Here is a 44,768-nt window from a genome sequence, read left to right as displayed (position 1 = left end):
CCTTGCGCTGATGGTACTGCCCTGTGGTGGGGTGGGAGAGTAGGTCGCTGCCACGGTTTTTCTTTGGGGGGTTGTTCCTGCGGGGGCGACCCCCCTTTTTTTTGTGTCCACTTGTGAACATGTGAATTTGAGGAAATCTGCTGGGTCCGCACTCGGGATCTGCGATCCCGGGGTGCTGGTGGGTGCTTTATCGGCGGATGGCAGAATTCTGTTATGACGAAGAAGATTCCCGCTGAGTTGTTGTCCGCTGCTGAAGCGGCGAAGGGCTTCATGCCTACGGATGAAGGGTTGGCCCTTTACGAGACTGCGTTGGAGTATGCCGACCAGGGTCCGATTGTGGAGATCGGGACCTATTGCGGTAAGTCGACCGTGTTCCTGGGTGCTGCTGCGCGGGTGACGGGGGCCAAGGTGATTACGGTGGATCACCATCGGGGGTCGGAGGAGCACCAGGAGGGCTGGGAGTACCACGATGCTGGGCTTGTTGATCCGGTTACCGGGAAGTTCGACACCCTTCCGCACTTCAGGCGCACGATGACCGAGGCGGGCTTGGACGATGTGGTCATCGCGATCGCGGGGGCGTCGGTCGATGTCGCTGGGGTCTGGGGTGCGGAGCTGGGGATGCTCTTCATCGACGGCGGCCACAGTGAGGCGGCGGCGCAGGACGACTATGCGGGCTGGACGCCGCATGTCGCCGTAGGGGGTGCGCTGGTGATCCATGACGTGTTCCCCAACCCGGAGGACGGAGGGCGCCCGCCCTACAACATCTACTGCCGGGCGCTCGACTCCGGGAGGTTCAGGGAGGTCCGCGTGGTCGGTTCTATGCGGGTTCTGGAGCGGATCGCCTGACGTAGGGCTATCGGCGCCGGAGCCTATGAGCCCGACGAATACGTACCTTCGGTGATCGTTCCCGCACACTGCCGAAAAGTGAGCTACCCAACATCCGGGTTGCGACACCTCTTCGGAAGGTAAGCCTTCGGTAAGAAGTGATCGTGCGGTTACGGATTCGGCCTTGACGCGGTTACGTGCGGGTATCGTGGCGGTGAGGGTGGAGCGATGGTGGCGATTTCCCCGAAATACCGCTTCAGTCCTGACTCGAACTGAACCAATCAGGGGCACCCGCGCGTCAAACACCAGGACGGCACGGTGCCGGACGTGATTTGCCATGGGGGCGGGGAGCTGAGCGAGAGCACATACGGCGGTGGCGGGACGGATGGACAGCGTCCCGACTCGGACACGCCGGAGACGAACGACACCTCTGCTGAGGAGCTGTCCAGTCAGGCGAAGCCCCAGGGTGATGACGAACCCACCACTAGCGAGGAAGGACCCGGCGGGGCAACCCCAGCGGAGGACGCTGACTCCGGTGACCAACCCGAACCGGAGTTCCTTCCTGGGGCGATCACTTTCAAGACGAGCGGTACGTTTTTCCGTGACCGCGTGGCAGAAACCCTTGCGTCACAGGGATTCGAACCCGGTGATGTGAGTTCCCCGGACTCGGGCGACCAGGGGGACCAGGCCGCTGATGACTCCGAGGAGAGCGCGAGTGCCCCGGAGGAAGGGGCTGAGGGCGCGCAGACGGCTGCTGAAACGGTCGCCGAGGAGGCTTCCGAGCCCGTGTCGGACGTGACCGAGGAAGCCGAAACTGAGGCGGCCTCGGCTGGTACGGACGACGAAACGGTGTCCGAGGCGGCTGCTGGGCCTGAGCCTGATGGTGCTGGGGATGAGGCCCCGGCTACTGAGGCGGTGCCGGTTGCCGGTGACTCCGCTGAGCAGGGCAGCGGCCAGGAGACCCCAGCCGAAACGGTGACCGAACCCGTTTCGGGGAAGGAGTCGGCCACTGAGAGCGAGGCTGACTCCGGGGGAGACCCCGAGGCTGTGGCTGCTGCGGCTGCTGTTGCAGATGTGGCCGATGCCGGTCCCGAGACTGAGGCCGGTCCCAAGACTGAGGCCTTGCACCCTGAGGGCGATGGCAGGGCTGATGAGGCCATGCCCGCTCCCGGGGCCGGGGCGGTCGCCTTTGCTGCTCCGCCTCCGGAAGGCGAGGGCAAGGCTGCGGAGCCGGCGGGGGCAGGTAAGGCCCCTGAGCCGCCGGAGGGGGCAAGTCAAGCCGCTGAGTCGGATGCCTCCATGTGGCCCGAGCCCCAGCGGTTGTCCGACTACGCCTCAGAGCAGCCCGAAGGGGAGGAAGCGGGCGCCGCTGCCGGTGCTGCTGGCGGTGCCGCCGCTGCCGGGGGGCCCGATGGCCCCAAGGGGTCCGGGAAGAAGAAGCAGCGCAAGAAGAAGCCGCTGTGGCGGCGGATCCTGACGGTTTCCCTGATCGTCACCGGCCTGGTCGTCATCGCGGGCGCTGGGGCGTTCGCGTTCCTCTATGCCACCGTCGAGGTGCCGGACGCCGCCAAGGCCGACGCGGTCGAGCAGGGTTCGACCTTCTACTTCGCGGACGGCGAGACCGAGTTCGCCTACCGGGGTACGGACCGCGACGTCATCGACTACGACGAGATGGTCGAGGGCGGCGACCACGTCGTGGAGGCGGTCATCTCCGCCGAGGACCGTGGATTCTGGACGGAGCCCGGGGTCTCGGTGAGCGGTACCGCACGCGCTGTGTGGTCCACGATCACCGGTGAGCAGGTCCAGGGCGGTTCGACTGTCACCCAGCAGATGGTGCGCAACTACTACGAGGGCGTCTCTCTCGACCAGACCGTGGCCCGCAAGATCCAGGAGATCATCATCTCCATCAAGGTGGACCAGAGCGAGGACAAGGAGTGGGTGATGGAGCAGTACCTCAACACCATCTACTTCGGTCGCATGTCCTACGGTGTCCAGGCCGCGGCGCAGGCGTACTACCACAAGGACGTCGACGAGCTCGAAGCCGAGGAGGCCGCCTTCCTTGCCGCCGCGATCCAGCAGCCGACCCGGTTCGGGCAGGCTGACGTGGAGACCACCCCGGCGATGGAAAACCGCTGGGAGTACGTCATCGACGGCATGGTGACGACGGGGGCGATCACCCAGGCCGAGGCCGACGAGATGGAGTTCCCGGCCCCTGAGCCGGACCGTCCGATGGACGGCGCCGACATCAGCGGCTACAAGGGCTACATGCTCCAGGAAGCCATGAGCGAGCTGGACGACCTCGGGTACACCGAGGACCACATCAACCGCCAGGGTTTCAAGGTCGTCACCACCTTCGACGAGGACATGATGGACGCCGCCTACGAGGCGGTGGAGGAGATGGTCCCGCCGGAGGAGCTGCCCGAGGGCGTCAACCTCGGCCTGACCACGGTCGACCCCTCGACCGGGGAGGTCCTCGCCTTCTACGGCGGGCACGACTACGTGGAGAACCAGTACGACAGCTCCTTCCGCGGCGCCGCCCAGGCCGGTTCGGCGTTCAAGCCCTATGTGCTGGCCACCGCCTTGGAACAGGGCTACGGCCTCAACTCCAGGGTGGACGGCACCGGTCCGCGTGACGTGGGGGGCTCCCGGGTGCAGAACGCCGGCAACGACCCGGGCAGCGTCATGACGCTCACTCAGGCCACGACGGTCTCCAACAACCTCGGCTTCGTGGAGCTGGCCCAGGAGGTCGGGTTCGAGGAGATCCGCGACACTGCCTACGACGTGGGCCTGCCCCAAGGCAGTATCGGTGACGACCAGCTGGTCCCGGTCATGCCGCTGGGTGCCACGAGCGTCCGCCCGGTCGACCAGGCCAGCGGGTTCGGGACCTTCGCCAACGGCGGCGTGCACATGGAGGCGCACGTCATCAAGGAGATCGTCAACACGGACGGTGGGAACGAGCGGCCGGAGATCGAGGGACAGCGCGCCCTCGAGGAGTCGACCGCCGCGGACGTCACCTATGCCATGGAGCAGGCGGTCAACAGTGGCACCGGTACCTCGGCGCGGCTGTACGACCACCCCGTCGCCGGCAAGACCGGTACTACCGACGGCAGCGTGGCTGCCTGGTTCGCCGGGTACACACCGCAGCTGTCCACGGCGGTCGGTGTCTACAGCGGTAACAACGAGAGCTTCAGTATCCCGGGGCACAACATCTCCGGTGGCGGCCTGCCCGCTTCGCTGTGGAACTCGTACATGAGCCGCGCGATGGAAGGCTACGAGCGCGAGTCGTTCCCCGGCCCGGAGTTCGACGGCACCACGGAGAACTGGGCGCCGGAGCCTGCTACAGAGGAGCCGCAGGAGCCTCAGGACCCCGGTGACAACGGTCAGCCCGAAGAGCCCGTGGAGCCGGTCGAGCCGGAAGAGCCGGTGGAGCCCGAGCCGGAGGAGCCGGTCGAGCCGGAAGATCCGGAAGAGCCGGTGGAGCCCGAGGACCCGGAGGAACCCGGGATCCCCGAGCCCCCGCCGAGCCGGGACGGTGACAACGGCTAGGCCGTAGCGAGAGAGGGCCCCGGTACCGAGGTTGAGCTGCTCGGTACCGGGGCCCTTGCTCTGCCGGGGTCAGACGCCTACGGGTTCCGGTTCCCAGGTGTGCAGGAACACCCGGGAACCGGCCGTGCTCCGGGTGAGCGCGTCCACGGCCAGGATGATCGCGGCCGACGTCCAGGTACTGCGCTCCACCGGCCAGCGCACCTGCTCGGCGAACTGGTAGCCGGTCCAGTAGACGCCGTCGTCGGCGTCGCGCAGGTGCTGGACCTCGCGCAGGATCCGCACAGCCGTCTCCGTGTCGCCCATGGAGGCCAGGGCCATGACCAGCTCCGAGGACTCCGCCGCGGTGACCCAGGGCTGGTCGCTCACGCAGCGCACGCCCAGGCCGGGCATCACGAAGGTGTCCCAGCGTTCGGCGATCCGGGCCTTGGCCCTCTCGTCCCGCACGGCACCGCCGAGTACCGGGTAGAACCAGTCCATCGAGAAACGGGAGCGGTCGGCGAACAGCCCCTCGTCCTCGTTGATGAGGGCGGCCAGGGTGTCCGCGGCGGCCGACCACTGGGGCCGCTCACGCCCCAGCCGCGAGCCCAGGGCGGCGCCGCAGCGCAGCGCGTGGTGCACGCTCGCGCACACGGTCAGCAGCGCGTGATCGCCCGGAGAGCCGTCCTCGTCGCGGGCCCACAGGATCTCTCCGCGCGTGCCGCGCAGGGCGAGCACGAATTCCAGGCCGCCCTCGACCACCGGCCACATGCGCTCGGCGAACGCGGTGTCGCCGGTGGTGAGGAGGTGGTGGAAGAGGCCCACCGCCGGGTAGGCGGCGTGGTTGGCCTCGCGCAGCTCCGTGGCGGCCGATCCCTGGCGGAACTTGGCGGGCCAGCCGCCGTCCGCGTGTCGGCTGCCGTCGAGCCACAGGTAGGCGCGCCGGGCCGCTTCGGCGTGCTCGGGGACGAGGAGGCCGGTAACGGTCAGGGCCATGGCGCACTCCACGTGGTCCCATACGTCGGTGTGGCCGCCGGGGAACCACGGGATCGCTCCGTCGGGCTCCTGACTGGTCGCTAGGTAGTCCGCGGACCGGTAGAGCTGGTCGGCGCTCAGAACGCCGGGCAGGTGGAGTGCGTCGGGGTCGGAGGTCGTCGGCACGGGACGGTGCGCGGCGGCCATCAGGAGTCCGTGTCGAGGTGCGGTTTGCGTACGTACACGATGACGCTCTTGCCGATGACCGGGTTGAGCAGCCGCTCCGCGACCCGGGTCACCTTCGGAGCCTGGAGCATGTCCCACACCAGCAGCTCGTGGTAGGCCTTGGCCATCGGGTGGTCGTCGTTGTCGGTGCCCACCGCGCACTTGATCCACCAGTACGGCGCGTGCAGCGCGTGTGCGTGGTGGTGCGGGCCGATCGCGAACCCGGTGGCCTTGAGCTTGGCCTCCAACTCGGCGCGCGTGTAGATGCGGATGTGGCCGCCCTCGTTGGTGTGGTAATCCTCCGAGAGGGCCCAGCAGAGGCGCTCGGGCAGGAAGCTGGGCACGGTCACGGCGGCGACGCCCCCGGGCCTAAGGACCCGGTAGAGCTCCTTCATGGCGGCCGTGTCGTGCGGCAGGTGCTCGAAGATCTCGGCGGCGACGACACGGTCGAAGCTGTTGTCGTCGAAGGGCATGTCGAGGGCGTCGCCCTTGACGGTCTCGGCCTTGGCGGACTCGGGGGCCTCGCCCTCCTGGGCCATGGCCGCGAACATGGTCTCGACCTCGGCGAGGTCGCTCACGTTCTGGTCGAAGGCCACGACGTCGGCGCCCCGACGGTAGATCTCGAAGGCGTGGCGGCCGCCGCCGCAACCGAGGTCGAGAACACGGTGGCCCGAGCCGACGGGGAACAGGTTGAAGTCGACGGTGATCAGTGGAGGCTCCCTAAGGATGGTGCTGCGGGTCGTGGTGTGCGCGGCCTGCCGGGTCAGGAACCGTTCGCGCGGGCCCGCACGGGCGCGGGCCGGTGTTGCTCGTCGCCGGTACCGGCACCGGCCCCCGTGACGGCCTTGATGGTGGAGGCGTAGCGCTGAGCGGTCAACTCGGCCACGGCCCTCCAGGTGAAGCGCTCCTGGACACGGCGCCAGGCCGCGGCGCTCATGCGCTCGCGCTCGGCGCCGTCGTCGAACAGGGAGGCGAGTTCGGCGGCCAGCAGTTCAGGGTCGCCGGGGGCGATCAGGCGCCCGGCGTCGCCGTCGGTACCGACGACCTCGGGCAGGGCTCCCGCGTGGCTGGCGACCAGCGGGGTGCCGCAGGCCATGGCCTCCACGGCGGGGAGGGAGAAACCCTCGTAGAAGGACGGGACGACCGCGACCTGGGCGCTGGAGATGAGTTCGCCCAGCTCCTGGTCGCCGATGCCGCTGACGAACTCCACCCGGTCGCGCAGGTTCAGTTCGTCGACGAGCTGGTCGGTGGGGCCACCCGGTTTGGGTTTGCTGACGATGGTCAGGGTGACGTCGCGTTCGGTGGCCAGCTTGGCGGCGGCGCGCAGTAGGATGCCCACGCCCTTGAGCGGGCTGTCGGCGCTGGCGGTGCACACGATGCGGCCCGGGACGCGCTCCGCGTCGGGGCGGGGGTGGAAGTAGCGGGTGTCGACCCCGAGCGGGGTGACCTCCATCGCGTGGGGGTCGACGCCGAACTCCTGGGCGATGTCGTCCGCCGAGGACTGGGAGGGCACCAGGATCGGGTTGAGTTTGCGGGCCACCTTGGCCTGCATCTTGACGAACCCGTACCAGCGGCGCTTGGAGAGCTTCTGGAAGCCCTTGGCCTCTTCGAGCTCGATGCGGCGGTCCACGCTGATGGGGTGGTGGATGGTGGTGACCAGGGGGATGCCCGCGGATCTGATGCCGAGCAGGCCCCAGCCGAGGGTCTGGTTGTCGTGCACGACGTCGAACTCGCCCAGGCGGCGGCGCAGTTCGCGGTTGGCCCGCAGGGAGTAGGTGAGGGGTTCGGGGAACCCGGCGGTCCACATGGTGGCGACTTCGAGGACGTCGATCCAGTCGCGCCACTGGCGTACCGGCGGCGCCTTGAACGGGTTGACGTCGTTGTAGAGGTCGAGGGAGGGGAGCTTCTCCAGGGTGACGCCCTCGTCGAGTACGGGGTAGGGCTGTCCGGAGAAGACGGTGACCTCGTGCCCGAGTGCGGCCAGTTCGCGTGACAGGTGGCGTACGTAGACGCCCTGTCCACCGACGTGCTGCTTGCTTCGGTACGACAGGAGGGCGACGCGCAGAGGGCGGTCGCCGGATGGCCGTGGGGTCGGTCCCGTGCTTGTGCCCGACTGGGTCAAGAGTCCACCTCTTCGTTGGGTCGTGCCCGGTCGCCGCCGTGTACCGCCAAGGTGCAGGCGGAGCGAAGGGCGTCGTCCGAAGGGCGAGTGGGGTCGCCGGTGGGACGGTGGGCGCCCCCATATGTTACTCGTGAGTTCAATCAGGGTCGGCGCCGGGCTGCAGGTACAGGGGATCCTATTCGGGGTCGCGCTACCCGGCGACGCTGGCCCAACGGGGCAGGTCCGGTGAGTCGTTCCGCCTGACCATGCCGCGCTCCTCCAGCAGGCGCAGGTGCGCCGCGGTCTCGGAGGCGGCCATGTGCCGGGCCAACAGGCGCATGTCCTCCCAGGGGCGCCGCCACTCCAGGCGCGAGGTGAGCTCCCACAGGGTAGTGGGTCCCTGGGAGACCAGGCGGGCCATGGATTCCAGACGCTCCTCGTGGTGCTCGATGATCGCGTCGGTGCGCTCGGCGAGGTTGGAGAAGCGCTTCTCGTGTGAGGGAAGACATAGCATGCGATCGGCCTCGGGCATGCGCCCCGTCCGGGCCTGGGAGGCGAGGAAGTCCCCGAGGGGGTCGCCTTCGGTGGAGTCGATCGGGAACTGGCCCACGTGAGGTGTGATGCGGGGCAGGACGTGGTCGCCGGTGAAGAGGAAGTCGCGCTCGGCGAGGTGCAGGCACAGGTGGCCAGGGGTGTGGCCGGGGGTCCATACGGCGCGCAGGTCCAGGCCCGGGACGTCGACGCGCTCGCCGTCCCCGAGCGGGAGGTCGGGAAGCGCGGGGGACTGGAAGACGTTGGGGGAGCTTCGGAGTTCCTCGATGTCCTCGTCGGGGAAGCCCGCGCGGGTCATCTGGTCGAGGACGGAGGCGCCCCGCTCGTCGTCGCTGCGTTCGGACAGCCGCAGGAGGACGTCGATGTCGGAGGGGTGCATCGCGACCCAGGCGTCCGAGGCCTCGCGCAGGCGGCCGGTGAGTCCGGAGTGGTCGGGGTGGAAGTGGGTGAGGACGGCGCCCTGGACCTCGCCGACGCTGTGCCCGGTCTGTTTGAGGCCGCTGACCAGTGCGTCCCACGCGTCGTCGTGGTTCCATCCGGTGTCGACGAGGACCGGGCCGCCCGGCGCGGAGATGACGTAGACGTAGGTGAATCCGATCGGGTTGCCGGGGACGGGCACGGGGACGCTCCACAGTCCCCCGCCTAGGTCCTCTACCGGCGGTACTTCTCGCATCCTGGGCGACCTCTCCACTGGAAACCGAATCTGGTTCGATTCTAGGGAAGGGGCCCGCGGGGGTGGAGGGCGGAGGGTCTCCTGTCGCGGAAGAGTGGTCTGTACCTTCTTCGCCAGGTAAAATAGAACATATTCTACAAAGGTGGGGAGGCCGACCTGAAAGCTCGGGCCAAGGTCTCGTATTGCCTTTGCTACGTCGGGCAATGAGGCGTGGATCATGGGTTCGAAGCGCTGCACGAGAGGGAAGCCGTTAGATAACGTGTTCTCGCAAGGCCGGTTGTCAGGGTAAGACCGGCCCGGAGAGCTGGCCCTCGGTCAGACGCGCACTGTAGACGCGCGGACCGGTGACGAATGGGAGAGACCCTGTGGCGGTGCAGGCACCGATCGGAACGATGACGAGGAGTCAGACCCAACGTCGTCGACGCATCGTCCAGACCGCGGCCGCGCTGGCCGTGCGCGGCGGCGTCGAGGCCATGCAGATGCGTTCGGTCGCCGAACGCGCCGGCGTCGCGCTCGGGACGCTCTACCGCTACTTCCCCTCGAAGATGGACCTCGTCGTTGCCGTCGTCACCGAGGAACTCGACCTTCTGGAAAGCGGCATCGTCCGCCGTCCCCCCACCGCAGAAACCGCGGCGGGACGCGCCGTGGACGTGCTGCTCCGCGCCACCCGCGGCCTCATGCGCGAGCCCGAGCTCGCCGACGCCCTCGTACGGTCCCTCATCATGGCCGAGGTCAAGTTCGAGCTGGACGTGCGCATCAGCGACCTGGTGTGGCGGGTGGCCACCGGCAACCTCGAGGGAGCGGACACCACCGCGGCCGACAGCGTCGACGACCACGTGGACCGGGACAGCACCGGCTACGTCCTGATCGGCTCGCTCACCAGCGTGTGGACCTTCGAGCTGGTGGAGGTGCTCAAGGGCCGCCGCGACGTCGACGAGGTCGAGCGCCGCCTGCAGATCGCCGCAGAGCGCCTGCTCGCCACTTTCTGACGCCTGCTCGTTTCCGTCCGGCCCGGACTCAGCCGCCGCCTGTCAGCAGCCCCAGCAGTCCGCTGAGCAGTCCGCCCGAACCGTCATCGGGATTCTCGCCCTCGGGCCCGTCCCCGGGGGCTTCGTCGTCCTCGGGATCCTGGCCGCCGCCGTGGTCGGGAGGGCTGCCGGGCCCCGAGGGCTCGGGCGGTTCCGGCGCGGCACTCGGCTGCCCCTCCGGCTCCTCTTCCGTGCCCTCTTGGGATTCGTTGTCGGTCGGCTCGGCCTCGGGCTGCGGTGTGCTGGGCTCCTCAGGCGCCGCGTCCCCCCGCCCCGCCTCCTCTTCCACGGACCCGCCGGAGCTCGAGGCCGTGGTCGGTTCAGCCCCCGGCTTGCCGTCGGAGGCCGTCGAAGCGGCCTCCACCTCGGACATACCGGGGCGCTGCCCTGTGTCCGCGGGGCCCGCGTCGATCACGGTGGAGGGGCCGCCCACGGCGCTCGCCCACCACCACAGGCCGACCGCGACCACGACCGTGGCAAGCCCGGATACTGCGGGCAGGGGCCAGCGCCGCCGCTCGGTCCCGGTGACCTCGTCGAGGGGGTCGTGGTCCGGTGCCGGCAGCGGCGAGCGCGCGTCGTCGTGCACGGGATGGTCGGCGCTGGTCACCCGGTCCCCGGGCAGGGCGCGGGGGAGCGGGACGTCATCGCTGCCGTTCCCCGCGGGCACCTCGGCCACCGGGGCAGTGAGCGGGCGTGCGCGGTGGATCGGATAACCGTCGGAGGTGAGGGGACGCATGTCCGCGGCGATCCGCGAGCGGGCCTCGGCCGCTTCGGGCGCGGTACAGGTGTGCAGGACCCGGGCGCGCAGGCCGGGCGGGGGACCGGGCGGCCGGAGCAGGGCCAGCGCGGAGGAGACCCGCTGCACCTGGGTGCGCCAGACGGCACCGGGGAATTCCTCCTCGGGGTCGTCGGGATCACCCCCGGGAGCACCGGTATCGCCGGAGCCCTCGGCATCGCCTGGGTCGCGGGTCTCGTGGGAGGAACCGGGGCCGTCGGGAAGGTCGGGTCCGCTCGCCGGTATGCCCTCGATCCCCTCCGCGGCCCGGCGGATCGCGGAGCGGGACAGCTCAGCGCAGATCCGTGGGTCAAGGCCCAGGACCCGGGACACGGCAGAGGCGGGCAGGGCGTGCCGCAGGTTGAGTTCGACCAGTTCGCGGTGGCTCGCGGGCAACCTGGAGAACATGCGTGCGACCGGGGTCTCCTCGGGCACCGTGGCCAGGCGCGTGTAGGGGCAGGTCTGCGCGAAGCCGCGGCGCTGACAGGCGGCGCGGACGAGGGCGTAGAGCCAGGGGCCCCGGTCGGCGGGATCGGCGCGCTCGGAGTCGAGCCCGACCCCGGCCACCAGTGCTTCGTGTACCGCGTCGGTGACCGGGTCGTCGTCCGTGCCGGGGGAACCGCCGCCCAACAGAGACCACGCGTACCGGTACAGCGGCTGCGCGAAGGCGTCGTGCACCGCCTCGACGGTGCCGACTGCCGGTACGTCTGTTTCGTTGCCTCTGGTCACGATTCTCCCCCCACTTCTGTGGTGACGCTAGCGAGAGGAGGCCGGTGGCGTGGGTGAATCGATCAGCTGTGGCCTGAAGGTAAGACTTCTGTTACCGTCGCGGATGTCTTAAGCGAACATCAGCATTCCGTGCATTTGTGCACGAAAGGTCCGTGACGGTGTCACCACAACCTGGGTTGGGTGTCCTGACGACGGTGCCGGAGCTTCTTTCCGCCTTTGCGGTCTTGCGCCACCGGCCCGCCCCGCACCCGCCCTGCGGCGGGTGCGGGTGGTGCGGGCCCTACGGTCGGCTCCACGGGCCTTCGGAGCCCTCGCTCCCCGGTCTCCGGCCACTCCGGTACCGGTACTGCCCACCTGCGCCGCCAGGGCGGCGAGGTTGCGTGCTGCGTTGACATCCCGGTCCAGCACGAGGGGACATGCGTCGCAGTCGAACACCCGGACGTGCAGCGGCAGCTTGGCTTTCGTCGCCCCGCACCCCGAGCAGGTCTTACTACTGGCGAACCACCGGTCGGCCACCACCAGGCGCCCGCCATTCCAGGTGGTCTTGTAGTCCAGTTGGCGGCGGATCTGCCCGAACCCCGCATCATGGATGCGGCGGGCCAGACGCCGGTTCTTGACCATCCCGGCCACGTTCAGATCCTCCACCACCACTGTGCCGTACTCCCCGGCCAACGCAGTGGTCAGGTGGTGCAGCGCGTCGGTGCGCACATTCGCCACCCGGTGGTGCACCCTGTTGCGGGCCCGGTCGGCCTTGACCCACCGCTTCGAGGGAGGGCGCCCGGTGCTTGGACTTGGGCCGCGGTACCCCCACCTTCGGACCTTTGCGATCGCCCCGCTTGGCGGCGGCATAGGCATCGAAGCCGGCGGCGGCGCCTGCTAGGCCGGTGTTGTAGGCCTCCTTGGAGTTGTCGGCCCACCAGGAGGCGAACCGGGGATCCTGCCTCTTTGCGGCGTTGAAGGCCCGCCGCAGGCTGGGCAGCGACCAGGACCGCCACGGGGTGCGCTCGGACTCAGCAACCCCGTAGGAGGCCTCGGCCGCGCGCTGGTCCCAGGTGGCCAGGACGTGGTTGCGGGCCCAGTTGAAGTCCGTCCGGGCCCCTCCGCAGTGCGAGCGCAACCGCTGCTCGGTCTCGGACCCCGGGTCCAGGGCGAAGGTGAAGGCCTGGACCGCGTGCCCGGGGCGGGGCTGAAACCCCCGCTTCTTCTTCGGCTTCTTCTTGCCTTCCGGCTGCTGTTCGGCTTGGTGTGGGGCGGTCTCGGCCACGGGTTCCACCCCCTCCCCCTGCGCCTCGTTCGTCTCGTTCACACGTTCGAGAAAGACGTTAGCGAAACAGGTGGGCCCGTGTGGGGGAATCGGCGAACTCCCCCTGATTCTTTTCTCCGGGGTGAACCGTTCCCAGTGCCTGGCTCTTCAACGGCAGCCTGCGGCCATAGTGCTGTGTGTTGACAAAAGTGGATGGTTGCTGAGGGAACACGGAACAGCTCACAACCCCAAGGGCGAGGGGCGGGGCCCGGACCAGTGCCCCGCCCCGCCCCGGCGGACCGGTGCCCGAGCGCTACTCGCCGCCCCTGGAGGGCTGCCCGATCTCGACCATGCGCTCGACGGAGCGGCGGGCGCGCTCCGTGGTCTCGGCGCCGACCGTGATCTCGCTCGTGCCGTGGCGGAGCGAGTTCAGCAGCTTGTCGGCGTCGATCATCTTCATGTAGTGGCACTCGGCCCGAGAATTGACCGCCTCGAACTCCGTCGTGGAGTTCGCGTTGCGCAGCTGGTGCAGCATGCCGGTCTCGGTGGCGATGAGCACCTTCGGGGCAGTGGTGTTCTCGGCGGCGGTCAGCATGCCGCCGGTGGAGAGCACCTTGACCCGGTCCTCGGGCACCGCGCCGCTGCCGACCAGGTAGAGGGCGGAGGTTGCGCAGCCGCACTCGGGGTGGACGTACACCTCGGCGTCGGGCTCGGAGTCCACGCGCTCGCGCAGGGTGTGGCCGTCGATCCCGGCGTGGACGTGGCACTCGCCCATCCAGATGTGGATGTTCTCGCGGCCGGTGACCCGCTTGACGTGGGCGCCCAGGAACTGGTCGGGGAGGAACAGGATCTCCCGGTCCTCGGGGATGGAGCGGATGACGTCCGCCGCGTTGGAGGACGTGCAGCAGATGTCGGTCTCGGCCTTCACCGCGGCGGTGGTGTTGACGTAGGCGACGACGACCGCGCCGGGGTGCTCGGCCTTCCAGGCGCGCACGTCCGCGGCGGTGATGGTGTCGGCGAGCGAGCATCCGGCGTTGGGGTCGGGCAGCAGGATGGTCTTCTCGGGCGCGAGGATCTTGGCGGTCTCGGCCATGAAGTGCACACCGCAGAAGACGATGGTGCTGGCGTCGACGCTCGCCGCGAGTCGGGACAGGGCGAGGGAGTCGCCGGTGTGGTGGGCGACGTCCTGGATTTCCGGGCGCTGGTAGTTGTGCGCGAGGATGACAGCGTCGCGCTCCTCCGCCAGGCGGTGGACCTCGGCGGCCCATTCCTGCCTGGTCATGGTGTCTGCCGTAGCGGTGACCGATGCCATGTCCTACTACTTCCTTGAGGCTGTGGGCACGTCGTACGGGCGCCGTGCCGAGGGAGGTCAGTGCGGGAGTCCAAGTTTTTGTCTATCAGGCACAAACCTGATGAAGCTTAACATGGCGTGGAACGGAAGGGACAGGGTGGATATCCCGGAGGCAAACGGACAGGCCACGATGGCCGAAGCGAGCACGACCCCCGAGGCCGGTGCGGGCGGCGGGGGAGCCGTGCTGTCGGCACACGAGGCGCTCGCGGTCGTCCTGCAGATCCGCGGCGGAGAGCTGTGCGTGCTGCTCTGGCGGCGTGCCCTGCCGCCCTGCGAGGGGGAGTGGGCCCTGCCCGGCGGCCGCCTCGGAGCCGACGAGAACTTGGGTGCCTCGATCCGCCGCCAGCTCGCCCAGAAGGTCGACGTCCGCGACCTGAGCTACATGGAGCAGCTGGAAACGCGCAGCGACCCCGGTCGCGACCCCCAGCGGCGCACTCTCGCCACCGCCTACCTGGGGCTGGTGCCGGCCCACATCGACCCTGTGGTCCCCGAGGACACCGGATGGCACCCCGCCGCCGCCCTACCCCCGATGGCCTTCGACCACGCTTCCATCGTCCGGTCCGGTCGGCGCCGCCTCCGCTCGAAGCTGAGCTACACCAACGTCGGCTTCGCGCTGGCGCCGCCCGAGTTCACCATGTCGGAGCTGTCGGCCCACTACCGGGCCGCGCTCGGGCACGACGTGGCCGCCACCAACCTGCGCCGGGTCCTGCTGCGGCGCGGTCAGATCGAGGAGACGGGCCGCTCGGTGCCCTCCGGGCGCTCCGGAGGGCGGCCGGCCGCGCTGTTCCGCTTCCGCGCACGGGAGATGGAGGTCACCGACGCCTTCGCGGTGCTGCGCCCGCCCGAGCGGGGGTAGGGCGGGCGCGGGCCGGGCCGCGCGGGGGAGCGGGTTCCGACGGGGCCGCTGTGTACACTCCCTAACCGTGGCAATTCGTACTGTGGTGTTCGACGTCGGCGAGACGCTGATCGACGAGACTCGTATCTTCGCGCGCTGGGCGGACCGTTTCGGGATCCCGCACATGGCGTTCTTCGGCACCATCGGGGGCGTGATCGCTTCCGGCGGCACCCTCACCGACGGGTTCAGGCTGCTCGTGCCCGGCTTCGACCTCGAGGCCGAGAGTGTCCGCTGGCGTGCCGAAGACCCCGAGGGCGTGCGCGAGCACTTCGACGAGCGCGACCTCTATCCCGACGTGCGCCCCGCGTTCACCGACATGCGCGCTTGCGGGCTGTCCCTGGTCATCGCCGGGAACCAGCCGCCCGAGGCCGGGCCGACCCTGGCCGCCATGGAGCTGGGCGTCGACGGCATCGGGATCTCCGACGACTGGGGCGTGCAGAAACCCCAGCCGGTCTTCTTCGACCGGGTTGTGGACCTGGCTTCGCAAACCCGCCCCGGCATCACCGCGGAGGAAATCCTCTACGTGGGTGACCGCACCGACAACGACGTCCTGCCCGCCCGCCGCGCGGGGATGGCCACCGTCCTGCTGCGCCGGGGCATCTACGGTTACCGGCACTCGGCCACGCCCGACGCCAAGGCCGCCGACGTGGTGGTGGACGACCTCCACCAGCTCGCCGACTGGGTCGCCACCCGAGCCGCGGGCTGAACCGGCCCCGCCCTCGTGGATGTTCGGCCACAGGCCGTCGGCACCGGACGACCGACACCGGATGGCCGGTGCGGGAACTCGACTTCCATCATATCCCACCCTTAAGGTAGGAAAACTCTGAAAAGGGTGTGATGCGGCCCTGGGCCGCGTCGTACCGGTTTGCCCGAGCCGCACTCGGGTAACGTCGCAACGGCCTTCGGCCGGTCCGTTCCACACCCCGTGTCGGCCCGGCCGCCCCACCCCGTCACCAGCCCCGCCTTTGGAGACTCGATGATCACGTTCGAGGGCGCGACCAAGGTCTATCCCGACGGCACCGTCGCCGTCGACCACCTTGACCTGACCGTCGAGACCGGTGCGACCACGGTGTTCGTGGGTCCCTCAGGCAGCGGTAAGACCACCTCCCTGCGGATGATCAACCGCATGGTGGAGCTCTCCGAGGGACAGATCCGGATCGACGGTACGGACATCCGCGACCAGAACCCGGCCCAGCTGCGCCGTTCCATCGGTTACGTCATCCAGCAGGCCGGACTGTTTCCCCACCGGACCGTGCTGGACAACATCGCCACGGTCCCCCTGCTCCTCGGCTGGCGCCGCTCCAAGGCCCGCGCCCGCGCGAACGAGCTCCTAGAGCTGGTCGGGCTCGACTCGGCCCAGGCCAAGCGCTACCCGCACCAGCTCTCCGGGGGCCAGCAGCAGCGGGTCGGTGTAGCCCGCGCCCTGGCCGCCGACCCGCCCGTCCTCCTCATGGACGAGCCCTTCAGCGCTGTCGACCCGGTGGTGCGCACCAGCCTCCAGGACGAGCTCCTCCGGCTCCAGAACGACCTGCACAAGACCGTCGTGTTCGTCACCCACGACATCGACGAGGCCGTACGCCTGGGCGACCGGATCGCCGTGTTCCGCCCCGGCGGGGCGCTCGCCCAGTACGACACCCCCGAGCGTCTGCTTGCCCAACCGGTCGACGAGTCCGTCGAGGCCTTCGTCGGCTACGACCGGGGCGTGCGCCGCCTCTCGTTCTTTCCCGCACGTGAGCTCTCCCTGCGCCAGGACGTGGTCTTCGACGGTGAGGACCGGGTCGAACGGGCCCGCGACGCCGTCCTGGGCGATGGCGAACCGTGGGCGCTCGTGGTGGACGAGCGCCGCGCGCCCATGGGCTGGGTCAGCGCCGAACAGCTCGCCAGGGAACCGTCGGGGGTCAGCCTCGGAGACCTGGCACTCGCCCCCTACGGGCACACCTTCGACGTCGCGGTCGACTCCCTCCGGGCCGCGCTGGACGCGGCCGTGCTCTCCCCGGCGGGACGGGCTGTCGGCGTGGACGACGACGGCGGTGTCGTCGGGGTGGTGTCCCAAACGGACCTGGGCGCGGCGATCTGGTCGGTGTCCGAGTGAGCGCCGCCGACGGCTCCGGGGGAGCGCCCGCCCTGGAGTGGATACTGAGGATCGTCGACTGGGCCGTCACCAACTGGAGCTACCCCGGTGAGCCCGACCGCGGGATCCTGCCCCGCCTCACCGAGCACATGCGCCTCGCGTACCTGTCGATCCTCATCGGGCTGGTCCTCGCGCTCCCCTTGGGGCTGCTGTGCGTGCGCTTCCGGGCCTTCTACCCGCCCGTGCTCACGGGTGTGAACGTGCTCTACGCGGTGCCCTCGATCGCCCTGTTCTTCCTGATGCTGCCCTACACCGGGTTCAGCGACTGGACGGCGATCGTGCCGCTCGCCCTCTACACCTTGGTGATCCTCCTGCCCAACGTGGTGGACGGCCTGCGGCAGGTCCCCGAACACGTGCGCCAGGCCGCCGTGGCCATGGGTTTCGGCCCGCTGCGCCGCTTGGTGTTCGTGGAGACCCCGGTGGCGGTCCCGGTGATCATCGCCGGGCTGCGGGTGGCGTCGGTCGCCACCATCAGCATGGTCAGCGTCGCCTCCCTGGTGGGCTTGGGCGGGCTTGGCCAGCTCATCGTCAGCGAAGGGTTCCGCCGCCAGTTCGACGCACCCATCGTCGTGGGCATCGTCCTGTCCGTGCTGCTCGCCCTCGCGACCGACGCCGTCCTCGTCCTCGCCCAGCGCTTGCTCACCCCCTGGGCCCACACCGAGTCCCGGCGCTCCGCCCGTAGGCGGAGGGCGGCCCGGGCCAGAGCCACCGCTGCCGAGGGGGCCGCCCCCGCGGCCACCCAGGCCGGGAGGGCCGCACCACCCGCTGGCAGGGCCGCACCACCCACTGGGGACGCGGCGCCGTACTCAGGGGACGCCGCCGACCACCGGGAGACGCCGTGAACATCCTGACCATGCTGGTCGAGTGGTTCGCCGACCCGGCCCAGTGGACCGGCCCCGCCGGCATCCCCACCCGGCTCGCGGAGCACGCCTACTACTCCCTGATCGGGCTGCTGCTGTCCACGGCGATCGCCGTCCCGGTGGGCCTGCTGACGGGGCATACCGGGGTGGGCGGGTTCCTGACCACCAGCCTCGCCAACTTCGCCCGTGCGCTACCGACCATCGGGGTGCTGTTCCTCATCGTGCTACTGGCCGGTATCGGCCTCGTCCCGGTGGTGAGCGCCCTGGTCGCCTTGGCCGTCCCGCCCATCCTCGTCAACACCCATGAGGGGGTCAGGGGCGTCGACCCCCGGCTGAGAGACGCGGCCCTAGGCATGGGCATGCGCGGCCGGGAGGTCCTCTTCAAACTGGAGCTGCCGATGGCGGTGCCCCTCATCCTCATCGGGATGCGCACCGCTGCGGTCCAGGTCGTGGCCACCGCCACCATCGCCGCCTATGTCGGGGTCGGCGGCCTGGGCCGCTACATCGTCGACGGGCAGGCCCGCCAGGACCTGGCGATGCTGTTGGGCGGCTCCGTGCTCGTGGTGGCACTGGCCGTGCTCACCACGTTCCTGTTCGCCGGACTGCGACGCCTGCTCGTCGCACCCGGACTGCGCGCCGAGGCCGCTGCGGCGCGCTGAGCAGTACGGCCCCGGTCTACGACCTGGGGACACCAGCTTCTCAACGTAAGGAAAGCGAACATGGACAAGAGGCTCACCCTGATCGGGATCCCCTTGGCGGCCGCACTGTTGACCGCGTGCGGCGGTAGCGACCCCTTCGAGGAGGGGGCGGACGGCGACGACGAAGCCGCGGAAGGGGCCGTTGTGGTCGGATCAGCCGACTTCCCCGAGAGCGCGCTGCTCGCCGAACTCTACGGCCGGGCCATGGAAGCCGAGGGCGTGGAGGTCGAGTACCAGCTCAACATCGGCAGCCGGGAGGTGTACTACGACCAGATCGAGTCCGGTGCGCTCTCGGTCTTCCCCGAGTACAACGGCGGCATCCTGTTCTACCTCGACAGCGATGCGGTCATCGGCACCAGCGAGGAGACCAACGCCGCCATCGAGGAGGCCCTGCCCGACAACCTGGAGATCCTGGAGTCCTCCAGTGCCGAGAACAAGGACTCGGTGACCGTCACACAGGAGACCGCCGACGAGTACGGCCTCACCGACATCGGGGACCTCGCCGACGTGGCCGACGACATGGCCCTGGGCGCCCCCGCCGAGTTCGAGACCCGCCCTCAGGGGGTGCCGGGGCTCGAGTCGACCTACGGCGTCGAGTTCGGCGACTTCCGCTCGCTGGAGGCGGCGCTGATCGCGCAGTCACTGGCGGACGGCGACATCCAGGCCGGCAACCTGTTCACGACCGACCCGGTGATCGCGGTCGAGGACCTCGTGATCCTGGACGACCCGGAGAACCTGTTCGGGGCGCAGAACGTCACGCCGCTCATCGACGGCGACCAGGTGGACGAGACCGCGCGGGAGGCACTCGACACGGTGTCCGGCGCCCTGACGACCGAGGAGCTCACCGAGCTCAACGAGCGGGTCATCATCGACGACGAGAACCCCGCCGACGTCGCACAGGAGTGGCTGGAGGAACAGGGCATGGCCTCGTAACCGCGACCTGGCCGCTGCAAGCACGGTGCGGGCCACCGCGAGCCCGGCCTCCACTGAGGACGACCGCCACGGCGGGGCCCGGACCGACCAGCATCGTTGTTCGGAGCCGGGCCCAGCCGTTCGCGGTTGGTCAGCCGACGGAGTGGTACCGGCCGTTCCAGCGGACCATCGCCGGGGTGGGGCTGCCCGATCCCACCTCGGGCAGGCCGACCACGTCGGCGAAGAACACCATGTGGTCGCCGACCTCCACGCGCCGCCGCACCGAGCACTCCAGGGCGGCCAGGGCCCTGTCGAGGACGATCGCCCGGGTGCGCTCGCCGCGGTGGTGCGGCTCGCCCGACACCAGCAGCCGGGCACTCGGCCGGCCCTCGGCGGAGAACCGGCCGGCGATCGCCCGCAGGTCACCGGCGAGGACACTCACCGCGAAGGCGCCGACCTCCTCGACCACCTCAGCGACATAGCCGTCACCGGCCACGCTCAGCATCACGATCGGCGGATCCGCGGACACCGAGACGAAGGCGCTCACTGTCGCCCCGATGTCGTCGCGGCCGTCCGCGACGGTCACCACGCTCACCCCGCTCGGCAACAGCGCGATGCTCTCCAGATAGGCGCCGCTCGGAACACTCAACGGATCTCCATGGAGGGCATCGTCAGCGGGCCGGTCGCCGGCAGCCCCAGGTGTGCGGCCACGTGCGCCAAGGACCCCCAGGGGTTGAGCGCCGTCTGCGGCTCGGACGAGGCCAGGTCCTCGCTGGACTCGTGCTGGCGCAGCTGGTCCAACGGGTGCGACCGCGGGAACGTCCGCAGCGGCAGCGCACCCTGGCCCGCCTTGGCGCGCGCCAGCCGCACCGCGGTCTCGATCCCCCCGAGGTCGTCGACCAGACCCCGCTCGCGCGCGTCCGCGCCGCTCCAGATCCGCCCCTTGGCTACTTCGTGCGTCTGGTCCCAGGTCATGCCCCGGGCCGCGGCGACCTTGCCGACGAAGTCCTCGTAGACGGAGTCCAGGAGGGTGTTCACCCGCTCCCACTCGGAGTCGCTGAACCCCTCCTCGCTGTCGAACATGGCCGCGTGCGCGCCGGTCTGGACGGAGTCGGTCGTGATCCCGAAGCGCTCCTTGAGCTTGCCCAGGACCGGTTTGCCGGTGAGCACACCGATCGACCCCGTGATCGTGGCGGGCTGGGCCACGATCGAGTCCGAGCCCAGGGCCACGTAGTAGCCGCCCGAACCCGCGATGTCGCCCATCGCGGTGATGACGGGCTTGCCCGCCTTCGAGGTCAGCTCGGTCTCGCGGCGGATGGCGTCGGAGGCGATCGCGGAACCGCCGCCGCTGTCCACCCGGAACACCACCGCCTTGACCTGCGGGTCCTGTCGCGCGGCGCGGAAGGCCGCGCAGACGGTGTCCGAGCCCATCACCGTGCCGCCGCCGAGCGGCGAGCGGCGGCTCCTACCCAGGTTGATGGCACCGTTGGCGGAGATCAGAGCGATGTAGCCGGGGCCGCCGGCCATTTTCGGGCGGGGCGGCGGCGTGTGCTTGCGGTGGTAGCGGGAGACGAACTGCAGGGCGGGCTCGCGGCCGTCGTTCTCCGCCCTGACCTGCTCGTTCAGCTCCGTGTACACCTCGTCCCGGTACGCGAGCCGGTCCACCAGGCCCGCGTCCAGGGATTCCTGCCCCAGGATCGGTGCGCGGTCGATCAGCTCGCGCACCCGCTTCTCGGTCAGCCCGCGTCCCTTGGCCACGGCCTCGGCCAGCTGGTCCGACGTGGACACGACGATGCGTTCCGAGGCCTCACGGTGCGCGTCGGTGAAGGCGGTCTCGGTGTAGACGTTGATCGCGTTCTTGTACTCGTGGCGCGCCCCTGCCTCGAAGGTGACGTCGAGCTTGTCCAGGGCGCCCTTGAGGAAGGTGCTCCGCATCACCAGGCCGCTGAGTCCGACCAGTCCGGTCGGGGCGAGCACGACCTTGGCGAAGGCGCTGGCCAGGTAGTACGGCAGGTTCCCGTCCCCGGCCTCACCGAAGGTGTCGGCCCAGGCGACGGTGGGCTTGCCCGTGGAACGGAAGTCCGTGACGGCGTCGCGGAGCTCCTGCACCTTGGCGATACCCAGGGACCGGGCGTCGACCCGCACGATCAAGGCGGCGACCCCGGGGTCGCGCGCGCCTCTGCGGATCCCCTCGATGATGTCGAGGTACCGCTGCTTTCGGCGGTTCATGATCTGGCTGACCGGGTTGGATGGCGCTTCGTCGGCGACACCCTCCGTCAGGTCCAGCTCGAGCACCAGCGGGCCTTGGCGCCGCGGGCCGAACCGGTTGAGGGACAAGGGTTCCGTGATCTTCGCGAGGTCCACCATGGCCCCAGAGTAGTCGTGGAGGTTCCCCGGTGCGGTGGGTGTGTTGGGGACGCTATGGTCAACTGTGCTCCGGTCAGTCAGACGGGTGGTCCGGAGAACGTAGAGAAGGGCGGGCAAGCGATGGCGGGCACGACGGACAAGGTGCGGCAGCGGGCGAGGAGTGGCCGCGTGATTGCGACCGCGGCCGCGGCGGTTGCCCTGCTGGCCGTGGGTGCCTGCTCGGCTGAGGCCTCCGGGGAGGCCGAACTGGAGCGCGGTGAGAGCGGCATGATGCCCGCGATCGAGCCCCCGGGTCCGGAGGGGTTCGACAGCGCCGACGTCGCCGGGATCACCATCGACACCCCCGAGGACTGGGAGATCCAGAACGAGGGCGGCGAGCTGTGCATGACTCCTCCCGGGCAGAGCGCCTGCGCCTACGGATCGATCCAGCTGGTTCCCGAACAGGCCGCGAACCATCCCGAGGACTGGCCCAAGGAGGACGACGCCTTCTACGACGCCGACGGCTGGGCTGACAACACCGACAGCTGCCGCAGCCTCAACACCGCCGCCTCCGGCAACATCGGGGTCGACGACGCCCAGCTCACCTCCGGGCACGGCAACGTCTTCGAGCACGCGGACGGCCTCAAATCCCACCACTCGGTCTGGGACGTGACCTGCGACAACGACGACACCTTCGAGGTGCGCATGTGGTTCCTCCCGGAGAGCGACGTGCTGCTCTACGTCTGGTCCGCCGACGCCCAGCACAGCGCCGTCTACGAAGAGATCGCCGCGTCGATGGACACCACCGCCTACCGGGCCGACTCCTAACAGCTCAACCTCACCCCGCCAGCCCCCACGGATTGCTGGAACTGAGTGTCTTCGCAGTGTGCTTAGGCCATAGAGTCGGAAACACCGAAGCGGTCAACGGAACTTGATGGGGTGCATGCGCAGGTGACCACCATGGGAACGGCTGGACGGGTCGATCAGTACACGCTGGAGAACGGGTTGCGCCTGGTGACGGCCCCGGCCTCCACAGGCCAGGTCGCCTCGGTCAACCTCTGGTACGGAGTCGGGTCCCGCCACGAGGTGCCCGGGCGCACCGGCTTCGCGCACCTGTTCGAACACTTGATGTTCCAGGGCAGCGGCAACGTCACCAAGGGCGAGCACTTCGACGTGGTCGAGCGCCTGGGCGGTGACATCAACGCCTCCACCTCGACCGACCGGACCAACTACTTCGAGACGGTCCCCACGCACGCCCTGGACGCCATCCTGTGGCTGGAGGCGGACCGCCTGTCGACGCTGCGCGAGGGCATGACCCAGGAGGTCCTGGACAACCAGCGCGACGTCGTCAAGAACGAGCGCCGCCAGCGCTACGACAACCAGCCCTACGGAACGGCCCTGGAGCGCATCCTGCGCCTGGCCTACCCCGAGGGGCACCCGTACCACCACTCCACGATCGGCTCCATGGACGATCTGGACGCCGCCGACCTGGACTACGTCAAGTCGTTCCACAAGGCGCACTACGGCCCGGACAACTGCGTCCTGACCATCGTCAGCGACCTGGAGTCCGCGGACGTGCTCGCCCGTGTCGAGAAGTACTTCGGCAGCGTCCCCGCCAGGGAGTCCCTCCCCGAGGTTCCCGACTCCGCGCTGCACGCGCCGCTGGGCGGTCCGGTGCGTGACTCCGTCACCGAGACGGTCCCGGCCGCCGGCGTGTTCATCGGCTTCCGCGTCCCCTCCTACGGTGAGCGCGAGCACGACGTCGCCCACCTGGCCTCGGCCGTCCTCGGGCAGGGGCAGGGCAGCCGCCTGTACCGCTCGCTGGTCGTGGACCGGCCCATCGCCGCCGACGACGGCGGCGGCTCCGCGGACATCCTGCCGTTCCGCTACACGGACAGCCTGCTGCTGGTGAACATGCTCGCCCGTGAGGGCGTGGACGGTGACGTCCTGGAACAGGCCATCCGCGAGGAGGTCGCCAAGCTCGCCAGCGGGATCACCGACGAGGAGCTGGACCGCGCCCGCGCCGTCCTGGAGCGCGAGCACCTGCACTCCATCGCCAGCCCTTCAGGACTGGCCGACTCCATCGGCAACTGCACCCAGCTGCTCGGCGACCCCGAGCTCGCCTACACCTGGCCCCAGCGGTGGGCCGGCATCACCGCGGAAGAGGTCAGGGCCACCGCCGAGCGCCTGCTCGTCGACGGCAACATGCTCGTCGTCCGCTTCGACCCCGAGACCGCCACCGAGGCTGAGACGCTCGAGGTGGAAGCCGAGGCGGACGCCGCGGCCAACCAGGCCTAGCCGCCGAAGCTCCGTTACCGTCAAGCCGCAGAAAGAGCCGCAGAGCATGCAGCAGACCCGTCCGGACATCGGTGCCGCCGCGTCCTACACCTTTCCCAAGCCCCAGCGGATCCGCGTCGGAGGCGGCACCATCGTCGCCATCGACGTCCCCGGCCAGCAGCTGGCCTCCATCCGCCTCGTACACCCCTTCGGCGGTGCCGCCGAGCCCCTCGACGCCATGGGCGTCAGCGTGCTGACCAGTGAAGCCCTCGAGGACGGCCCAACAGGCAACAGCTCCCTGGCCCCGGCCCTGGAGCGCCACGGAGCCGAGTGGATCTCCCGCGTCAACTGGGACGGCTTCATCACCGGCCTGGACGCCCCCACGAACCGCCTCGGCGACGCCGTCCACCTGTTCGCCGACGCCGTACGCCGTCCGGCACTGAACCCAGACGACGTGGTGCGCCGCCGCGAACAGCTGCTGGAGCGCTTCTGGCTCGACGCCTCCTCCGCGGGTGTCCTGGCCATGCGCAGCCTCGGCGGGCAGCTGTTCACCGGCCGCTACGCCACCCCGCTCTCCGGAGGCCCGGTCAAGCTGGCAGACATCACCCCCGAGAGGGTCGCGAGCTTCCACGCCGACTCCATCGCCTCGATCGCCGGGACCCTCGTGGTCGTGGGCGACCTGGCCAACGTCGACCTCGAAGAGCTGGGCCGGACCGTCTTCGGCGACGCCGCGCCGACGCCCGAGCGCCCCACCGGTGAGCCGGCTCCGCCCCCCGGCGAGCTGCCGCGCGTGCTCATCGTCGACCGCCCCGGTTCGGTCCAGACGGCCCTGGTCATCGCGCACCGCGCCCCCGCGCGTTCGCGGGTGGAACTGCCGCTCGTCGAGGGCGTCAGCGAGGTCCTCGGCGGGATGTTCACCTCCCGCCTCAACATGGAGCTGCGTGAGCGCCTGGGCTACACCTACGGTGCCGGGAGCCGGTTCGACCTGCGCCGCGACAGCGGTGTGTTCTTCATGAGCACGCAGGTCGAGGCAGGCACTACGGCCCACTCGGTCACTTCGTCGCTGGAACAGATGAACAAACTGCGCGACTCCGGCGTCACACAGGACGAGCTGGCCGCTGTCCGCGAGTCCAACACCGTGGGCCTGCCGGTCAGCTACTCGACAGCGCGCGCCATGGCGGGGCCGCTCGTCGACATGGTGGTGCACGACCTGCCGGAGGATCATGTGGACCGGACCCGTGCCGGGTTCGAGAAGCTGACCGCGGCGGATCTCGACAGTGCCGCCGTCGAGTACCTTCGTCCCGAGGAGGCCGTCGTGGTGGCGGTCGGGGACGCGGAGACTCTGCGTGAGCCGCTCACAAAGACGGGTATCGGGCCGGTCGAGGTGCGCTCGCCGGAATCCCTCTGGAGCTGAGTGTCTGGGGTTTCGTGCACGCGCTGATGCTCGTGCACGAAACCCGTCCCAGGTCAAGGATTTGCAAGGGAGACCCTCGTCACGGCATGTGAGGGCTTTCCTCGGACATAACGAAAACGAACCTATGTGTATGCCATCAGGCAACCACCAACTTGGCCTGCAGTCCGTGCTGGTATAACGAGTGATCCGTGCACCTACGTGGTGACAGCGACCGCAATGCTCCGCAGGAGGCCACCATGGCCGGTGAATGGACCCGTGGATAACCGTGTCCTCCCTAGACAACCCCCACACGCAGCGGCCGGAGACGCCGCTCGACACCCCGCGTCCGGAGGCCGCCGTGGCTGAACCGGAGTCCGGTGGTCGATTGCTGAAGGGTCGCTACCAGCTGACCTCCGAAATCGCCCGCGGCGGTGTCGGCACGGTCTGGCGCGCCACCGACCTGGTCATGAAGCGCGAGGTCGCGGTCAAGGAACTCCGGCTGCCGTCGGACCTGAGCCGCTCCGAGCGCGAGTCGCTCGTCCAGCGCACCACCCGTGAGGCCCGGGTCGCCGGGCGCCTCATCCACCCCAGCCTCGTCACCGTCCTGGACGTCGTGGACGAGGACGAGCGGCCGTGGATCGTCATGGAGCTTCTAGAGGCCTCCACCCTGGAGGAGATCATCCAGGTGGGCGGGCCGCTGCCCTACCAGAGGGTGGCCGAGATCGGGCTCCAGCTGATCGACGCGCTCAAGGTCGCGCACGGCGAGGGCATCGTCCACCGCGACGTCAAGCCGGACAATGTGATGATCAGCGAGGCCGGACGGGTGGTGCTGACCGACTTCGGGCTGGCCGCCTGGAACGGCGAGTCCGCGCTGAGCTCCTCGGGCCGCATCATCGGCTCCCCCGCCTACATCCCCCCGGAGCGCGCCAAAGCGGGCCCGGTCGGCCCCGAGTCCGACCTCTGGTCGCTGGGCGCCACCCTGTACGCGGCGGTCGAGGGTTACCCGCCCTACGACCGCAAGGGCTACATCAAGATCCTGCGCCAGGAACAGTTGGACGAGCCGAAGGAGGCCGCCAACGCGGGCCCGCTCGCCCCGGTCCTGGCCGGCATGCTCAAGGTCGAGCCCGGTGAGCGGCTGACCGCGGAGAACACCACCAAGATGCTGCGGATCGCGGCCCTGGCGCCCTGGTCCCCGGGCCAGCCCCCCTACAACGCGAGCAACTCGGACGCGGGTACCGGGGACGCGGGTGCCGCGGACTCCGGAGACGCGTCGGTGGCGGAGTCAGGGGAGGGTTCCTCGGAGGAGGGGTCCTCGGACTCCGAAACGGGGGTGATGGCGGAGGAGCGGGAGTCGGCCCGGGAGCACTTCCGCGCGGGCGCGCACGTGTTGGCGGAGTCCATCAGCGAGCGGCTCCGGCACAGCCCTGACGCGATGAACTCGATCATGGTCTCCATCCGGGAGTCCACCGACACGCTGGGTCTGACCAGCTCGGGCAAGCACGCCGAGAGGAGCCGCCTACCGGTGGTCGCCGGTGTGGGTGTGGGCGTGCTGGCCCTGCTGGCCCTGGTCATGTGGGCCCTGCTGGGCCTTTGACAGCCAGGAGGCAGCAGCCGCGGGGCAGAAGAACGACGAAGGCGCGCGAACCGGTTTCGCGCGCCTTCGGTGGTGTCGGGGCCCCGGTTGAACACGGGGAGAGGCCCTGGTGGGGCCGGCGGGATTCGAACCCGCACTGTACAGCACCTAAAGCTGCCGTCTCCTGCCAGTTGGACTACGGCCCCCGAGGGGTCACTCTACCGGGACTGGGGACATGACCGGTCGTCCGGCCCCGTGGTTACCGGACGATCGGCCCTTTGCGCCTAGGGCGTGTTCGGTGGATGCTGCCCGTCGCGAGCGGTGCACCAGTGGTGCTGGCACAAGGCCGAAGAAGGAGTTCCCCTACTGTGCGCTGCCTCGCAAGCTCGGCAGCATCGCACAGCGGGGGCCCGCCCGGGTTCGGCTGTCGACTGAGAGATGCGCAGTGACAGTGCCGCTGGGGCGACGCGCAGCAGGGTATGTGTCCGCCGAACACGCCCTAAAGCCCGAGCTCCTTCTTGATCCGGTCGACGTGGCCGGTGGCCTTCACGTTGTAGAAGGCCTTCTGTACCTTGCCGTCGGTGCCCACGATGATGGTGGACCGGATGACGCCCTGGACGAGGCGGCCGTAGTTCTTCTTCTCGCCGAAGGCGCCGTAGGCGCTCAGGGTGTCCTTGTCGGGGTCGCCGAGCAGAGTGAAGGTCAGGCTCTCCTGCTCCCGGAACTTGGCGAGCTTCTCGGGCTTGTCCGGGGAGACGCCCAGCACGGTGAAGCCCGCGTCGGCGAACTCGGTGAGGTTGTCCCGGAAGTCGCAGGCCTGGGTCGTGCACCCGGGCGTCATGGCAGCCGGGTAGAAGTACAGGACGACGCTGTTTCCGGTGTCGGCCAGTACCTTACTGAGAGTGACGGTTTGGCCGTCTGCGTCGCTGAGGGTGAAGTCGGGTGCCTGGTCGCCGGGCTCCAGGCGGATGGGCTCGCTCACTTGTGGTCTTCCTGTCTGCTTCAGGCGGGCCCGGCAGGGGCCCGCGTCGTTCCTGCCTCACAGTACGAGATGTGGGCCCGGTCCGGGGGCGGCAGCACGGTCGGTGCTGGTCGGCTCGGGGGAGGTGCTTCGGTTGCGATTCCGGTTCGGTTCATCCGCTTTGGGAGTGACCAACGATTCGATCACCTATCGTTGGCCTTGCGCTCTTGGTTGGCCCGCTCTCGGTGAGATGCCGTAGCGTGCGCGGGTCGCCCACGACCCGATGGTGTGTCCGGCGACCACCGGACCGGGACACATCCGCTTCGCTTTGGGAGTAGTTCGCCACGATGCCTGGATTCACACTCGACGAGGTCAGGGCTCGTACCCTCAAGGAGCGCGACTCCTGGCTGACGGTCTATCTCGCGGACCCGCTCGCGGTCCGGCTCGTGCGACAGCTCGCCAATCGCACGGCGGTCACACCCAACCAGATGACCGTGGTCGCCCTCTTCCTGGGCCTGGGCGCCGCTGTCTGTTTCGCCTTCGGCTACTGGCCCCTCCTCATCCTCGGTGCGGCGCTGTACTACTTGTGCTTCCTCGTGGACTGCGCGGACGGCAAGCTCGCCAGGCTGACGGGGGCAGAGACGCTGTTCGGCGCCTGGATGGACTACGTCTCGGACCGTTTCCGGGTCCTGGTGTGCGTGGTGGCCCTCATGGGCGGCCAGTACCGGGAGACCGGGCACGTGGCGTTCGTCTGGCTGGCCTTGGCGGTGGTCTTCCTGGACATGCTGCGCTACCTGAACGCGCTCCAGGTGTACAAGGTGCGCCGCGAGATGCGCTCCCACCTGGCGGCAGCACTGGAGCGCGCCCGGGCGGCCCTGTCGATGCTGGAGCCCGAGGGCGACGCCACAGGTACCGCGACCGGCGGTGGCGGCCGGACGATGAGCGACGGCGGCGAGCAGGCGGTGCTGCGACACGGCATCGGGGTGTTGGAGCACATTCTGCGCAGCCAGAACGAGCGGGAGGCGCGCAATCAGCGCGCCGCGGGTAAACAGCCGGACCTCACCCTGCCCAAGGTGGACCTACACCAGGAGTTCCGCACCCGTTTCCCCTGGTACCAGCGGTTCTGGGCGGCCCTCAACGCCCGTCGGGTGCGGACCCACCTCGTGGGTGGGATCGAGTTCCAGATAGCGGTCTTCGTGGCGGCCCCGATCGCGGCGGTCGTCTTCGGGCCCCCCGCGATCGGCTGGATCACGGCGTTTGTGGGCGTTTTGCTCCTCGCCTTCGAGATCGCCATCATCTATAAACTGTGGTTGTCCACACGGGACTTCTTCCGTGTGGTCGACGGAATCGACGGTGCGCTGAGATTCTCTGGTCCGTCCGACGGCGCGGAGGAGCAGGACCGGGACACCGGCTCGGACACGGGCTCTCAGACGACCGCCCGCTAGTGGAGAGAGGCAGCCCCATATGACGGGACGCGACACCGAACCGCGCCAGACGCCGGCGGAGGTCAAGGCCGAGATCGACCGCGAACAGCGGAGGCTGGCGGAGACCCTGGACGTGCTCAGCGAACAGGCCAAGCCCGGGAACATCGCCCGGCGCCAGTTCGCGAAGGCCAAGGACCACGGGACCCGGATCTTCGACGAGGCCCGCGCGCTCGTGGTCGGCGGCGGTGCCGTCCGAGTGGAGAGCCACCTGGTGGAGCCCGAAGAGGGCAGCATCGTGCTCAAGGGTGACGACAAGGTGGTGACCACCTACCAGTCGCGCGGCCAGCTGCCCCCCGAGGCGCTGATCCTCGCGGCCGGTGTAGGAACCGTTGTCGCCGTCGGTGTCATCGCCTGGGCGGTGCGCCGCAAGAGGAAGTAGGAACGGTCGGGCAGCATCCACCGGACACGCTCCAACCCCCGCAATGACTTCGACGGGGCCCGCGCGGTGCACGCGCGGGCCCCGTCGCTCTTGTTCGCGCTCTTGCTCCAGGTCTGCCGACGCGGGGCTTCGGCTCAGAGGAAGGCCTGGCCCTCCCCCCTGTAGGTGGGGACGGCGCCCTCGTAGGTACCGGTGTCGGAGTCGATGAGGTGCAGCGTGTTGAAGCGTTCGCAGAGCTCGCCGGCCTTGGCGTGGCGCATCCACACCCGGTCACCGAGGGCCAGCCCGCGGGCGGGCTCACCGATCAGCGGTGTCTGGACCTCGCCCGCGCCCTCGTTGGCGCTGTAGGACAGTCCCTCGGGTAGGTGGGGGATCGGTGCGCGCTGGGCGTCGGTCGGCCCGGAGGCCGGGTAGCCGCCGCCGAGGGCCGTGGCCACCCCGGGGGCGGGACGGCGTACGACGGGCAGCGCGAACAGGGCCGCTGGGCGGCCCTGGAAGGACCGGTAGTGGTCGAACAGGTGGGGCTGGTAGAGCCCGGACCCGGCGGCCAGCTCGGTGACGGCCCTTTCGCGACCGGTGGTGTGCAGGCTCCCGGTGCCCCCGCCGTTGACGAAGCGCACGTCGGCGACGGCGCGGACGGCTCGGGTGATCGCCGCTCGGCGCTTGGCCAGTTCCACGGCGGACCGGCGCTGGACGGCGCGCAGCAGACGGCCGTAGAGGGGCCTGCCGGGAGGTGAGTCGCCCACTCCCGCGATCTGCCCTTCGTAGGCCATGATCCCGTCGAGTTCCAGTTCGGGGCGGCGCACGACGGCGCGGGCCAGCTCGGCGGCCTGGGACGGTGTGCGCACGGGGGAGCGGAGGGTTCCGATACGCATGCCGGGTCCCAGGGGCTGCCAGCTGGTGTCGATGTCCAGGCACACGCGGAGGCGCGGGGCGTCGGGGCCGGCGTCGGCGACGGCGGCGGAGATGAAGTCCAGGTGGGCGGTGTCGTCGACCATCAGGGTGATGACGCGCGCGGCGCCGGGCGTGCGCGCGAGTTCGGCCAGGGCGGCGCGGTCCGCGGTGGGGTAGGCGACGAGGATGTCGCCGCTGAGCGGGCCTTGGGGGTCGTCGGTGGCCAACCAGAGCGCTTCGGGCAGAGTGAAGGCCATGATCCCCGCGTATCCGGGCTGTGCCAGGGCCTCCCGCAGCAGCGCGCGGCTGCGGACGGACTTGCTGGCGACCCGGATGGGGCGGCCGTGGGCGCGCCGGGTCAGGTCCGCGGCGTTGGCGCGGAAGGCGGCCAGGTCGACCATGGCGAAGGGGGCCTGGATTTCGCGCGTCGCGGCCTCGTACTTCTCACGCAGGCTTGTCATGCCCTTGAGGATGCCAGAACATGAATGTCTTTCATATTGTCTGATGGGCCGTATTTCTCGCGTTCGGGTACATCCGCAGGTGACACGGGCTACGCCGGGAACGGCCCCGCAGGATCCCGGTCCTCGATACCCTGGGGTGTCACGGCTGATCAGCCGGTCGACCCCGGGAGTGGTTCTCTTCATGAACGAGCGCGAGTACGTCCTGACCCTTGCCTGCCCCGACAGCCGGGGCATCGTTGCGGGGGTGGCCAACCTACTGGCCGACCACGGGTGCAACATCACCGAGAGCCAGCAGTACGGTGACAACTTCACCGGACGCTTCTTCCTCCGGATGCAGTTCGTGACGGAAGCCGGAGTCTCCGGACCGGTGAGCGAGGACGAACTCCGGGGCGCCTTCGCCGCTCTCGCCAGCGACTTCGGGCGTGGCCCCGGCGACTCCTTCGTCGAGTGGGCCCTCCAAGCGCGTGACGTACGGCCGCGCATGATCGTCATGGTGTCCAAGTTCGGCCACTGCCTGAACGACCTCCTCTACCGCCAGCGCAGCGGGCTGCTCGACATCGACATCGCCGCGGTGGTCTCCAACCACCCCGACCTGGAGTTCCTCGCCAACTCCTACGGGGTGGACTTCCACCACCTGCCGGTCACTCCGGAGACCAAGCGGGAGCAGGAGGGGCGGATCCTGGAGCTCGTCGACTCCTATGACGTCGACCTGGTGGTGCTGGCCCGCTACATGCAGGTGCTCTCCGAGCAGCTCTGCACCAAGATGTCCGGGCGCATCATCAACATCCACCACTCGTTCCTCCCGAGCTTCAAGGGTGCGCGCCCCTACCACCAGGCACACTCGCGCGGTGTGAAGCTGATCGGTGCCACGGCCCACTACGTCACGGCCGACCTGGACGAGGGCCCGATCATCGAGCAGGAGGTCTCCCGCGTGGGCCACACCCAGAGCCCGGAGCAGCTCACCGCGATCGGCCGCGACCTCGAATCGGTGTCCCTGGCGCGCGCCGTGAACTGGCACGCCCAGCGCCGGGTCCTGCTCAACGGGGAGAAGACGGTCATCTTCGACTAGACGCCTTCCAGTGGCTGCCCGCTCCGGCGACGCGGCCCGGGACAATACCGGTTTCGGACGCTCAGGGGTGCCTACGGGCACCCCTGACGTTTTTCTTGTGTCGGTGGGGTTCCGGGGGTGGGAATGGGGCAAGGATGGTAGAACCATGGCCTGCTCGACCAGGCTCTTATCGCTTTGAGTACCTTGTTGACTACACATCGTGCGTATAAGGTGTGATGAGGTCGAAACCTCACCGGCCGCCTTGACGCGAGGCGGCCCGGTTTCGGTCCACAATCCCTGAGCCAAAAGGCTCCGAAGAGGGGGCACAAATGGGCAAGCACTTCGACGACGCTGCGGGCAAGGGCAAGGAGGCCTTCGGCAAGGCCACCGGCGACCGCGGCACCGAGGCCGAGGGCAAGGCCGACCAGGCCAAGGCCGCGGCCAAGGACAAGGCGGACCAGGCCAAGGAGAAGGCCGAGGAGCTCAAGGAGAAGGCGGAGGGGGCCTTCGAGTCCGCGGGCGACAAGGTCAAGGACACCTTCAAGAAGAAGTAGGGACGATCAGGCCGGTTTGCACACTGCGTAGGGGGACCAGTGTCGGACATGAAGACCGAAGCCGCGGTGCCGAGCGCCCGCGAGGCGGGTGCGAGGCGCGACTCGGTGAGCAAGAGCGACCAGGGGCACACGCAGATCGCTGACGGAGTCGTGGCCAAGATCGCCGGGATGGCCGCGCGTGAGATCGGTGGCGTCTACGCCATGGGCGGCGGAACCGCACGCGTGGTCGGGGCAGTACGCGACGCCGTGAGCAGGGGCAGCTCCGGAGGAGGGTCGGTGGCCCAGGGCGTCTCGGTGGAGGTCGGCGAGCGCCAGGCCGCCGTCGACATCGACCTCGTCGTCGAGTACGGCGCGGCGATCCAGGACCTCGCCGCCGCAGTACGCCGCAACGTTACGACCGCGGTCGAGCGGATGACGGGGCTCGAGGTCACCGAGATCAACATCAACGTGGACGACATCCATCTGCCCGAGGACGATGACTCAGACGACGGCGACACCGAGCCCAGGGTCAAGTAGCCGTGGCCGGCGGCGACACACCGGGCGAGTCCGCGCTGACCATCGCGGAGGAGGCCACACGCTTTCCGGACGTGGTCGAGCTGTCCTCCGGATACTTCGGCACGCTGAGTACGGCGGTGCCGGGGGGGATGATCCGCGGGGTGGCGATACGCGACGACTACGTCGAGGTCGGTGTGGTGGTCCGCTACGGGCGTCCGCTGCCGGAGATCGCCGCCGAGATTCGCCGGGGCCTGACCCCGTTGACCGGCGGCCGCGCCGTCCACGTGTCAGTGGAGGACGTGGTCGCCGGGCTCGGTGACGGTGCGCGCACGGCCAGCTGAGAAAGCTATGAGCAGGGCGTTTGATGAGAGGGGGTAGCCATGTGGCCCATCGTTGGACTGTCTTACGGGACGGTGCTCGGGCTCGCGGCGGCATTCGGCGGGTTCTTCGCCTTCGCGCTGGTACTGGTCCTCGGCCTCGTCGGGTTCGTCGCGGGCCGGGCGATGGAGGGTGAGATCGACCTCGCCGAGATGTTCACACGGCGGTCGGCGTAGACAGGGGTGAGTCGTGGTCGGGGTTCGGAGCGATACGGTCCCTCGCCAGCGGGAGGCCGCGCCCACGAGGGAGGCCGCTGGAAGGCACGCGCGCGCACGGGACCCCGGAGGGCGCACCGAGATCCCCGGTTCCGTCATCGAGAAGGTGGCCGCCAGTGCCAGTGGGGAGGTGCCCGGGGCTCGGGCCGCGCGCTCGCGGGCGGCCCGAGCCCGGGTCAGCGGGGAGGTCGTCCTCCTGAGGTTGCGTGTCGAGGTGAGCTATCCGCGTTCGGCGCGCCAGGTCGCCACTGCCGTACGCGAACACGTGAAGGGCCGGGTCGAATCGATCACCGGCAAACAGGTCCACCACATCGACATCGAGATCGCGGAGTTGGTGCGCTGACATGTCCACCGTGGAAGAGGTGCTCGGCCGTCCGAGCCAGGGCATCGACCGCAGGGCCAGGCGGGTCGCAGTCCACACGTTCCGACCGCGCCGGTCCTGGCCCGCGGTGCTCACCGGGATCGTGATCCTGGCGGTGGCCGTTGTGGCCGCAGCCGAAGTCATCGCGGCACTGGCTGGAAACCCGCTACGGCTGATCCCGGTAGGGGCGGCCACCGACTACGCGGGTGCCGCCACCTGGTCCGAGCCGTCCGTGCAGATCGCCTCGGCGGTCCTGGCCCTGATCGGGTTGGCCCTGATCGTGGTGGCGTTGGCCCCCGGCCGGAGCCGGTGGACCGTTCTTCGCACCGACGACCCCGCGCTCGTCGTCGGGCTGACCAGGCCTGCGCTGCGGCGGACCGTGGCTGCCGCGGCCCAGGGCATCAGCGGGGTCGACGGTGTGCACGTGGCGGTGCGCGGCAAACGCATCCGGGTCCACGTGCGTACCGGCATGCGTGACTCCACAGGGATGCCCGGTGAGGTGACCGCCGCGGTGGAGCGGCGACTGGAGGAGCTGGCCCCGCTGCGCAGCATGCGGATCGCCACCGACGTCCGATACGGGGAGGCCTGACGATGGCGCGCGACAGGTGCCGGAGGTCGGCCCGGGGGAACCGGCTGGGCCTGGTGATCGTGGGGGCGGTGCTGTTGGCTGCGGGCCTGGCCGCACTGGCGGTGGGTCAGGGGTTCCTCGGCGCCGAACTGGCGGCTACACCGCTGCTCAGCGACCGGGTCAACGAGGTGCTCGAACAGCAGTGGGTCCCGTACGCGGGGGTGGCCGTCGCCTTCCTGTCCGGTTTCCTCGCCCTGAGGTGGCTGATGGTGCAGGGCATGAACGACACCGTGGGCCGACTGTTCCTGGAACGCAACGACGCGGGGAACGTGGAGATGTCCGAGGGGGTGGCCCGCGGGGCCTTGGAGCAGGAGGTCTCCCACTACCCGGGCGTTCGCAGGGTGCGCGCCCGCCTCACCGAGTCAAGCGACGAACCGCACCTGCGCCTGGCGCTGACCCTCGACGAGGACGCCGACGTGGCAAGCGTGTGGAAGCGTGTGCGTTCGGAGGCGCTCGCCAACCTGCGCGGAGCCCTCGAACTGGACCGGGTGCCCGCGGTCATCCGCATGTCGATGACCGCGCCCGCCAAGAACCCCAGGCGCAGCCTGGCCTGAGCGGACCCGAAGCGGCGAAGGCCGGTGCCCTGTATCCGGGGCACCGGCCTTCGCCGTGGCGAAGCGTACTCTGTGTACACAATGGTCTTAAGGTATCTTGAGTACATGACTGAGACGCTGACTTCTCGAGAGTTCCGTGCCCACCTCTCCGAGGCGATCGACCGGGCCCGGTCTGGTGATGCCACCGTGGTCACGCGCAACGGCAGAGCGGTCGGGGCGTTTGTGCCGATGGAGGTCCTGGAACAGGCGAGAGAGCGCGAAGAGGAGGAACTCCGCCGTCTCATTGAGGAGCGGCGCGATTCCCCGACGGTGCCGCTCGCCGATGTCATGGCCGAGACCTTGGCGCGTGATGAATAAGTACACCACCATTTTCAAGGTCGAAGCCCAGGCCGAGCTCCGCAAGGTTCCCAGGGAACACGCCATGGCCATTCTGCGTAAGCTCGCGGAGCTGGAGGCCGACCCTTATGCCTTTGGGAGCACCGTTCTCGTCGGAGTTGCCGGACACCGGCGCCTGCGGGTAGGTGACTACCGAGTCATCTATACGGTCGACAACGGGCAACTGGTCATCGTTGTCGTGCAGGTGGGGCACAGGTCCACCGCCTACGACTAGACGGGCGCCCATGAAGGACAAGGGTGGACGCGCCGGGGGTGCGTCCACCCTTGGGCTAGTGCCAGCTGTGGACGATGCTGTCTTCACTCAGGGCGGTGAGTTCGGCGGGGTCGTCGGAGCCGTCGAAGGGGACCGTGTACAGGCTGGTCTCGCCGGTGTCCGACTCGGAGCGGAAGGCGACCTCCGAGCCGTCTGGGGACGGGGCGGGCTGTGAGTTCGTACGCGGGCCCTCGGGGATCAGGGAGCGTTCGACGGGCAGGCCCTCCATCTCGAAGCTCGGCTCGTCACCCCACTCCTCGGCGTAGTCCGCCAGGGTCGCGTCGTCGAACTCCCACACGCTCAGCTCGTTGTCGCTCATGAGCAGGGTGCCCTCATCCACGACGGCGGTCACCCCTCCGTGGACCTCCACGACGACCGGGTCGCCGGGCCCGTCCTCGGGGCTGAGGACCTCTTGGTCCAGGACCAAGGGGAGCGTGTCGTCCATGGCGTCCAGGTCGAGAACCGTCAGGAGGGTGCCGTCGTTCCTGGAGTTTTCCGAGACGATCAAAGAGGACCCGCCCGGGGCGGCCTGAGCGCTCTCGTCCGACCCGTGGATGTCCGTGACGATCACGGGCGTGCCGGAACCGTCCGGGACGGATAGGTCCTCGCACTCATGCGACTCACAGGTGCCTAGCTCCGTGACCTCGCCGCCTTCGAGGTCCATGGCGTGGACGGTGTGGTCTTCGCCCAGCTGCTCGACGAAGACGATCCGGTTCTCCACGTCGTCGTACACGGGGTTGGAGTGGTCGGCGGCTTCGTCGAAGTCGGACAGCTCCTGCTCAGGGCTCAGAGCGGTGAACGTGCCGTCCTGGGACAGGGCCCCGAAGCCTTTGACGGAGTTCCCGCTGACCTCTTCCTCATAGGTGGCGAGGAGGAGGTCGTGCTCGGGGATCAGCCGCCGTTCGAGGGTCGTGCAGTCCGCGGGGAGGCCGACCGCATCGGTCGGCTGCACCGCGCGGCCGTGGGAGAGGACATCGGACTCGCCGTGCTCGATGCCCTCGCCGGTGTACTCGGTTTCGAGGATCTCGGAACCGTCCTCGGCGGAGAACAGGGTCAGGGACAGCGAGTCCGGGGTGCCGAAATGGTGTCCGTCGCTGCAGTCCGACACGAGGATGCCGGGGTCGCCCAGCGAGGGCTCGTCCGGGGCCTCGTTCTGCTCCTCGGCCTCGGGATCGCCTCCGTCGGGCGACGCGGGGCCGTCGTCAGAGGAGCCGCAGGCGGAGAGGAGGAGGGAGAGGGCCGCCAACGGGGCGAGCACGGTAAAGCAGCGGGGTTTGGTAAGAGTATCCACGGGAGGATTTTCTACCACGAACGCGCCGTTTTCCTTTAACCGCTCCGGCTTTTACGGCTGTTATTTGCAGTGAATAATAAAGGATTTCCTTCACGATTCATGTTTATCGGGGAACGGTTCGGAGGGTGATTCAGGTGTGGGGCGGGCCTGGTGGCGAGCTGGGCTCAAGCCACCAGACCCTGGGTGACGGCCGGAGAGGGCGAGCGGGTGGGAGCTCAAGCCCGGTTCCGGCCGTGCGTTCGGTACAACCCGGGACGAGCCCGGAGAATTCCATCGCTTCCCTGTGCTGAGCGGAAAGCACGCTGTTCAGCGGCCTCGCCGCACCGAGCTCAGCACTCGATGACGTTGACGGCGAGGCCGCCGCGGCTGGTCTCCTTGTACTTGTCGTGCATGTCGCGGCCGGTGTCCCGCATGGTCCTGATGACCTTGTCCAGGCTCACGAAATGGCTCCCGTCGCCGCGCAGGGCCATGCGGGTGGCGCTGATGGCCTTGACCGAGGCGAGCGCGTTGCGCTCGATGCACGGGATCTGGACCAAACCACCGATCGGGTCGCAGGTCAGGCCGAGGTTGTGCTCCATGGCGATCTCGGCGGCGTTCTCCACCTGCGAGGGGGAGCCGCCCAGCACCTCGGCGAGTCCGGCGGCCGCCATCGAGGAGGCGGAGCCCACCTCGCCCTGACAGCCCACCTCGGCGCCGGAGATCGACGCGTTCTGCTTGAACAGTATGCCGATGGCCGCGGCCGTCAGCAGGAACCGCACCACGCCGTCGTCACTCGCGCCCGGGCTGAAGTGCAGGTAGTAGTGCAGCACCGCCGGGACGATGCCGGCGGCGCCGTTGGTCGGGGCCGTCACCACCCGGCCGCCCGCGGCGTTCTCCTCGTTGACGGCCAAGGCGTACAGCGTGATCCAGTCGCTGCCGCGCATCGGGTCCGGGTCCACGTGGGTGGGCGCGAGCAGCCCGTGCTCGTCGCAGTTGCCGCCCAGCTGGCGGTACAGCCGGTGCGATCTTCGGGGCACCTTGAGACCGCCGGGGAGACTGCCCTCGGTCATGACGCCTCGGCGTACGCACTGGCGCATCGCCGTCCAGATCTCCAACAGCTCCGCGCGGATCTCCTCCGGGGTCCTGCCGAAGGCCTGCTCGTTGGCGAGCATCAGGGCGCTGATGGACATGTCCGTCTGCGCGCAGAGTTCCAGCAGCCCTTCGGCGCTCTCGAAGGGGTAGGGGACCACGGTGTCGTCGGCCTTGATCCGGTCCGCGCCCGCGGCCTGCTCGTCCACCACGAAACCGCCGCCGACGGAGTAGTACACCTTCGCGGAGACCTCGACGCCGACGTCGTCCAGTGCCACGAACCGCATCCCGTTCGGGTGGTCGGGCAGGCTCTCCTTGCGGCGGAAGTCCACGTCTACCTTGGGGTCGAACGCGACCGGCTCGCTGGTCGGCCCGCCCAAGTACAGAGTCCTGGCCGACCGGACCTCCTCCACCAGGCGCGGGACGGCGTCCACGTCCACGTCCTCGGGGGTGTGTCCCATCAGCCCCAGGATCACGGCGGTGTCACTGCCGTGCCCCTTGCCGGTGAGGGCCAGTGAGCCGTACAGCTCCGCGCGCACGTGGGCGATTTCGGGAAGGACGCCTTCGGAGCGCAGCCAGGACACGAACGTCTTAGCCGCCTTCATCGGGCCGACGGTGTGTGAACTGGACGGTCCGATACCGATCTTGAACAGGTCGAAGACGCTGATGGCCATGGCTGTCCTCCTCATTGAGCACAGGGTGCGGGCCGTGGGCCGGGCCGTGTGGGCCCGCTGGCGGCCCACACGGCGGGGTGTTGCAGCTACAGGTTCGGGTAGAGCGGACGCTTGGCGGCCAGAGCGCTGACGCGGTCGCGCAGGGCGGCCTCGTCGAACTCGGGCTTGAGGGCCTGGGCGATGACGTCGGCGACCTCGGTGAAGTCGCCCTCGTCGAAGCCGCGGGTGGCCAGAGCCGGGGTACCGATCCGGAGGCCGGAGGTCACCATCGGCGGGCGCGGGTCGTTCGGGACCGCGTTGCGGTTGACCGTGATACCCACGGCGTGCAGCCGGTCCTCGGCCTCCTGGCCGTTGAGCTCGGAATTGACCAGGTCCACCAGGACCAGGTGCACGTCCGTGCCGCCGGTCAGGACCTTGACACCGACCTCCGCCGCGTCCGGCTGGGTCAGTCGCTCGGCGAGGATGCGGGCGCCCGCCACCGTGCGGCGCTGGCGATCGCCGAACTCCTCGCTCGCCGCGACCTTGAACGAGACCGCCTTGGCCGCGATCACGTGCTCCAGCGGGCCGCCCTGCATGCCGGGGAAGACCGCGGAGTTGAGCTTCTTGGCGTACTCGGCCTTGGCCAGGATCATGCCGCCGCGCGGGCCGCCCAGGGTCTTGTGGGTGGTGGTGGTGACCACGTCGGCGTACGGCACCGGGTTGGGGTGCAGGCCGGACGCGACCAGGCCGGCGAAGTGCGCCATGTCCACCATGAGCAGCGCACCGGTCTCGTCGGCGATCTGGCGGAACTTCGCGAAGTCGAGCTGGCGCGGGTAGGCGGACCAGCCCGCGACGATCATCTTCGGCTGGTGCTCCTTGGCCAGCGCGGCGACCTCGTCGTAGTCGACGGTGCCGTCCTCGTCGCGCACGTGGTAGGCCACGGCGTTGAGGATCTTGCCCGAGTAGTTGATCCGCATGCCGTGGGTGAGGTGACCGCCGTGGGCCAGGTCCAGGCCCAGGATCGTGTCGCCCGGTTTGAGCAGCGCGAAGTACACGGCCGTGTTGGCCTGCGCGCCAGAGTGCGGCTGCACGTTGGCGTACTCGGCGCCGAAGAGCTCCTTGGCGCGGTCGATGGCAAGCTGCTCGACGACGTCGACGTGCTCGCAGCCGCCGTAGTAGCGGCGGCCGGGGTAGCCCTCCGCGTACTTGTTGGTGAGGACGGTGCCCTGGGCCTCGAGGACCGCCTGCGGGGCGAAGTTCTCCGAGGCGATCATCTCGAGGGTGTCGCGCTGGCGGGACAACTCGGCGTCAACGGCGGACGACACCTCGGGGTCCAGCTCGCTCAGGCTCTGGTTGAGCAGGTTGTCGCTGGTCATACTAGGCCTCGCCTTCGGTCAGCTTGTTGTACTCCTCGGCGGAGAGAAGACCGGTGGGCTCCTCGGATACCCGCACCTTGAACAGCCAGCCGCCTTCGAAGGGGGCGGAGTTGATCGTCTCGGGGGAGTCCTCGAGGGACTCGTTGACCTCCACGACCTCCCCGCTCACGGGGGAGTAGATGTCGCTGACGGACTTGGTGGACTCCACCTCGCCCGCGGGCTCGTCGGCGGTGACCTCACTGCCGACCTCGGGGGCCTCGACGTAGACGATGTCGCCCAGTGCCTCGGCGGCGAACGAGGTGATCCCGACGGTGGCGATCCCGTCCTTGACCACGACCCACTCGTGTTTGGCGGTGTAACCCAGCTCCGTGGGAACGCTCACTTCAACTCTCCTTGGAGGTGTTCCATTTGTCTGCCGTGCGCCTGATGCGGCGAACCGGCCCGGCCTACGCCTTGTCACGCCCCGACAGTGCCGGTCCTTCGTGGGGATCCGGTCGGACGGTGCGTTCAGGTTCTCGAGGGTCGTGGGCGACCCCCCGTTTCCTACGACTGCCGCTTGTAGAACGGCAGCTCGACCACGTCGACTTCCTCGCTGCGCCCGCGCACGTCAACGGAGAACGTTCCGCTCGCGGTGTCGAGGTCGCCGTCCACGTAGGCCATGGCGATGGGGCGGCCCAGTGTGGGTGAGGGGGCGCCACTGCTGATCGTCCCGATGACGGCACCGTCGCGCAGCACGTCCTGACCCTTGCGCAGCGGGCGGCGGCCCCGGGCGGCGATCCCGATCAGGCGCCGTGCCCGCGCGGTACGCGAGGCCTCCTCCAGGGCGGCGCGGCCGACGAAGCCGCCCGGCTTCTCGAACTTGACCACGCGGCCCATTCCGGCGTCGAAGGGCGTGAGGTCGGCGGTGAGCTCCTGGCCGTACAGCGGCATTCCCGCCTCGAGGCGGAGGGTGTCGCGGGAGGAGAGCCCGGCCGGGACCAGACCGTGCTTGCTGCCCTCGGCCATGAGCGCCTGCCAGATCTCCGGCGCCTTGTCGGCGGGCTTGACGAAAATCTCGAAGCCGTCCTCGCCGGTGTAGCCGGTACGGGCGAGCAGGACCGGTTGGCCGGCCACGGTGTGCTGGTAACCGGCGTAGTAGCTGATCTCACTGAGGTCGGCGTCGGTGAGCGGAGCGAGGATGTCCACGGCGCGCGGTCCTTGGACGGCGATGAGCGAGTAGTCGGCGGACTCGTCGACCACCTCGACGTCGAAGCCCTCGGCACGCTCGGCCAGGGCGGAGGCGACGACGGGCACGTTGGCCGCGTTCGCAACGACGAGGTACTCCTGCTCACCGAGCCGGTACGTGATGAGGTCGTCCAGGACACCGCCGTCCTCGGCGGTGATCATGCTGTAGCGGGCGCGGCCGACCTTGACCTTGGACAGGAAGCCGACCATGGCGTAGTCGAGGGCCTCGGCGGCCTGCGGCCCGGTGAGCCGGATCTCGCCCATGTGAGAGAGGTCGAAGAGCCCGGCGGCCTCGCGGACGGCGTTGTGTTCGGCGGTCTCACTGCCGTAGCGGAGCGGCATGAGCCACCCCGCGAAGTCGACCAGCGTCGCCCCGGCCTCTTCGTGGATCTTGTGAAGGGCGGTGCGGCGCGGCGCGGAGGTGGGGTCTGACATGGGCACTCCCGGAGGATGGGCGTCGTGTCGTGCGTAAGGCGTTGCCATCCTCCCCCTCTGTCATGGGTGCCTGAGAGCTTCACCGCGCGCTCGGCGTGGTTTGCACCTTCGGCGAGGGAACACTGCCCCTGCTTTCCAGAGTGGTCTCGCCCGTACGGTCCGCTGTGCCTGAGAGGTTGTCATCGGGGAGGGGATTGCTCCTTCGGCGGCCCGTGTTGGCTACGCGGGCACTCTCCCGTACGGGGTCAGCAACACGTTCAGCCTAGCAGCGGCGACACAGGGCGCCCAAGGGTGCCTGACGGCTTGGCGGTGCCCCGAGAGCAACCCGGCCCACCAAGGGGGCGCATGCCCTAGCGTGTGGGGTGGACGTTCCTTCGGACACCCTGTGGAGGAGACGAGTGAGTACCGAGACCGAACACGCTCCCGGGCGGACCGCGCGTGCCCGAGGGCTCACTCTCGCCGCGGGTTGCGCCTTCACACTGGTCGCAGGGATCGCCTGCGGCGGGGCCGAGGACGAGACCGAGCCCGACGATGGGTTGGCCGGCAACCCTGTGGAACTGGGTGACGTACAGACCGTGGAGCGGGAGGACCTCGCTTCGGTCTTCGAGGACGCCGGGGTCAACGGCACGTTCGTGCTCTTCGACGCCGGAGACAGTTCCGCGGTCGTCGTCAACCTCGACGAGGCCGACGAGCGCGCTGTGCCCGCGTCCACTTTCAAGCTGCCGAACACGCTGATCGCCCTCCAGACCGGGGCGGTGGAGAGCATCGACGAGGTCGTCGCACCCGAGGGCGAGGACGAGCTGAGTCTGCGCGAGGCCCTGCCGACGACGGACGTGCCGGTCCACCAGGAAGTGGCCGACCGGATCGGGTTCGACCGGATGTCCACCTGGGTGGACCGGTTCGACTACGGCAACCGCCAGGTCGGCGACGAGGACGTGATGGACCGGTTCTGGCTCGACGGTCCGCTGGAGATCTCCGCCATGGAGCAGAGCACTTTCATCTCCGAACTGGCCCGCACCGAGCTGCCCGTCGACGTGGAGCACCAGGAAGCGCTGCACGAGCTGCTGGCCATGGAGGAGGGCTACGGCTACCAGCTGTTCGGCCGGACCGGTCTGGGCGCGGACGTCGATCCGGTCCCGGGCTGGTGGGTCGGCTGGGTCGAGGGCGAGGACGACCTGCACACGTTCGCCCTGCGCCTGGAGGTCGAGGAGGACAGCGACGTGGCCCTACGCGAGGAGTTGGGCCGTGAGCTCTTGGTGGAGTTGGAGATCCTGCCCCCGGAGGCCCTGGAGGCCGCAGCGGGGGACTGAGTCGACCCGTGGGACTGACACCTGCTTCCTCTTTCCTTCTCCCGACGTAATCTTGTTCCCAGCGCCGAATTCGGTTCCCTTCCCCGAGTTTCGCGGCGGTGGGGGTTTTCTGTGGTTGGGCGACAATCCCGTGGGGATGTATTCCGTGGGGATGTATTCGGTAGGGCCGGATCCCGTGGGGGCTGGTTGGGGTTGCCTTTCGGGTTGGGGTGTCCTCCTTTCCCGCCGCGTGATTGTGGCCGTCTCCGCTGCGCGCCTCAAGGTCGTCGCCATCGAGCGCTTCGCGCGTCAACGGCGCTCCACCTTGACCCGCTCCGCTACGACGGCGGGTTGGCGGCTATCGGGAAAGGGGGACGGGTGGTCGAGGTCCATGCCATTTCGGGCTCCGCCCGAAAAACGGAACCCCCTCGGCCTGGCGGCCGATTCCTGCCACTGCGCCGGAGCGTTGACGGGTCGGGTGTCGCGGCTGGTCAAGGTGTGTGGCGAACCCCGAACAGCACGGCCTGCGGCCGGGTCGGCCACTGCGCCGGAGCACACCGGTTGCGGGTGTCGCGGCCGGTCAAGGTGCGCGGCGAAAACCCCGATGATCTTGCTACTGGTGGCAAGATCATTCCCATGCTAGAACACATTTGTCCGCTTTGCCCAAGAATGCACACGAGGAATGAGTCCTCCTTTCCTGGTGGCTTATTTTCGGGGAAGGAAAAGGCGGGTTTGGGTGGCTGGGTAAGTGTTGTGTCACCCCCGGGATAGGTCCTTTCTGGGCCTTTCTTGGTATCCTTAGTGGTATGACTTCTTCTTTCGGGCAGTGCGGGAATGCGGCGGGAAACACCCCCGCTGTGGCCGCCATGGGTGCTGCCCGGGGAAAGATCACCTCGGAAATGGCGGAGGTGCCCCCGACCGGAGCAGCTGGCCAGGTCCTGGACGTGATCTCGCAGGTGTGCGAGGACATGGAACAGGCCCAGCTTTCGATGCTGCTGCGGCTGGCGCAGCTGGAGGCGGCCGGGACCCTGTTGGAGGCGGGTGGGCAGAGGTCGGTGCAGAACTGGCTGATCCACTCGGTGGGTATGGCCCCCGTTGAGGCCAACGGGCGCGCCGAGCTGGCGCGCCGGTTGTTCGCTCAGGAGTTGCCCGCCACCCGGGAAGGTTTGGACTCTGGGTTGTTGTCGATCGGTGAGGCGGTGGCGGTGTGCAAGGCCGCTGATAAGGCGGTCAAGGCACGCAACACTAAGGACTGCCCGGATGCTGGCCTCTTCCGGCGGATGGTGG

The 44,768-nt window shown here is 69.2% G+C and carries 42 protein-coding genes, 1 tRNA gene, 1 pseudogene and 1 riboswitch; of the genes and pseudogenes, 27 read left to right on the top strand and 17 right to left on the bottom strand.

The window, feature by feature from the left end; genetic code table 11:
• Positions 1 to 213: 213 nt before the first annotated feature.
• A complete protein-coding gene (locus ACYVD1_RS24765; protein ID WP_460776892.1) occupies positions 214 to 846 on the top strand; it encodes a class I SAM-dependent methyltransferase in 633 nt (210 codons plus the stop codon).
• Between the two features lie 297 nt (positions 847 to 1,143).
• The gene (locus ACYVD1_RS24760) at positions 1,144 to 4,371 is read left to right on the top strand and encodes a transglycosylase domain-containing protein (RefSeq protein WP_460776891.1); all 3,228 of its coding nucleotides are present in this window, start codon (positions 1,144 to 1,146) and stop codon (positions 4,369 to 4,371) included.
• A 69-nt stretch (positions 4,372 to 4,440) separates the two neighbouring features.
• On the opposite strand, the gene ACYVD1_RS24755 is transcribed toward ACYVD1_RS24760, so the two are convergent.
• The 4 genes from ACYVD1_RS24755 to ACYVD1_RS24740 form a co-directional block, all read right to left on the bottom strand.
• Positions 4,441 to 5,529 carry a glucosidase family protein gene (locus ACYVD1_RS24755; RefSeq protein WP_460776890.1) on the bottom strand — a complete coding sequence of 363 codons (1,089 nt, stop codon included), beginning with the start codon at positions 5,527 to 5,529 and terminating at the stop codon, positions 4,441 to 4,443.
• Positions 5,529 to 6,257 (bottom strand): class I SAM-dependent methyltransferase, encoded by a 729-nt coding sequence (locus ACYVD1_RS24750; protein ID WP_460776894.1) that lies wholly within the window; start codon positions 6,255 to 6,257, stop codon positions 5,529 to 5,531. The genes ACYVD1_RS24755 and ACYVD1_RS24750 overlap by 1 nt, the downstream gene beginning before the upstream one ends.
• Positions 6,258 to 6,310: 53 nt before the next feature.
• Entirely contained in the window at positions 6,311 to 7,669 is a 1,359-nt protein-coding gene (locus tag ACYVD1_RS24745) for a glycosyltransferase family 4 protein (RefSeq protein WP_460776889.1), read from the bottom strand.
• Between the two features lie 190 nt (positions 7,670 to 7,859).
• The gene (locus tag ACYVD1_RS24740; RefSeq protein ID WP_460776888.1) at positions 7,860 to 8,873 is read right to left on the bottom strand and encodes an MBL fold metallo-hydrolase; all 1,014 of its coding nucleotides are present in this window, start codon (positions 8,871 to 8,873) and stop codon (positions 7,860 to 7,862) included.
• Between the two features lie 365 nt (positions 8,874 to 9,238).
• Here ACYVD1_RS24740 and ACYVD1_RS24735 point away from each other — a divergent pair, with 365 nt between their 5' ends.
• Entirely contained in the window at positions 9,239 to 9,862 is a 624-nt protein-coding gene (locus ACYVD1_RS24735) for a TetR family transcriptional regulator (protein ID WP_460776887.1), read from the top strand.
• Between the two features lie 28 nt (positions 9,863 to 9,890).
• Here the strand turns inward: ACYVD1_RS24735 and ACYVD1_RS24730 are convergent, their stop codons facing one another.
• The 3 genes from ACYVD1_RS24730 to nadA all read right to left on the bottom strand — a co-directional run bounded on the left by ACYVD1_RS24730 (position 9,891) and on the right by nadA (position 13,960).
• Positions 9,891 to 11,405, bottom strand: a complete 1,515-nt coding sequence (locus ACYVD1_RS24730; protein ID WP_460776886.1) for an RNA polymerase sigma factor — start codon at positions 11,403 to 11,405, stop codon at positions 9,891 to 9,893.
• Positions 11,406 to 11,513: 108 nt separating this feature from the next.
• Positions 11,514 to 12,122 carry an RNA-guided endonuclease InsQ/TnpB family protein gene (locus tag ACYVD1_RS24725; protein WP_460776885.1) on the bottom strand — a complete coding sequence of 203 codons (609 nt, stop codon included), beginning with the start codon at positions 12,120 to 12,122 and terminating at the stop codon, positions 11,514 to 11,516.
• An 839-nt stretch (positions 12,123 to 12,961) separates the two neighbouring features.
• Positions 12,962 to 13,960, bottom strand: coding sequence for a quinolinate synthase NadA (gene nadA, locus ACYVD1_RS24720; protein ID WP_460776884.1), 999 nt, complete (start codon positions 13,958 to 13,960; stop codon positions 12,962 to 12,964).
• 169 nt (positions 13,961 to 14,129) lie between these two features.
• Between nadA and ACYVD1_RS24715 the strand changes: the two genes are divergently transcribed.
• The 6 genes from ACYVD1_RS24715 to ACYVD1_RS24690 all read left to right on the top strand — a co-directional run bounded on the left by ACYVD1_RS24715 (position 14,130) and on the right by ACYVD1_RS24690 (position 19,516).
• On the top strand, positions 14,130 to 14,855 hold the full coding sequence (locus ACYVD1_RS24715; protein ID WP_460776883.1) for an NUDIX hydrolase: 726 nt from the start codon (positions 14,130 to 14,132) through the stop codon (positions 14,853 to 14,855).
• Positions 14,856 to 14,922: 67 nt separating this feature from the next.
• Entirely contained in the window at positions 14,923 to 15,600 is a 678-nt protein-coding gene (locus tag ACYVD1_RS24710; protein ID WP_460776882.1) for an HAD family hydrolase, read from the top strand.
• A 270-nt stretch (positions 15,601 to 15,870) separates the two neighbouring features.
• Positions 15,871 to 16,986, top strand: a complete 1,116-nt coding sequence (locus ACYVD1_RS24705; protein WP_460776881.1) for an ABC transporter ATP-binding protein — start codon at positions 15,871 to 15,873, stop codon at positions 16,984 to 16,986.
• Complete coding sequence (locus ACYVD1_RS24700) at positions 16,983 to 17,867, top strand: ABC transporter permease (RefSeq protein ID WP_460776880.1); 885 nt, start codon at positions 16,983 to 16,985, stop codon at positions 17,865 to 17,867. Before ACYVD1_RS24705 ends, ACYVD1_RS24700 begins: the two co-directional genes overlap by 4 nt.
• Positions 17,864 to 18,544 carry an ABC transporter permease gene (locus ACYVD1_RS24695; protein ID WP_460776879.1) on the top strand — a complete coding sequence of 227 codons (681 nt, stop codon included), beginning with the start codon at positions 17,864 to 17,866 and terminating at the stop codon, positions 18,542 to 18,544. Before ACYVD1_RS24700 ends, ACYVD1_RS24695 begins: the two co-directional genes overlap by 4 nt.
• Positions 18,545 to 18,604: 60 nt before the next feature.
• Complete coding sequence (locus ACYVD1_RS24690) at positions 18,605 to 19,516, top strand: ABC transporter substrate-binding protein (protein ID WP_460776876.1); 912 nt, start codon at positions 18,605 to 18,607, stop codon at positions 19,514 to 19,516.
• 130 nt (positions 19,517 to 19,646) lie between these two features.
• On the opposite strand, the gene ACYVD1_RS24685 is transcribed toward ACYVD1_RS24690, so the two are convergent.
• On the bottom strand, positions 19,647 to 20,144 hold the full coding sequence (locus tag ACYVD1_RS24685) for a flavin reductase family protein (protein WP_460776875.1): 498 nt from the start codon (positions 20,142 to 20,144) through the stop codon (positions 19,647 to 19,649).
• Positions 20,141 to 21,862 (bottom strand): signal peptide peptidase SppA, encoded by a 1,722-nt coding sequence (gene sppA, locus ACYVD1_RS24680; protein ID WP_460776874.1) that lies wholly within the window; start codon positions 21,860 to 21,862, stop codon positions 20,141 to 20,143. The genes ACYVD1_RS24685 and sppA overlap by 4 nt, the downstream gene beginning before the upstream one ends.
• Before the next feature lie 120 nt (positions 21,863 to 21,982).
• Here sppA and ACYVD1_RS24675 point away from each other — a divergent pair, with 120 nt between their 5' ends.
• The 4 genes from ACYVD1_RS24675 (at position 21,983) to ACYVD1_RS24660 (ending at position 27,105) form a co-directional block, all read left to right on the top strand.
• A complete protein-coding gene (locus tag ACYVD1_RS24675; protein WP_460776873.1) occupies positions 21,983 to 22,669 on the top strand; it encodes a hypothetical protein in 687 nt (228 codons plus the stop codon).
• 132 nt (positions 22,670 to 22,801) lie between these two features.
• On the top strand, positions 22,802 to 24,139 hold the full coding sequence (locus ACYVD1_RS24670; protein WP_460776872.1) for a M16 family metallopeptidase: 1,338 nt from the start codon (positions 22,802 to 22,804) through the stop codon (positions 24,137 to 24,139).
• 46 nt (positions 24,140 to 24,185) lie between these two features.
• Complete coding sequence (locus ACYVD1_RS24665; RefSeq protein ID WP_460776871.1) at positions 24,186 to 25,532, top strand: M16 family metallopeptidase; 1,347 nt, start codon at positions 24,186 to 24,188, stop codon at positions 25,530 to 25,532.
• Between the two features lie 337 nt (positions 25,533 to 25,869).
• A complete protein-coding gene (locus tag ACYVD1_RS24660; protein WP_460776893.1) occupies positions 25,870 to 27,105 on the top strand; it encodes a serine/threonine-protein kinase in 1,236 nt (411 codons plus the stop codon).
• Positions 27,106 to 27,212: 107 nt separating this feature from the next.
• On the opposite strand, the gene ACYVD1_RS24655 is transcribed toward ACYVD1_RS24660, so the two are convergent.
• Positions 27,213 to 27,290 (bottom strand) — tRNA-Leu (locus ACYVD1_RS24655).
• 293 nt (positions 27,291 to 27,583) lie between these two features.
• Positions 27,584 to 28,066: a thioredoxin-dependent thiol peroxidase gene (gene bcp / locus ACYVD1_RS24650; RefSeq protein ID WP_460776870.1), complete on the bottom strand. Its 483-nt coding sequence runs from the start codon at positions 28,064 to 28,066 to the stop codon at positions 27,584 to 27,586.
• Positions 28,067 to 28,392: 326 nt separating this feature from the next.
• On the opposite strand from bcp, the gene ACYVD1_RS24645 reads away from it, so the two are divergent.
• Positions 28,393 to 29,490 (top strand): CDP-alcohol phosphatidyltransferase family protein, encoded by a 1,098-nt coding sequence (locus ACYVD1_RS24645; protein ID WP_460776868.1) that lies wholly within the window; start codon positions 28,393 to 28,395, stop codon positions 29,488 to 29,490.
• A gap of 19 nt (positions 29,491 to 29,509) precedes the next feature.
• Positions 29,510 to 29,908, top strand: a complete 399-nt coding sequence (locus tag ACYVD1_RS24640; RefSeq protein WP_460761047.1) for a DUF3618 domain-containing protein — start codon at positions 29,510 to 29,512, stop codon at positions 29,906 to 29,908.
• A gap of 134 nt (positions 29,909 to 30,042) precedes the next feature.
• Here the strand turns inward: ACYVD1_RS24640 and ACYVD1_RS24635 are convergent, their stop codons facing one another.
• Positions 30,043 to 31,263 (bottom strand): amino acid deaminase/aldolase, encoded by a 1,221-nt coding sequence (locus ACYVD1_RS24635; protein WP_460776867.1) that lies wholly within the window; start codon positions 31,261 to 31,263, stop codon positions 30,043 to 30,045.
• A gap of 181 nt (positions 31,264 to 31,444) precedes the next feature.
• Here ACYVD1_RS24635 and purU point away from each other — a divergent pair, with 181 nt between their 5' ends.
• The 10 genes from purU to ACYVD1_RS24585 all read left to right on the top strand — a co-directional run bounded on the left by purU (position 31,445) and on the right by ACYVD1_RS24585 (position 36,106).
• Positions 31,445 to 32,332, top strand: coding sequence for a formyltetrahydrofolate deformylase (gene purU, locus ACYVD1_RS24630; protein WP_460776866.1), 888 nt, complete (start codon positions 31,445 to 31,447; stop codon positions 32,330 to 32,332).
• A gap of 308 nt (positions 32,333 to 32,640) precedes the next feature.
• Positions 32,641 to 32,865, top strand: a complete 225-nt coding sequence (locus ACYVD1_RS24625) for a CsbD family protein (protein ID WP_460776865.1) — start codon at positions 32,641 to 32,643, stop codon at positions 32,863 to 32,865.
• Between the two features lie 48 nt (positions 32,866 to 32,913).
• Positions 32,914 to 33,381: an Asp23/Gls24 family envelope stress response protein gene (locus ACYVD1_RS24620; RefSeq protein ID WP_460776864.1), complete on the top strand. Its 468-nt coding sequence runs from the start codon at positions 32,914 to 32,916 to the stop codon at positions 33,379 to 33,381.
• A 2-nt stretch (positions 33,382 to 33,383) separates the two neighbouring features.
• Positions 33,384 to 33,701: an Asp23/Gls24 family envelope stress response protein gene (locus tag ACYVD1_RS24615; protein WP_460776863.1), complete on the top strand. Its 318-nt coding sequence runs from the start codon at positions 33,384 to 33,386 to the stop codon at positions 33,699 to 33,701.
• 39 nt (positions 33,702 to 33,740) lie between these two features.
• A complete protein-coding gene (locus ACYVD1_RS24610; RefSeq protein ID WP_460761066.1) occupies positions 33,741 to 33,914 on the top strand; it encodes a hypothetical protein in 174 nt (57 codons plus the stop codon).
• A gap of 13 nt (positions 33,915 to 33,927) precedes the next feature.
• Entirely contained in the window at positions 33,928 to 34,296 is a 369-nt protein-coding gene (locus ACYVD1_RS24605; RefSeq protein WP_460776862.1) for an Asp23/Gls24 family envelope stress response protein, read from the top strand.
• A gap of 1 nt (position 34,297) precedes the next feature.
• Positions 34,298 to 34,903, top strand: coding sequence for a DUF6286 domain-containing protein (locus ACYVD1_RS24600; RefSeq protein ID WP_460776861.1), 606 nt, complete (start codon positions 34,298 to 34,300; stop codon positions 34,901 to 34,903).
• A 2-nt stretch (positions 34,904 to 34,905) separates the two neighbouring features.
• Positions 34,906 to 35,496, top strand: a complete 591-nt coding sequence (locus ACYVD1_RS24595) for an Asp23/Gls24 family envelope stress response protein (RefSeq protein WP_460776860.1) — start codon at positions 34,906 to 34,908, stop codon at positions 35,494 to 35,496.
• A 105-nt stretch (positions 35,497 to 35,601) separates the two neighbouring features.
• A complete protein-coding gene (locus ACYVD1_RS24590; protein WP_460761084.1) occupies positions 35,602 to 35,853 on the top strand; it encodes a type II toxin-antitoxin system Phd/YefM family antitoxin in 252 nt (83 codons plus the stop codon).
• The gene (locus ACYVD1_RS24585; protein ID WP_460776859.1) at positions 35,846 to 36,106 is read left to right on the top strand and encodes a type II toxin-antitoxin system RelE family toxin; all 261 of its coding nucleotides are present in this window, start codon (positions 35,846 to 35,848) and stop codon (positions 36,104 to 36,106) included. The genes ACYVD1_RS24590 and ACYVD1_RS24585 overlap by 8 nt, the downstream gene beginning before the upstream one ends.
• A 55-nt stretch (positions 36,107 to 36,161) precedes the next feature.
• Here the strand turns inward: ACYVD1_RS24585 and ACYVD1_RS24580 are convergent, their stop codons facing one another.
• The 5 genes from ACYVD1_RS24580 to gcvT form a co-directional block, all read right to left on the bottom strand.
• The gene (locus tag ACYVD1_RS24580; protein WP_460776858.1) at positions 36,162 to 37,436 is read right to left on the bottom strand and encodes a hypothetical protein; all 1,275 of its coding nucleotides are present in this window, start codon (positions 37,434 to 37,436) and stop codon (positions 36,162 to 36,164) included.
• 329 nt (positions 37,437 to 37,765) lie between these two features.
• Entirely contained in the window at positions 37,766 to 39,178 is a 1,413-nt protein-coding gene (locus ACYVD1_RS24575; protein WP_460776857.1) for an L-serine ammonia-lyase, read from the bottom strand.
• Between the two features lie 86 nt (positions 39,179 to 39,264).
• The gene (locus ACYVD1_RS24570; RefSeq protein ID WP_460776856.1) at positions 39,265 to 40,533 is read right to left on the bottom strand and encodes a serine hydroxymethyltransferase; all 1,269 of its coding nucleotides are present in this window, start codon (positions 40,531 to 40,533) and stop codon (positions 39,265 to 39,267) included.
• Between the two features lies 1 nt (position 40,534).
• A complete protein-coding gene (gene gcvH / locus ACYVD1_RS24565) occupies positions 40,535 to 40,915 on the bottom strand; it encodes a glycine cleavage system protein GcvH (RefSeq protein ID WP_460776855.1) in 381 nt (126 codons plus the stop codon).
• A gap of 161 nt (positions 40,916 to 41,076) precedes the next feature.
• Positions 41,077 to 42,192 (bottom strand): glycine cleavage system aminomethyltransferase GcvT, encoded by a 1,116-nt coding sequence (gene gcvT, locus ACYVD1_RS24560; RefSeq protein WP_460776854.1) that lies wholly within the window; start codon positions 42,190 to 42,192, stop codon positions 41,077 to 41,079.
• A gap of 145 nt (positions 42,193 to 42,337) precedes the next feature.
• Positions 42,338 to 42,440: riboswitch (glycine riboswitch) on the bottom strand.
• A 150-nt stretch (positions 42,441 to 42,590) separates the two neighbouring features.
• Between gcvT and ACYVD1_RS24555 the strand changes: the two genes are divergently transcribed.
• Together ACYVD1_RS24555 and ACYVD1_RS24550 are read left to right on the top strand one after the other, a co-directional pair.
• Complete coding sequence (locus tag ACYVD1_RS24555) at positions 42,591 to 43,502, top strand: penicillin-binding transpeptidase domain-containing protein (protein ID WP_460776853.1); 912 nt, start codon at positions 42,591 to 42,593, stop codon at positions 43,500 to 43,502.
• A 785-nt stretch (positions 43,503 to 44,287) separates the two neighbouring features.
• Positions 44,288 to 44,768: pseudogene (locus ACYVD1_RS24550) on the top strand (HNH endonuclease signature motif containing protein); the annotation flags it as partial.

Source organism: Nocardiopsis nanhaiensis (assembly GCF_054778635.1).
The sequence above is the reverse complement of the archived record's forward strand: the minus strand, read 5'-3'. Positions and strand labels throughout refer to the sequence as shown.

What these genes read in the sequence shown, in the direction of transcription:
- gcvT (WP_460776854.1), bottom strand. Translation starts at nt 42,192, where the DNA reads ATGTCAGACCCCACCTCCGCGCCGCGCCGCACCGCCCTTCACAAGATC.
- ACYVD1_RS24690 (WP_460776876.1), top strand. Translation starts at nt 18,605, where the DNA reads ATGGACAAGAGGCTCACCCTGATCGGGATCCCCTTGGCGGCCGCACTG.
- ACYVD1_RS24670 (WP_460776872.1), top strand. Translation starts at nt 22,802, where the DNA reads ATGGGAACGGCTGGACGGGTCGATCAGTACACGCTGGAGAACGGGTTG.
- ACYVD1_RS24705 (WP_460776881.1), top strand. Translation starts at nt 15,871, where the DNA reads ATGATCACGTTCGAGGGCGCGACCAAGGTCTATCCCGACGGCACCGTC.
- nadA (WP_460776884.1), bottom strand. Translation starts at nt 13,960, where the DNA reads ATGGCATCGGTCACCGCTACGGCAGACACCATGACCAGGCAGGAATGG.
- sppA (WP_460776874.1), bottom strand. Translation starts at nt 21,862, where the DNA reads ATGGTGGACCTCGCGAAGATCACGGAACCCTTGTCCCTCAACCGGTTC.
- ACYVD1_RS24570 (WP_460776856.1), bottom strand. Translation starts at nt 40,533, where the DNA reads ATGACCAGCGACAACCTGCTCAACCAGAGCCTGAGCGAGCTGGACCCC.
- ACYVD1_RS24625 (WP_460776865.1), top strand. Translation starts at nt 32,641, where the DNA reads ATGGGCAAGCACTTCGACGACGCTGCGGGCAAGGGCAAGGAGGCCTTC.
- ACYVD1_RS24595 (WP_460776860.1), top strand. Translation starts at nt 34,906, where the DNA reads ATGGCGCGCGACAGGTGCCGGAGGTCGGCCCGGGGGAACCGGCTGGGC.
- ACYVD1_RS24620 (WP_460776864.1), top strand. Translation starts at nt 32,914, where the DNA reads ATGAAGACCGAAGCCGCGGTGCCGAGCGCCCGCGAGGCGGGTGCGAGG.
- ACYVD1_RS24600 (WP_460776861.1), top strand. Translation starts at nt 34,298, where the DNA reads ATGTCCACCGTGGAAGAGGTGCTCGGCCGTCCGAGCCAGGGCATCGAC.
- ACYVD1_RS24610 (WP_460761066.1), top strand. Translation starts at nt 33,741, where the DNA reads ATGTGGCCCATCGTTGGACTGTCTTACGGGACGGTGCTCGGGCTCGCG.
- ACYVD1_RS24590 (WP_460761084.1), top strand. Translation starts at nt 35,602, where the DNA reads ATGACTGAGACGCTGACTTCTCGAGAGTTCCGTGCCCACCTCTCCGAG.
- ACYVD1_RS24740 (WP_460776888.1), bottom strand. Translation starts at nt 8,873, where the DNA reads ATGCGAGAAGTACCGCCGGTAGAGGACCTAGGCGGGGGACTGTGGAGC.
- ACYVD1_RS24665 (WP_460776871.1), top strand. Translation starts at nt 24,186, where the DNA reads ATGCAGCAGACCCGTCCGGACATCGGTGCCGCCGCGTCCTACACCTTT.
- ACYVD1_RS24765 (WP_460776892.1), top strand. Translation starts at nt 214, where the DNA reads ATGACGAAGAAGATTCCCGCTGAGTTGTTGTCCGCTGCTGAAGCGGCG.
- ACYVD1_RS24575 (WP_460776857.1), bottom strand. Translation starts at nt 39,178, where the DNA reads ATGGCCATCAGCGTCTTCGACCTGTTCAAGATCGGTATCGGACCGTCC.
- ACYVD1_RS24640 (WP_460761047.1), top strand. Translation starts at nt 29,510, where the DNA reads ATGACGGGACGCGACACCGAACCGCGCCAGACGCCGGCGGAGGTCAAG.
- ACYVD1_RS24715 (WP_460776883.1), top strand. Translation starts at nt 14,130, where the DNA reads ATGGCCGAAGCGAGCACGACCCCCGAGGCCGGTGCGGGCGGCGGGGGA.
- ACYVD1_RS24585 (WP_460776859.1), top strand. Translation starts at nt 35,846, where the DNA reads ATGAATAAGTACACCACCATTTTCAAGGTCGAAGCCCAGGCCGAGCTC.
- ACYVD1_RS24675 (WP_460776873.1), top strand. Translation starts at nt 21,983, where the DNA reads ATGGCGGGCACGACGGACAAGGTGCGGCAGCGGGCGAGGAGTGGCCGC.
- ACYVD1_RS24755 (WP_460776890.1), bottom strand. Translation starts at nt 5,529, where the DNA reads ATGGCCGCCGCGCACCGTCCCGTGCCGACGACCTCCGACCCCGACGCA.
- ACYVD1_RS24645 (WP_460776868.1), top strand. Translation starts at nt 28,393, where the DNA reads ATGCCTGGATTCACACTCGACGAGGTCAGGGCTCGTACCCTCAAGGAG.
- purU (WP_460776866.1), top strand. Translation starts at nt 31,445, where the DNA reads ATGAACGAGCGCGAGTACGTCCTGACCCTTGCCTGCCCCGACAGCCGG.
- ACYVD1_RS24635 (WP_460776867.1), bottom strand. Translation starts at nt 31,263, where the DNA reads ATGACAAGCCTGCGTGAGAAGTACGAGGCCGCGACGCGCGAAATCCAG.